35 protein-coding genes, 3 tRNA genes and 4 pseudogenes are annotated in these 48,503 nt (G+C 73.7%); 17 read left to right on the forward strand and 25 right to left on the reverse strand.

Going from position 1 to position 48,503, the window contains the following annotated elements:
- Nucleotides 1-219, reverse strand: a pseudogene (locus MTQ10_RS02050) (DUF2201 family putative metallopeptidase); the annotation flags it as partial.
- 250 nt (nucleotides 220-469) lie between these two features.
- Here MTQ10_RS02050 and MTQ10_RS02055 point away from each other — a divergent pair.
- A complete protein-coding gene (locus MTQ10_RS02055; RefSeq protein WP_247461553.1) occupies nucleotides 470-1,900 on the forward strand; it encodes an alpha-lytic protease prodomain-containing protein in 1,431 nt (476 codons plus the stop codon).
- Nucleotides 1,901-1,965: 65 nt separating this feature from the next.
- Here the strand turns inward: MTQ10_RS02055 and MTQ10_RS02060 are convergent, their stop codons facing one another.
- The 3 genes from MTQ10_RS02060 to MTQ10_RS02070 all read right to left on the reverse strand — a co-directional run bounded on the left by MTQ10_RS02060 (nucleotide 1,966) and on the right by MTQ10_RS02070 (nucleotide 6,756).
- Nucleotides 1,966-3,102, reverse strand: coding sequence for a M23 family metallopeptidase (locus tag MTQ10_RS02060; protein WP_247461555.1), 1,137 nt, complete (start codon nucleotides 3,100-3,102; stop codon nucleotides 1,966-1,968).
- 417 nt (nucleotides 3,103-3,519) lie between these two features.
- Entirely contained in the window at nucleotides 3,520-5,865 is a 2,346-nt protein-coding gene (locus MTQ10_RS02065) for a LuxR C-terminal-related transcriptional regulator (RefSeq protein WP_247461557.1), read from the reverse strand.
- A 207-nt stretch (nucleotides 5,866-6,072) separates the two neighbouring features.
- A complete protein-coding gene (locus MTQ10_RS02070) occupies nucleotides 6,073-6,756 on the reverse strand; it encodes a carboxypeptidase regulatory-like domain-containing protein (RefSeq protein WP_247461559.1) in 684 nt (227 codons plus the stop codon).
- A gap of 588 nt (nucleotides 6,757-7,344) precedes the next feature.
- Here MTQ10_RS02070 and MTQ10_RS02075 point away from each other — a divergent pair.
- Entirely contained in the window at nucleotides 7,345-8,067 is a 723-nt protein-coding gene (locus MTQ10_RS02075) for a DUF4142 domain-containing protein (protein ID WP_247461613.1), read from the forward strand.
- 7 nt (nucleotides 8,068-8,074) lie between these two features.
- On the opposite strand, the gene MTQ10_RS02080 is transcribed toward MTQ10_RS02075, so the two are convergent.
- Complete coding sequence (locus MTQ10_RS02080; protein WP_247461561.1) at nucleotides 8,075-9,046, reverse strand: nucleoside hydrolase; 972 nt, start codon at nucleotides 9,044-9,046, stop codon at nucleotides 8,075-8,077.
- A gap of 230 nt (nucleotides 9,047-9,276) precedes the next feature.
- Here MTQ10_RS02080 and MTQ10_RS02085 point away from each other — a divergent pair, with 230 nt between their 5' ends.
- Entirely contained in the window at nucleotides 9,277-10,065 is a 789-nt protein-coding gene (locus MTQ10_RS02085) for a hypothetical protein (RefSeq protein WP_247461563.1), read from the forward strand.
- Nucleotides 10,066-10,095: 30 nt separating this feature from the next.
- Here the strand turns inward: MTQ10_RS02085 and MTQ10_RS02090 are convergent, their stop codons facing one another.
- On the reverse strand, nucleotides 10,096-11,439 hold the full coding sequence (locus MTQ10_RS02090) for a helix-turn-helix domain-containing protein (protein WP_247461565.1): 1,344 nt from the start codon (nucleotides 11,437-11,439) through the stop codon (nucleotides 10,096-10,098).
- Between the two features lie 185 nt (nucleotides 11,440-11,624).
- Here MTQ10_RS02090 and MTQ10_RS02095 point away from each other — a divergent pair, with 185 nt between their 5' ends.
- Nucleotides 11,625-11,825 carry a hypothetical protein gene (locus MTQ10_RS02095; protein ID WP_247461567.1) on the forward strand — a complete coding sequence of 67 codons (201 nt, stop codon included), beginning with the start codon at nucleotides 11,625-11,627 and terminating at the stop codon, nucleotides 11,823-11,825.
- Nucleotides 11,826-11,845: 20 nt separating this feature from the next.
- Here MTQ10_RS02095 and MTQ10_RS02100 read toward each other — a convergent pair whose 3' ends face one another.
- The 4 genes from MTQ10_RS02100 to MTQ10_RS02120 all read right to left on the reverse strand — a co-directional run bounded on the left by MTQ10_RS02100 (nucleotide 11,846) and on the right by MTQ10_RS02120 (nucleotide 18,169).
- Nucleotides 11,846-13,261, reverse strand: coding sequence for an extracellular solute-binding protein (locus MTQ10_RS02100; RefSeq protein ID WP_247461569.1), 1,416 nt, complete (start codon nucleotides 13,259-13,261; stop codon nucleotides 11,846-11,848).
- A 300-nt stretch (nucleotides 13,262-13,561) separates the two neighbouring features.
- Nucleotides 13,562-16,573, reverse strand: coding sequence for a VWA domain-containing protein (locus MTQ10_RS31220; RefSeq protein ID WP_308404532.1), 3,012 nt, complete (start codon nucleotides 16,571-16,573; stop codon nucleotides 13,562-13,564).
- A gap of 3 nt (nucleotides 16,574-16,576) precedes the next feature.
- The gene (locus MTQ10_RS02115; protein WP_247461570.1) at nucleotides 16,577-16,939 is read right to left on the reverse strand and encodes an effector-associated constant component EACC1; all 363 of its coding nucleotides are present in this window, start codon (nucleotides 16,937-16,939) and stop codon (nucleotides 16,577-16,579) included.
- A 90-nt stretch (nucleotides 16,940-17,029) separates the two neighbouring features.
- Complete coding sequence (locus MTQ10_RS02120) at nucleotides 17,030-18,169, reverse strand: PP2C family protein-serine/threonine phosphatase (protein WP_247461618.1); 1,140 nt, start codon at nucleotides 18,167-18,169, stop codon at nucleotides 17,030-17,032.
- A 164-nt stretch (nucleotides 18,170-18,333) separates the two neighbouring features.
- Here MTQ10_RS02120 and MTQ10_RS02125 point away from each other — a divergent pair, with 164 nt between their 5' ends.
- Entirely contained in the window at nucleotides 18,334-20,712 is a 2,379-nt protein-coding gene (locus tag MTQ10_RS02125) for a Tex family protein (RefSeq protein ID WP_247461572.1), read from the forward strand.
- Nucleotides 20,713-20,784: 72 nt separating this feature from the next.
- Here the strand turns inward: MTQ10_RS02125 and MTQ10_RS02130 are convergent, their stop codons facing one another.
- On the reverse strand, nucleotides 20,785-22,422 hold the full coding sequence (locus MTQ10_RS02130) for an ABC-F family ATP-binding cassette domain-containing protein (RefSeq protein WP_247461574.1): 1,638 nt from the start codon (nucleotides 22,420-22,422) through the stop codon (nucleotides 20,785-20,787).
- A gap of 189 nt (nucleotides 22,423-22,611) precedes the next feature.
- Between MTQ10_RS02130 and MTQ10_RS02140 the strand changes: the two are divergent.
- Nucleotides 22,612-23,331, forward strand: a pseudogene (locus MTQ10_RS02140) (M1 family aminopeptidase); the annotation flags it as partial.
- Between the two features lie 139 nt (nucleotides 23,332-23,470).
- Here MTQ10_RS02140 and MTQ10_RS02145 read toward each other — a convergent pair.
- Nucleotides 23,471-24,541 (reverse strand): PfkB family carbohydrate kinase, encoded by a 1,071-nt coding sequence (locus MTQ10_RS02145; RefSeq protein WP_247461576.1) that lies wholly within the window; start codon nucleotides 24,539-24,541, stop codon nucleotides 23,471-23,473.
- A 60-nt stretch (nucleotides 24,542-24,601) separates the two neighbouring features.
- Nucleotides 24,602-26,068, reverse strand: coding sequence for an amino acid permease (locus tag MTQ10_RS02150; protein ID WP_247461578.1), 1,467 nt, complete (start codon nucleotides 26,066-26,068; stop codon nucleotides 24,602-24,604).
- 285 nt (nucleotides 26,069-26,353) lie between these two features.
- Between MTQ10_RS02150 and MTQ10_RS02155 the strand changes: the two genes are divergently transcribed.
- Nucleotides 26,354-27,058, forward strand: a complete 705-nt coding sequence (locus MTQ10_RS02155) for a MerR family transcriptional regulator (RefSeq protein WP_247461580.1) — start codon at nucleotides 26,354-26,356, stop codon at nucleotides 27,056-27,058.
- Nucleotides 27,059-27,191: 133 nt separating this feature from the next.
- On the opposite strand, the gene MTQ10_RS02160 is transcribed toward MTQ10_RS02155, so the two are convergent.
- From MTQ10_RS02160 to MTQ10_RS02170, 3 genes and pseudogenes are all read right to left on the reverse strand, one after another.
- Entirely contained in the window at nucleotides 27,192-29,372 is a 2,181-nt protein-coding gene (locus MTQ10_RS02160; RefSeq protein WP_282611677.1) for a 3-hydroxyacyl-CoA dehydrogenase NAD-binding domain-containing protein, read from the reverse strand.
- A 43-nt stretch (nucleotides 29,373-29,415) separates the two neighbouring features.
- On the reverse strand, nucleotides 29,416-30,630 hold the full coding sequence (locus tag MTQ10_RS02165; protein ID WP_247461582.1) for an acetyl-CoA C-acetyltransferase: 1,215 nt from the start codon (nucleotides 30,628-30,630) through the stop codon (nucleotides 29,416-29,418).
- A pseudogene (locus MTQ10_RS02170) lies at nucleotides 30,627-31,810 on the reverse strand (CaiB/BaiF CoA transferase family protein). Before MTQ10_RS02170 ends, MTQ10_RS02165 begins: the two are co-directional and overlap by 4 nt.
- Nucleotides 31,811-32,108: 298 nt before the next feature.
- Here MTQ10_RS02170 and MTQ10_RS02175 point away from each other — a divergent pair.
- The gene (locus MTQ10_RS02175; RefSeq protein ID WP_247461583.1) at nucleotides 32,109-33,287 is read left to right on the forward strand and encodes a saccharopine dehydrogenase family protein; all 1,179 of its coding nucleotides are present in this window, start codon (nucleotides 32,109-32,111) and stop codon (nucleotides 33,285-33,287) included.
- A gap of 144 nt (nucleotides 33,288-33,431) precedes the next feature.
- Nucleotides 33,432-33,620 (forward strand): hypothetical protein, encoded by a 189-nt coding sequence (locus MTQ10_RS02180; protein ID WP_247461585.1) that lies wholly within the window; start codon nucleotides 33,432-33,434, stop codon nucleotides 33,618-33,620.
- On the opposite strand, the gene MTQ10_RS02185 is transcribed toward MTQ10_RS02180, so the two are convergent.
- Nucleotides 33,581-34,306: an endonuclease V gene (locus tag MTQ10_RS02185; protein ID WP_247461587.1), complete on the reverse strand. Its 726-nt coding sequence runs from the start codon at nucleotides 34,304-34,306 to the stop codon at nucleotides 33,581-33,583. The genes MTQ10_RS02180 and MTQ10_RS02185 overlap by 40 nt on opposite strands.
- 75 nt (nucleotides 34,307-34,381) lie before the next feature.
- Between MTQ10_RS02185 and MTQ10_RS02190 the strand changes: the two genes are divergently transcribed.
- Nucleotides 34,382-34,678: a YciI family protein gene (locus MTQ10_RS02190; protein WP_247461589.1), complete on the forward strand. Its 297-nt coding sequence runs from the start codon at nucleotides 34,382-34,384 to the stop codon at nucleotides 34,676-34,678.
- Between the two features lie 249 nt (nucleotides 34,679-34,927).
- Here MTQ10_RS02190 and MTQ10_RS02195 read toward each other — a convergent pair whose 3' ends face one another.
- Both MTQ10_RS02195 and MTQ10_RS02200 read right to left on the reverse strand, forming a co-directional pair.
- The gene (locus MTQ10_RS02195; RefSeq protein WP_247461590.1) at nucleotides 34,928-35,251 is read right to left on the reverse strand and encodes a plasmid stabilization protein; all 324 of its coding nucleotides are present in this window, start codon (nucleotides 35,249-35,251) and stop codon (nucleotides 34,928-34,930) included.
- A 109-nt stretch (nucleotides 35,252-35,360) separates the two neighbouring features.
- Nucleotides 35,361-35,589 (reverse strand): annotated as a pseudogene (locus MTQ10_RS02200) (oxidoreductase); the annotation flags it as partial.
- Nucleotides 35,590-35,942: 353 nt separating this feature from the next.
- Here MTQ10_RS02200 and MTQ10_RS02205 point away from each other — a divergent pair.
- The 5 genes from MTQ10_RS02205 (at nucleotide 35,943) to MTQ10_RS02225 (ending at nucleotide 41,481) form a co-directional block, all read left to right on the forward strand.
- The gene (locus MTQ10_RS02205) at nucleotides 35,943-36,359 is read left to right on the forward strand and encodes an SsgA family sporulation/cell division regulator (RefSeq protein ID WP_247461592.1); all 417 of its coding nucleotides are present in this window, start codon (nucleotides 35,943-35,945) and stop codon (nucleotides 36,357-36,359) included.
- 455 nt (nucleotides 36,360-36,814) lie between these two features.
- Nucleotides 36,815-38,452 carry an ABC-F family ATP-binding cassette domain-containing protein gene (locus tag MTQ10_RS02210; RefSeq protein WP_247461593.1) on the forward strand — a complete coding sequence of 546 codons (1,638 nt, stop codon included), beginning with the start codon at nucleotides 36,815-36,817 and terminating at the stop codon, nucleotides 38,450-38,452.
- Between the two features lie 96 nt (nucleotides 38,453-38,548).
- Entirely contained in the window at nucleotides 38,549-39,325 is a 777-nt protein-coding gene (gene ddaH / locus MTQ10_RS02215; RefSeq protein WP_247461596.1) for a dimethylargininase, read from the forward strand.
- Between the two features lie 219 nt (nucleotides 39,326-39,544).
- Complete coding sequence (locus MTQ10_RS02220) at nucleotides 39,545-40,519, forward strand: acyl-ACP desaturase (protein ID WP_247461598.1); 975 nt, start codon at nucleotides 39,545-39,547, stop codon at nucleotides 40,517-40,519.
- A 113-nt stretch (nucleotides 40,520-40,632) separates the two neighbouring features.
- Complete coding sequence (locus MTQ10_RS02225) at nucleotides 40,633-41,481, forward strand: hypothetical protein (protein ID WP_247461600.1); 849 nt, start codon at nucleotides 40,633-40,635, stop codon at nucleotides 41,479-41,481.
- A gap of 76 nt (nucleotides 41,482-41,557) precedes the next feature.
- Here MTQ10_RS02225 and MTQ10_RS02230 read toward each other — a convergent pair.
- Nucleotides 41,558-41,633, reverse strand: a tRNA-Trp gene (locus tag MTQ10_RS02230).
- Nucleotides 41,634-41,779: 146 nt separating this feature from the next.
- Here MTQ10_RS02230 and MTQ10_RS02235 point away from each other — a divergent pair.
- Together MTQ10_RS02235 and MTQ10_RS02240 are read left to right on the forward strand one after the other, a co-directional pair.
- The gene (locus tag MTQ10_RS02235; RefSeq protein ID WP_247461602.1) at nucleotides 41,780-43,186 is read left to right on the forward strand and encodes a vWA domain-containing protein; all 1,407 of its coding nucleotides are present in this window, start codon (nucleotides 41,780-41,782) and stop codon (nucleotides 43,184-43,186) included.
- Nucleotides 43,187-45,016, forward strand: coding sequence for an AAA family ATPase (locus MTQ10_RS02240; RefSeq protein ID WP_247461604.1), 1,830 nt, complete (start codon nucleotides 43,187-43,189; stop codon nucleotides 45,014-45,016).
- A 91-nt stretch (nucleotides 45,017-45,107) separates the two neighbouring features.
- On the opposite strand, the gene MTQ10_RS02245 is transcribed toward MTQ10_RS02240, so the two are convergent.
- The 5 genes from MTQ10_RS02245 to MTQ10_RS02265 form a co-directional block, all read right to left on the reverse strand.
- On the reverse strand, nucleotides 45,108-46,430 hold the full coding sequence (locus tag MTQ10_RS02245) for a ribonuclease inhibitor (RefSeq protein ID WP_247461606.1): 1,323 nt from the start codon (nucleotides 46,428-46,430) through the stop codon (nucleotides 45,108-45,110).
- Nucleotides 46,427-47,767, reverse strand: a complete 1,341-nt coding sequence (locus MTQ10_RS02250; protein WP_247461608.1) for an SDR family NAD(P)-dependent oxidoreductase — start codon at nucleotides 47,765-47,767, stop codon at nucleotides 46,427-46,429. Before MTQ10_RS02250 ends, MTQ10_RS02245 begins: the two co-directional genes overlap by 4 nt.
- Nucleotides 47,768-47,796: 29 nt before the next feature.
- Nucleotides 47,797-47,868 (reverse strand) — tRNA-Asp (locus MTQ10_RS02255).
- 8 nt (nucleotides 47,869-47,876) lie between these two features.
- Nucleotides 47,877-47,948: transfer RNA gene (locus MTQ10_RS02260), tRNA-Gly, on the reverse strand.
- 127 nt (nucleotides 47,949-48,075) lie between these two features.
- Nucleotides 48,076-48,321 carry a WhiB family transcriptional regulator gene (locus MTQ10_RS02265; protein ID WP_247461610.1) on the reverse strand — a complete coding sequence of 82 codons (246 nt, stop codon included), beginning with the start codon at nucleotides 48,319-48,321 and terminating at the stop codon, nucleotides 48,076-48,078.
- Nucleotides 48,322-48,503 lie beyond the last annotated feature (182 nt).

The following is a 48,503-nucleotide window of genomic DNA, read 5'->3' on the forward strand; positions in this document are numbered from 1 at the left end:
GACCCCCTCCGCCCGGCACAACGGCAGCGCGAGCCCCGTCGCCGCATCGCACGAGATCCCACTGACCTGATCACGCCTCCCTCCCACGGCCCGCCCGATCGCCGTGACCTCCAGCAGGGCCGTGCCCAGCTCCGCGTCACTGACCGGACCCGACGTGTCGATCACCACGCACACCCGAGGCGGCCTGCGCCGCAGACTCGGCAGTACGCCGTCCCCACCCCGAGGCCGGGCGCTTGCGCGCCCGGCCTCACGCATGTCCCGCGGCGGCCCGGGTGACCTGGCGGGCCGTCCGCCTACTGCACATGCCGTGCCCGGCGTCCCCCGTCGCGGCGAACCCCTCCGCGCAGTGAGTCCGCGGCCCCTCGCGCGGCTAGGTCTTGGCTTCGCGAAGGCAGCACCCGGCGCGACCGGGCGGCGGCCCCGCACCCGACCTCACACGTTCCCGTGTCCCGCCCGAGGGGGCCCCCGCATGACCTTCCCCCGCCCCGCCGGCACCGCACCGGCCCGCAGACGCCGCACCGCACCGCCCCGTGCCGTCCTGGTCACCGGTGCCGCCCTGCTGCTCACCGCGCTGCCGTCGGCCGTCGCCGCCGCGTCGGGCGCCGACCCGCGTCCCGCGGCCGGGTCCGCCCCGACGGCGGCTCAGACGCTCGGCGCGGACCGGCCGGCGGCGGGGCTGCTGCGCGCCATGCAGCGCGACCTGGGCCTGACCGCCGAGGAGGCGTCGCAGCGGCTGGTGAACGAGGCCGAGGCCGGAACCCGCGCGGGCCTGCTGCGCACCGCCCTCGGTGACCGGTTCGCGGGCGCCTGGCTGAACGGCGGGACGGCCTCCGGCCTCACCGTGGCCACGACGTCCTCGGACGACACCGCCGCGATCCGCGCGCAGGGCGCCGAACCGGCGGTCGTCGACTCGTCGCTGGACGAGCTGAAGGCCGTGAAGGAGAAGCTGGACTCCGCGACCGTCCGCAACCGTGCCGGGTCGGTCGCCCTGGACGCCCCCGTCTGGTACGTCGACGTCCGCACGAACCGTGTCGTGCTGCAAGGCACGAGCCGCGCCGCCGCCGAACGCGTCCTGCGGGCCGCCGGTCTCCAGCGGGACCGCCGGGTCGCCGTCCGTGTCTCCGACGAGCAGCCGCGCGCCCTCGCCGACATCGTCGGCGGCGACGCCTACTACATCGACGACACGTTCCGCTGCTCCGTCGGCTTCTCCGTCACCAAGGACACCCAGCAGGGCTTCGTCTCCGCGGGGCACTGCGGGCAGCCCGGTTCGACGACGGCCGGCGCGAACACGGCCCCCCAGGGCGTCTTCCAGCAGTCCGTGTTCCCCGGCAAGGACATGTCGTGGATCGCCGTCAACAGCGACTGGACGGCCACCCCGCAGGTCAGGGGCGCAGGCGGCAGCCTCGTGCAGGTCAGCGGCGCGGTACGGGCGCTGGTCGGGGCGTCGGTGTGCCGGTCGGGCTCCACCACCGGCTGGCACTGCGGCACGATCCAGCAGGAGAACGTCAGCGTCCGCTACGCCGAGGGCCGCGTCGACGGGCTGACCCGGACCGACGTGTGCGCCGAACCGGGTGACTCGGGCGGCCCGTACATCTCCGGCGCCCAGGGCCAGGGCACGCTGTCCGGCGGCTCCGGCGACTGCACGCGCGGCGGCACGACGTACTACCAGCCGCTGACCGCGACCCTCGCCGACTTCGGCCTCACCCTCACGACGGCCACCCCCGAGTCCACCGTCCCCGCGCCGGAGACCCACGCGGCCGACGCCTGGGTGAAGGGCCGGGTGTACGCGGCCGGTACGACCGTCACCTACGGCGAGGTCCGGTACGTGTGTCTCCAGGATCACCAGGCGCAGAGCGCGTGGTCCCCGGAGCTGGCGCCCGCCCTGTGGAAGCGGCTCTGACGGTACGGCACCCCGCCGGGCGGTGACACGTCCGGCGGGGTGGGCGGTCGCGGGCGCGGGCAGGGTCACCTCTTGGCCGGCTGGGCCCGCAGTTCGACGCCGTGCCGCCCGAGCCAGGGCAGCGGCGGTACGGCGGAACCCAGGTACGGGGTGACGCGGACCTCGAAGTGCAGGTGGGGTCCTGTGGCGTTGCCGGTGGCGCCCGCCGTGCCGAGGCGCTGCCCGGCGACGACACGCTGACCGGGCCGGACGTCGACGCGGGACAGGTGCGCGTACTGGGTGAAGTAGCCGTCGGCGTGGCGGACGACGACCTGGTTGCCGTAGGCGTCGCCGCAGGAGACGACACGGACGGTGCCGGGGCCGACCGCGCGTACGGGTGTGCCTTTGGGCACGGCGAAGTCCTGGCCGGTGTGGCGGGAGCGCCAGTGTGCGCCGCGCGCGTCCCAGCCGGCGGTCAGCCGGTGCCGTGCGGTGGGCGGCACCCAGTGGTCCGGGCGGGGGTGCGGGGGGCCGCTGCGGCGGCCGAGGGAGCAGCCGTTGGGGGCGGCGGTGGTGAAGCCCGGCTGGACCTTCCGCAGTTGCCGCCACAGCTGGTCCCTGATCCGGGCGCGCTGCCGCTCGGCGGCGCGCAGTTCGGTGACGGCCCGGTCGACGTCGGCCCGGGTGACGCGGCGAGTGCCGGTGCGTGACCGGGGCTCGGCGGCCTTCCCACCACCTGCGGCCTTCCCACCGGCGGCGGCCTTCCCACCACCTGCGGCCTTCCCGCCGGCGGCGGCCTTCCCACCACCTGCGGCCTTCCCGCCGGCGGCGGACGTTTCTCCCTTCGCGTCGGCCCTGTCCCCGGGCCCGGCCGCTTCCGGCCCCTCGGCGGCCTTTCCGGCGGCCCCCTCAACGGTCTCGGCGGTCTCGGCGGTCTCGGCTGCTTCCTCGGCCTCCGCCGCCTGTGCCGCGGCCCGCAGCCGGGCCACTTCGCGGCGCAGCCGGTCGGCGCGGGCGCGGGCCTTCTCGTGTTCGGCGGTGCGCCGGGCGGCGTCCGCGAGGACCCGGTCGAAGAGGTCGCCGCCCGGGGCGGGCGGCCGGCTGTCGTCGGGCGCGGCGGGCGGGGCGGTCGCGGGAGCGTGGAGCGGGGGCGGCAGCATGACGACCGCGAAGGCGGTCGCCGTCACCAAGGCGGCCCGCAGGACGGCTCGAACTCGTCGCATTGCCCGATCCTCGGCCGATCGGACCGCCGACGCGCGGCGAACGGGCCCGATGCGTCGGCGCGTTCCTCCGTTCAGCGCAGTACGGGCGCCGCTCGCGCCGGACTTGAGTGGGGCTGCCCCGCCGACCAGGGGCAGCCCCGCTGTGCGCCGCCAGGGGGAGGCTCGGTGCCGAGTGCCTGCCACGACAGCCGTGGGGGATTCCGTGCACGGTGTCGACACCCGGAACTGCTCGTCCCCCGGGCGGCATCACCAGGCTGCCGCGCCGGGCCCCTGCCGCGCATCACGATCGACCGAAGATCCGTACACCTACTCCCCGCCCGGCCCGGCGGCCCGGCTACCTACGTACGGCGCCTCGGACGGCCGTACGGGCACCCGGCCCCGGCCGCGGGACCTCGTCCCGGCCGCAGCCGCGAGCCGTCAGCCAGGGCCCGCGGGCGCCGGGATGTCCGTGCGGGACGTGATGCCCAGTTTGGCGAGGATGTGCTCGACGTGGGCGTCCACGGTGCGTTTGGAGATGACGAGCCGTTCGGCGATCTCCCGGTTGGACAGGCCCTGCGCGACGAGCGCGGCGACCTCCCGTTCCCGCCGGGTGAGGACGTCCACGGAACGCATGCCGCCGGCCGCCTGCCGGGGCACGGCCGCCCGCACCCGCTCCGGCCGCCCGCCGGGCACCCCGGAGCGGCCGGGACCGTCCGGTCGTACGTCCGGCTCGTCACGGCCGGACTCGACGGCCTCGAGGATCTGACGCCCCGACATGCGCGCGCCCGTGTCCCGCCACCGCTCGAACTCCGTGTCGCCGAGCGCGGCCCGCACGGCACGCTGCACCGCCTCGTGCTCCTCCAGCAGCCGCGGCAGCATCGCCACCGGGTCACCGCCCAGGTGGCGGGCGTGTTCGGCGTACCCGAGGAGCCAGCAGGCGCGCACCCAGCGCCGGCGGCGCGCCTCGTACCAGGCGAGGCCCAGGCAGGCCAGCGCCGCCACCAGCACCTCGCCGATCTCCCCGGCGGCCCGCAGGGCGCGCCCGAACAGTCCGGCGCTCTCCTCGTGCTTGCCGGTCAGCGCGAGGATCATCCCCTGCACGGCCAGCGTGGACGCGTACAGCTGCCGTTCCCCCGTGCCCTCCAGGTGCGCGAGACCGGTGGCGCACAGGTCCAGCGCGCCGGCCGGGTCGCCGAGCACGGCCCGCAGCAGCGCGGCCTCGTAGTGGACGACGCCGATGCCGAGGCGGTCGCGGGAGTCGACGATGCGGCGGCGGGCGTCCTCCAGGGCGGCGAGCCCTTCCTCGACGGCGCCGCCCAGCGCGGTCAGCGCGCCCAGATAGGCCTCGGTGAACAGCTGGACGCGCCGCTCACCGGCCCGTCTCGCCACGGCGTGGGCCTGCGGGAACCGTTCGGCGGCGGTGGCGAGGTCGCCGGACCAGATCCCGAACACGCCGGTCATGAACAGACCCCAGGCCCGCTGCGGGCAGTCCTCGGGGGTGCGTTCCAAACCCTTGTCGATCCAGTACCGGCCCTCGGACAGCGTGCCGGCCGCCCGCCAGTACGGGCCGAGCCGCGCCGCCAGCCACAGCGCGTCCACGGCCCGCCCCTCGGTCGCGCACGCGTACTCCAGCGCGGCCCGCACATCGGCCGCGTCCCGCCGGACCGCGCGGTGCAGCGCCACCTGGGAGGGGCCGGTGAACTCGTCCCAGAAGCGGGCGACGAGTTCCTCGTAGTGGGCGAAGTGCCGGGCGCGTACGTCGGCCCGGTCGTCGGCGGAGGCGAGCCGGCAGGCGCCGTACTCGCGGATGGTGTCCAGCAGCCGGTAGCGGTCCCCGTGTTCGCCGACGCGCTGCACGACCGACTTGTCGACGAGCCCGATCAGCGCCTCCACGACACGCTCGGCGGGCAGGTCGCCGCCCGCGCAGACGCTCTCGGCGGCCCGCAGGTCGAAGGTGCCCGCGAACACGCTGAGCCGCGCCCACAGCAGCCGCTCGCGCGCGGTGCACAGGTCGTACGACCAGTCGATGGCGGTACGCAGGGTCTGATGCCGGGCGAGCGCGGTGCGCCGGCCGCCGGTCAGCACCTCGAAGCGGCGGTCGAGCCGGGCGACCAGTTCCGCGAGCGGCACCGCCCGCAGCCGTACCGCGGCCAGCTCCAGCGCGAGGGGGATGCCGTCGAGCCGGTCGACGAGGGCGAGGGTGCGTTCCCGGTCGGTGTCGCTCACCCCGCGTCCGCCGGTGACGGCGGCGGCCCGCTGCACGAACAGCTCGACGGCGTCGGCGGGCGGCAGCGGGGCGATCGGCACGCAGTGCTCGCCGGGCACGTCCAGCGGCTGTCTGCTGGTGGCGAGGACGCTGAGGCCGGGCGCCTCGCGCAGCAGGATGTCGCAGAGCATCGCGCAGGCGTCGACGAGATGTTCGCAGGTGTCGAGGACGATCAGCAGGCGCCGCCTGCGCAGATGCTCCACCACCGCGTCCAGCGGGCTCATGCCGGACTGCTCGGGCAGTTCCAGCGCCCCGGCGAGCACGGCGGGCACCAGTTCGGCGTCGTGCAGCCCGGACAGCTCCACCAGCCGCACCCCGTCGGGGAAGCGGCCCTGCGCCTCGCGGGCGGCCCGCAGCGCGGTGCGGCTCTTGCCGACGCCGCCGGGGCCGACCAGGGTGACCAGCCGTGCGGACGCCAGTGTGACGCGGATCAGGGCGAGTTCGTCCGCCCGTCCGACGAACCCGGTCAGTTCCGTGGGGAGTTGGCCTCCCCGCCGCTGCCCGAAGCCGAATCCCACGTTCCGCCGCCCCCGTACGCTCTACGCACCTGTCGATCACAGCGTAGGGACATGACTCCCCCGCGTGAGCGCGTACCTAGGTGGGATACACATCTATCACCCGCACGAGGGGGACGCCTCGAACGTCCGCCCGAGGGGTGAGGCGGGGGCGCGGGCTGACGACGCGGGCGGCGGGCTGCCGTGAGCGGGACCACGGCGACGGCGGTCTCAGACCACGGTGATGTCGATCTGCTCGCTCGTCGCCGACACCCCGTTGAACGTGGCGGTGGCCTGGAGCCGCACCGGGCCCGCGGGGAGGTCCACTCCGGGCAGGCAGGACCAGCTGCCGTCGGTGCGCGCGGTGGTGGAGCACACCTCGTTCTCGTCCTGGTCGCGGACGCTGACCTGGGCGCCGGGGTAGGCGGTGCCGGCCGTCGGCGGGCGGCTGCCGCCGGCCACTCCGGACAGCGGCGCGGTCAGCTCCGGCTCGGGCAGGCCGACGGTGACCGTGCAGGTGCCGTCGTCGAGGGCGGTGCCGTGCGCGTCGGTGAGGCTCAGCGCGCAGCCGGGCAGGCGGGTGCCGGGGACGGCGTTCGCGGGCACGGCCAGAACGAAGGGGAACGAACGGTCCTGCCAGGGGTGGGTCTCCTGCGGCGTGCCCGCGTAGGTGTACGTGGCGCTGGCGCGGTCGGCGGAGACGGCACCCCGGTAGCCGACGGCGTCGAGGGGCAGGTCGGTGACACGGGCGGCACCGGGCGCGGTCAGGGTCAGCCGGGAGCCGGCGCCGGGCGCGGGCCCCTCGTATCCGGCGACCTCCAGGACGCCCTCCCGGCCGGGCACGATCGTCACGGCGCCCCACAGGTCACGGCCGTGGCCGGCGGAGGGCGCGACGGCCGGGGCGGCGGCGCGCACCGGGACCGGGGCGGCCGTGCCGGCGGCGACGGCCGTGGCGGGGAAGAAGGCGGGCAGAGCCGCGGCGGCGCACAGGGCGAGGGCGCCCGCGCGGCCGGGGCGTGCCCAGGGGCGCCAAAGCCGCCCTCCAGGCTGCGGTCTCAGGTCCGATCTCAGGTCCGATCTCAGGTCCGATCTCAGGTCCGATCTCAGGTCTGATCTGAGGTCCGATCTCGGTTCTGGTCTCAGATCTGGTCTCAGGTCTGGTCCCAGGTGCGGTCTCGGGTTCGTCATCGGGGCGACTCCCTTGGCAACGAGCGGTTCGGTCCTGCACCCCCGTTCGATTCTCATGACCGGGGCCCGGTGTGCCGCACGCCGTTCGACCACATGGGCGAAGGTGCCGGGGCGGGGCCACTCGTCCGGGCGGTGCGGACGGAGCGCACCCGGCGCCGGTTCACGAACTGCCGCGACTTTTTACCAAACCAAAAGGTTTCCGGGCGTCCCGCGTCCGTATTCCCCTGTGTCCGATCCGCCCCCTGCCGGGGGTGGTAACCGACCGGGCAGGAGGCATTGGTGCGGCTTTCGCGGAACGCGACGGGAACCCTCTTTGTGGGCGGGGCGTTGAGTCTGACGCTGGTCGCGCTCGCCTATCCCACGATGCTCGGCCTGAAGACGGTGTCGACGGACTCCCAGCGCATCATCGCCCAGACCCAGTGGGGTCCGCTCACCGAAGGCGACCGGGACTTCGTGGTGAAGGTGCGGGCGGCGGGCCTGTGGGAGTACCCGGTCGGGCAGATGGCGGTCAAGAAGGGCACCACGAAGGAGGTCGTGACCGCCGGTGAGCATCTGATCGACGGGCATGCGGCGCTGGACACCACGTGCCGCAGGATCGCCCCGATGCTGAACATCCAGCTGCCGAACGTGGCCAGCCCCCAGCAGCAGCAGTTCGTGGCCCAGTTGAACTCCGACAGCGGCAAGCAGTTCGACTCGGACTTCGCCAACATCCTGCGGACCACGCACGGTTCGATCTTCACCACGATCGCGAAGATCCGGTCCACGACCAAGAACAGCCTGGTCCGGGCGCTCGCCGACCAGGCGAACGACACCGTCCTGGACCACATCACGGTCATGGAGAAGACCGGCCTGGTCGACTTCGACCAGGCGCTGTTCCAGCAGACGTTCCCGCCGAAGCTGCCGGATTCCGAGGTCACCCCGCCGCCGCCGGCGGCCGGGCAGCCCCAGGTGGTGCTCACGCCGCCCCCGAACGCCACCTCCACACCGGTCGCCCTGCCCGGCGACCCGGCGCCCGCCCCGTCGTCAACGGTGCGCTGACGGCCCGTCAGCGCTCCACCGTCTCCAGGTACAGCTTCACGAAGCGGTCCACGTCGACGTCCACCGCCACGTCCACCAGGGGCGTGGTGCGCCCCTCGCCGTGGTGCTCCGCCTCGCCCGGCCGGACCCGGCGGTCGACGATCGTCTGACCGCGCGTCGGGCCGGGCGCCAGGGACACCTCGACGGGCAGCGCACGCGTGGTGACGCCGCCCGGGTCGGCCACCGTGCACACCGCGCCCGCGTCGCCGAGCCCGCCCGCCTCCGAGTCGTCGGGGGAACCGCCCGGCGTGGCGGGGCGGTGGGCGAGGAGATCACCGGCGAGCCGGGTGCCGGGGTCACGGCTCGCGCGCAGCCGGTGCACGGTCGGTGCGGGCACCACGACCCGCGTGAACACGTCCAGCCCGTACATGGTGATCGGCACGCCCGCCGTGAGGAGAATCGCGGCGGCCTCCGGGTCGTGCCACACGTTGAACTCGGCGACCGGGGTGGCGTTCCCCACCTCCACCGCGCCGCCCATGAACACGATCCGCGCGATGTTGCGGGTGACCTCCGGGTGGGTGCGCAGCAGCAGCGCGATGTTGGTGAGCGGGGCCGTGGGGATCAGCGTCACCGGCGTCGGCGAGGCGAGGATCTCACGGCGCAGCAGCGTCACCGCGTCCACGTCGACGGGGCGGCGCGAGGGCGCGGGAAGGCCGAGGTCGCCCATGCCGTCGCTGCCGTGCACGGGGGCGTGCCGGGCCGGCTCGATCAGCGGGCGTTCGGCGCCCCGCGCGACGGGGATGTCGGGGGCGCCCGCCTGCTCCAGCACGGTGAGTGTGTTGCGGACGACACCGTCGACGTCCGTGTTGCCGGCGACGCAGGTGATCGCCCGGACGTCGAGCCCCGGGTGCCGGACGGCGAGGAGCAGGGCGAGGGCGTCGTCCACCCCGGTGTCACAGTCGATGATCACGGGGATGGGGGACTGCTGCGGCTGGCTCACGGGCGGCGCTCCTTCCGTCGTACCGACGATATGCGGCGGACGACGCGCGCGCCGATACGACACCGCCCCCGCCGGCCCGCCGCACACGGCACGGCCCCCTGCCGCGCCCTCCCGTCCGGCATCGCCCCGCTCCGTCACCCGTCACCCGTCGGGACCTCCCCGCTGGCAGCCCCGCACCGTCGCTGCTGACCTGGAGAAACACAACTCCGCGATCTTGACTGGGAGCCCCGATGGCCCGCACCCGTGTCCTGTTCGTCTCGGCCGCGCTGTGCGCCGGCGCCCTGCTGGGCGCCGCCGGGTGTTCCGGTACGTACCTGGAGATGGGGCAGGGCCGCACCACCCCGCCCGTCACCCCGAAGCCGGCCCGCAGCGGCGCCGCGCCCGCCCCGTCCCCGGCGGCCGTGCCCGCGCTCACCCCCGCGCAGGCGCAGGCCGCGCTGGTCACCGCCGCCGACCTGGGCGGCGCCTGGGGGCCGAGCCGGGGCACCGCGCTGTGGCGGGACGGGCTGCTGAAGGCCGGCACCACGGCACCGGACTGCCAGCGGCTGCTGGACCTGGTGTACGCCGACGAGATGCTCGGCGCGGACCCGCGGGCGCTGGTCGGGCTGGACGAGTTCGACACCGAGGCGCAGCTGCGCTACCAGGTGTCCGCCGCGCCCCGCGCCGACGTCGACCGCGTCCTGGCGTGGATGCGCACCCTGCCGCAGAAGTGCGCCCGCTTCGACGCGACGACGCTCCGCTCCGGAGTGCAGAGCGTGCAGGTCCTCGACTACGCGCTCCCGGCGGTCGGCGACGACCGGCAGGGGCTGCGGCTCACCCTGTCGGGGCCCGTGTCGGAGGAGACCGGCGAGGGGACCGTGCTCACCATGGACGTCGTGGTGGTGCGGGTCGGCGACGACGCGTTCGCCGTCACCAACGGCAGCCTCGGCGACCTTCCCACCGACGCCACCCAGACCGCCGTGCAGATCGGCGCGCAGCGGCTGGCCGACGTACGCCGGCAGGGGCGGGTCCTCGTCTGAGGCAGCGGCGGCGCGGGCCGCCCGGCGCGTTCACAGCGGCGGCTGCGCCGGCGCCGGGCCGAGCGTGGTCGTGCCGGGGGCGGTGCGGTGGCCGAGGCCGGTGCGGTACGCGTCCAGGGCGGCCTCCACCCGGCCGGTACGGCGCAGCAGGTCGCCGAGGAGCCGGCACAGGTCGGCGAGGTCGCCGGCGGCACCGGCCCGTTCCAGCAGGCTCAGCGCGCGGACGTAGTGCTCCTCGGCGGTCTCCGTCTCACGGGCGTCCTCGGCGATGATGCCGAGGAGCCGGTGCGCGGCGGCGGCGTGCACGGCGCCGCGCTCCGAGGTCAGGTCGTCGAGGACGCCGTGCAGCAGCTCCGCCGCCTCCGCCGAGCGGCCCCGCCGGTGCAGCACGTCCGCCAGCTCGACGGTGACCTGGCTGGTGTACAGCGATGCCCGCTTGGCGGTGAGCATGGCCAGCGCCTCGCGCAGCTCCCGCTCGGCCTCCTCCAGCCGGCCGCCCTGCGCGTACACATAGCCGCGCATCCAGTGGCAGTTGGCCAGCTCGGTGCGGATCTGCTGCTGCCGGTACAGTTCGGCGGCCTTGGCGAGGGACGTGTCGGCCTCGGCCAGCCTGCCCTCGGCGAGCAGCGTGCGGGCGACGGATCGGTGCATGCGCGCGACGAGCGCCGGGTCGGCGACGCTGGGCGCGAGGGCCAGCGCGAACTCGGCGGCCTGCGCGGCGCGCGCGTGCGCGCCGAGGTCCATGTACGGGCCGATGATCGCCGTGTACAGCAGCAGCAGCGCCTCCGGGTCGTGCAGGCCTCCCCGGTTCAGCTCGTCGAGCGTGGACTCCAGCAGATAGACGGCGTACCGGAGTTCACCGGCGAGATAGTGGGAGACGGCCCGGCCGCGCAGTGCCGGCGCGCGCGCCGGCAGCGGCTCCCCGGCGAGGATCTGCTCCGCCTGCTCGAAGTGGCGGCGGGCGTCGATGAGATCGCCGGTCTCCAGGGCGCAGTCGCCGAGCCCCAGCAGGGCGGTCGCGCGCACCTCGTCCAGGTCGTGCGCCTCGGCCTCGGCGAGCAGCGCCGCGTACTGCTCGCGGGCGTCGTCGGCCTCGCCGGTGGCGAGGGTGCGCTGCGCCTCGGTGAGCCTCAGCCGCAGGTCGGTGACGAGACGGGCGGGGCGGCCGGTGGCGAGTTCCTCGACGGCGACGCCGAGCCGGTCGGCGATGTGCCGCAGCGCCGCGTCGGAGGGCCGCACGCGGCCGGCCTCCAGGGTGGAGATGTAGGCGGGTGTGTACGTCGGCTCCGCCAACTGCCGCTGGGTCAGGCCGCGCTGTCCGCGCAGCCGCTGCACCCGACGTCCGATGACCTCGGGTTCGTCCCGTTCGCCCACCGCACCGCACCCCTCAACTCCCCAGGGCCCTCTTGCCGTTGCCCATGGCCGACCCCTAGGTTAAACGGCGGATTAACTGCGCTTAACCGTCGTTGCCGAAAGTTGTTGTTGCCCGTTCTCGCCCGCCCTGCGAGGTTGCCGTGTCCGGACGCCGCTCCATACCCCACGGACGCCCCTCCTCCCCCGTGGCCCGTGCCTGCGCCGCAGCCGTCGTCGCCGTCGCCGCGCTGGTCACCGCCGCCAGCGTGGGCCCCGCGAGAGCCGCCGACCGTCCCGTCCCGGCGGCGGGCCCGGTGAGCACGACCGGCGCGCCTGCCTCGGCGGACACGGCGGGCTCACTGGACACGGCCGGCTCGGTGAACGCGGCGGTGGTGCGGCAGCGTTGAGGCCCGCCGGGCGGCCGGCCTCAGTCCGGCAGTGCCCGCCGCAGCGCCTCGTCCACGTGGCGCACCAGTTTCTCGTCCGGCGCGGTGTGCCGGGTGAACACCGCGTCCAGCTCGGCGATGAACGTCTGCGTGAACGCCCCGTACAGCGGGGTACGCGGTCGCTGCACCGCGTGCTGCAACGCCGGCAGCAGGATGTCCACGGCGTAGGCGGGGCGCCCCGCCTTGTCGCGCGGCATGCGGTCGGTGGCCTCACCGGTCGCCGAGGGCGAGGCGGACGGCGCGGACGGCTCGGCGACATGGGTGCACCGGCGCCGGTCGTCGCGGTAGGCGGAGAGGCGGGTCGCCGCGAACCCGGCGTCCAGCAGGCAGCGTTCGCTGTCGGCGTCGGTGAGGAAACGGATCAGCTCGGCCGCCTTGCGGGCCCGGGGCGACGACGACGTCACGGCCAGGTTCTGCCCGCCGAGCACGGCGGCGCCGGGCAGTGTGGTGACACCGAGCTGGGCCTCGGAGAACGTCTGGTGCAGGGTGCGGTAGGCGTACGGCCAGTGCCGCAGGAACGCGGTGCGGCCGTCCGCGAAGTCGCTGAGCGTCGCCGCCTCGTCGGAGGTGAACGCGTGGTCCAGGATGTCGTCGGAGACGGTACGGCCCCACAGTTCGGTCAGCCCGGCCCACAGGTCGTCCTGGCCGGCCCGGTAGTGGCCGTCCTCGTCGGTGAGCGGTGAGGCGGGCCGCGCCGACGCGAACGCCTCGACCGCGTTGACGGTACGGCCCTCGTAACCGGCGAGCTGGGTGGTCCAGCCGGCCTCGTAACCGGGCGGCGGGTCGGCGTCGACCTGGTCGATCAGCTCGTGCAGCTCGTCCCAGCCGACGCCCCGGCTCAGGTCGGTCTGCCGTACCCCGGCCCGCGCCAGGTAGTCACGCCGGTAGTACAGCAGGCCGACATCGCTGTTGAACGGCACCGAGTAGCGCTCCCCGCGCCAGTCGGCCGTCGCCGCGACGGCCGGGATCACATCCCCCGGGTCGGCGACCGCCTCCGGCCCCAGCGGGCGGATCAGACCGGCCTCGGCGAACTCCGGCACCCAGGTCACGTCCAGGTTCACCACGTCGTAGCGGGCACTGCCCGACTGCAGGGCGCCGAGGAGCTGGCTGCGCTGCTCGTCGGCCGAGCCGGGCAGCTCCACCAGGCGGGCGCTCCAGCCGGAGGAACCCTGCCGGGCGTTCCAGGCGTCGATGAGCTGCTGCCGGATGCCGTTCTTGCCGGTGACGTCCCGGCCGCTGGCCACGACGATCTCCCCCGACGCCTCCGCCCGCGACGGCACCCCGCCGGAAGGCCCACCGCCGCCGGGACCGCCGGTGCAGGAGGCGAGCGTCAGCAGCAGGGGCAGGAGCAGGAACAGGAACAGGACGGTCTGCGGCCGACGCCTCCGAGCGGCCACCCGACTCGGCAGCAATCCCGGGTACGCCGGGGTCCTGCCGTGCGCGGCGGTTCTGCCGTACACCGGGGTCCTGCCGTACACCGGGGTCCTGCCGTACACCGGGGTCCTGCCGTACACCGACGTCGTGTCGTACGCCGATGGCCTGCCGTTCGTCGAGGGCCTGCCGTTCGTCCCGCTCCGGCCGTACCCCCAGGTCCGGCCAAGCGCTCCGATCCGGTCGTGCCGTCGCGGCCCTGTCGATGCCCCGCTCCCCCGTGTGCCCGTCCGGTGTTTCACCGCTCCTCCCCGTGCCCCGTCACGTCACTCGTCCCCCGTCCCGGTGCGGGCCACCTCGTCGTGGAGGCCGGCGCCCAGGTCGTCGCCGGCGTCGAGGCAGCGTCCGCCGGCGGCCTCCGCGATCCGCGCGTCGGGCCGGCCCGCGTCGCAGGCGCCGTTCTCCAGCGACACGATCGCCACCGGCACGCCCGCCGACCGGGCCCGCTCCAGTACGGCGGTGAGGTTGTCGCCGGTCAGGCGGGTGTTGTCCTCGTCGTCGGTGAGCAGGACGATCAGCTGAGGCCGGTCGTCGTCGGTGCCCCGGCCCGCCATGTCGTCCAGTGCCGCCAGCAGCGCCCGGTGCGGGTCGGCCTCCGCGTCGTACACGTGCGTGCGGCCTGCGTCGCTCAGCACCCGCTCGGCGTCGGCCCGCTCGTGGTGGCCGAACGGCAGCAGTGGTGCCCAGCCCCGTCCTGAGGTGCCGTACACCGCCCACACCCCGTACTCGTCCTGCGGGCCGAGCCCGGTCAGGGACTGCTTGAGCAGGCTGGGGCCGCCGCTCGCGCCCTGCCAGCGGTTGCCGCCCATCGAGCCGGAGCTGTCCAGCAGGAACAACACGCGGCCGGGACCGTTCGCGCCGCGGTAGGCGCGCATCGTCGCGTTGAGCTCGCCCGGCTCCGCCGTGTCCCGCAGCGCGGAGCCGGGCAGCGCGGCGAGGACGCCCCCGCCGGGCTTGCCGTCGTCGAGGAGGGTGTGCCGGTCCCCTGCCGAGCGGAAACCGTCCCGGCCGAACACCTCACGGCCTCCGTCCGCGTCGTACAGCCAGTCGCGGAAGGACGCCACGGCCTCGTCCCGCGCGGCGGCGTCCCGGTCGCCGTCCCGCCAGCGCACCCGCACGAAGGCGGGCGCCAGGGCGGGCACATCGCCGGGGTAGTACGCCACACGCGGCACCCGTGCCGTGCGGGCACAGCCGACACCGCTCTTCAGCAGGAACTCCGGCACCAGCGCCGCCGTGCGTTCGTCCGCGGCCCGGTCCTCGGGCAGGGCGCACAACAGTTCGGCGGCCGTCTGCGCAGGCCTGCCCGGCTGGGCGAGGGTCTGTTCGGCGGCCCGTGCCTTCTCCGGCTCGGTGTACAGGCCGGTCGTGGCGAGGAGCGCGCTGTCGGTGTACTCCGGGTCGGGGCGGCGTACCTCCGCCTGCGGGTGCCGCTGCCGCAGCTCGCTCACCATGGCGGCCAGCGCGCGGCCGGTCCGCACCCCGGAGCCGTCCCCGGCGGCGCGGGCGCCGTCGGTGAGGCCCTGGGGCACGGCCAGCACCAGCGGTGAGTACGCCAGCGGCTCCTGCTCCGCCTCCAGGTCGGCGTACGCCCGTACGTCCCGGTCCAGGGTCACCCTCGGCACGTCGGCGCCCGTGGCGGGAATCCACACGTCCGGCTGCGGGCCGATGTCCCGCTGCGGATCGTCGTCCTCGTCGCGCGGCTCCTGCCAGGCGTCGGTCCGCTCCCGCAGCGCGGTCAGTGCGTCGGCGGCGCCCGCGCTGTACACGGTGATGCCGGTACGGCGGCAGCCGTGCACGGTGTTCGCGTCCGACGTGAGGAAGGCGGTCGCCGCCGCCCTGACCGTCGGCTCCAGCTCCGGGTCGGTGAGGACCCGCAGCTCCAGCGGCGGCACGCAGGCCGCGTCCCCACCGGCCGGCCCGCCGACGATGCGGGTGACGCCGTAGCCGCCGGTCGTGGCGGCGAGCAGGACCAGCGCCAGCAGCAACAGGCGGGTACGGGGGCGCAGCCCGCGCAGCCACCGGACGAGCCGTACGACGAGGGCGGCGGCGCGGCGCGGGAAGGCGAACCGTGACGAGTCCCCGGCCGGTTCGCTCCCCGGCCCGGGTGACGACGACGGGTCGGGGGACGGGTGCGGGTGCGGCGGGAGGTCCGGGGTGGCGGTTCCCCCGCCCTGAACGGTGGTGGCGGCAGCGGCGGCGGTTCCGGCCGGTTCCGGGGCGGTGACACGAGTCGGTACGGCCGCCGGGTCGGCGGGCGGGCCTGCCTCGGCCCGTCTCCCGGCCGAGGCGGCCGAGGTGGACGTGTCGGCCGAGGTGGTTGATGCGGCCGTGGTCGTGGCGGAGGCGGCCGTGGTCGTGGCCGAGGTTGTGCCCGGGGCCGTCTCAGGAGTCGTGGCCGGGGTCGTCTCCAGAGGAGTGGCCGGGGTCGCGGTCGACGCCCCGCCGGGGCTCTCGGCGGATCCGGCGGCGGGTCTGTCGGCCCGTCTCCCGCCGAGGGCCACCGCACGTGTCTCGCCCGGCCGCAGCAGCACGTCCTCGCCCGGCTCCCACACGCCCTGCGGGTCCTGCGGATCGTCGAACGCGGTGCGGTGCCCGGCTGCGGTCATCCGCTCCTTCAGCAGCTCGTACAGCCCGGAGAGCCACAACTCCTCGCCCCCGGCACCCCCGTCGACGTCGTCGAGGAGCCGTACGAGTTCCCGCGTGAACGGCGTCGGCAGGCCGCTGTCGCCGGCGGGGATGAGACGGTTCGCCTGCACGCTCATCAGCAGCAGCGTCTTGCGCCGCTTGACGTGGTCGAACCGGTGCCAGATCGCGGCGGCGTTGCCCGCGTAGCAGCAGTCCAGGACGACCACGACCCGCTCCGCGCGGCTGCCGACGAGCTGTGCCAGCACCTCCGTGAACGGCACCGCGTTGGGGAAGGCGTCCTGCTCGCCCGCGACCACCCGCGCATTGCTCATCTGCAAGAACAGCTCGTCGCCCGCCTTCGGCACGATGCCGTGCCCGGCGAAGTAGAACAGCAGCAGCCCGCAGGGCTCGCGTGCGGCCTGCCGCAGCGCCTCGTTGAACACGTCGTGCGGCGGCGACGGGCACACCACGATCCGGCCCCTGTCGAACAGCCCCGTCCGCCGCAGCGCCTCCCGCAGCCGGACGCGGTTGTGGCGGACGGCCGGTAACGGGCCCGGCACGCCCTCCCGGTCGGACGGCCGGACATGGTCGTACTCGGACACGCCGACCAGCAGCGCCCGGTTCGTCCTGCCGCTCGGGTCGTAACCGCTCACCGGTCAGCTCTCGTCGGAGTCCAGTTCCCTGATGTCCGGGCGGGGCTGCTCCCCGCTCTCCACACGGCGGCGGTTGGCCAGCCAGGCCCGCACCGCCCGTTCGACGTGCTGGGTCAGCGAGGCCACGGTGACCGTGGTCCCCGTCTCGACGATCACCAGCAGGATCTCCGTGCCGAGCCCCATGTGCCCGGCGGGCGCGTCGGTGCGGTGGCGTTCCTCCACCCGCACCTTGCGGTCACGCAGCAGTTCGGCGAGCGCCTGTTCCTGTTCCAGCCACTTGCGCAGGGCGCCGACGTCGCTGCCGCTGACGTTTCCCTCCAGCCGGACCCGGATGCCGGGACCGGCCACTGCATCCCCCTCCGTCATGGTCCACATCATGACACCGCTCCCGGCACTGAGGGAGACCCCGTGCACACTCGATGTGATCGACACCCCCACCTCGGCACCGGGCCCGGGTCAGCTCCGGGCGCCGTCCGGGCGGCGCACCGCGAACACCGTGGTGTCGTCGGCGAGCCGGCCCCCGCAGTGGCGGAGGGTGCCGTCCCTGACCAGGGCGACCAGGCGGCGCGGGTCGGCGGCGCGGGGGTCGGCGGCGACGGCGCGCCGTACTTCCTCGACGAGGGGATAGAAGACGTGCTCCCCGTTGCGGGCCTCGGTGACGCCGTCGGTGACCAGCAGCAGTGTCTCGCCGGGCGCGAGCGGCACCCGGCGCACGGCGGGCGGGCCGCCGTCGGCCAGGTCGCCGAGGCCCAGCGGCAGTCCGTCGCCGGGCGGCAGCATCCGTACCGTGCGCGGGCCGACCACCAGGGGCGGTTCGTGCCCGAAGTCGGCGATCTCGACGATGCCGGGGTCGCCGGCGGGGAAGCCGAGCAGGAGGGCGGTGGCGAAACGTTCGCTGTCGTCGTCCCGGCCGAGCGCGACGAGATGGCCGCGGTGGCGGACCATACGGGTCTCCAGGCGTGCGGCGACCGTCTCCAGGCGCGGCTCGTGGTAGCCGGCCTCGCGGAACGTGCCGAGGAGCGCGGCGGCGGCCTCCACCGCGCCGAGCCCCTTGCCTTGGACGTCGCCGAGGAGGACGCGGGTGCCGTACGGGCAGGGCTGGATGTCGTAGAAGTCGCCGCCGACGCGTGCCGCGCTGTCCGCTGCGAGGTACACGGCGGCGTGCTCAAGGCCGCCCCAGCCGGGCGGCAGCGGGCGCAGCACGGTACGGCGGGTGGTCTCCGCGATCCGTGTCATGTGCAGCATGCGCACCTCGCCGCGGATACGGACCGCGCAGGTCAGCGTGGCGAGGATGCCGCCGAGAGCGACGAGGACGAAGTCGCTGAGGCTCGCGTGCGCGCCCTCGCCCCAGCCGCTGTCGACGACGGCGTACGTGCACAGGGCGAGCACCGCGAACACGGCGGTGCCGGTCACCCCGCACAGCGCGGCGGCGATACCGGGCACGAGGACGATCCAGGAGACGATGCGGAACGTGGGCGGGGTGTTGACGTCGACGACCGCGATCGAGACGAGCAGCAGCAGCGGTGGTGTCCAGGCCACGCTGCGGCCCCGCAGCCGCAGCAGTTCATGGCGGCGTACGGCGTTGCGCCGCGCGATCGGGAAGTGCCGGTCGGGCCGCTCCCGGGCGGGGGCGGGAGGCCGCGCGTGCTGCCCGGTGGTGGCCGTCGGCGCGCCCGCCGGGGCCGCCCTGATCCCCGGTTGTCGGTGCCACCTGCCACAATTGCCGCGCACCCCGAAGTGGAGAAGGCGGTACGGCAATCGTGACGACACCCGGGTCCCTGGCAGCAGGGTCCATCGAAGGCAGGATCGCCGAGGAGCTCGGCGTACGGGAGCGGCAGGTCAAGGCCGCCGTGGAACTGCTGGACGGCGGTTCGACGGTGCCCTTCATCGCCCGCTACCGCAAGGAAGCGACCGAGATGCTCGACGACGCGCAGCTGCGCACGATCGAGGAACGGCTGCGCTATCTGCGGGAGCTGGAGGAGCGGCGCACGGCGATCCTGGAGTCGGTGCGCGAGCAGGGCAAGCTCACCGACGAGCTGGAGGCGCGGATCCGCGGCGCCGAGACGAAGGCGCGGCTGGAGGACATCTACCTGCCGTACAAGCCGAAGCGGCGCACCAAGGCGCAGATCGCCCGTGAGGCCGGTCTCGAGCCGCTGGCGGAGGGGCTGCTGAACGACCCGGGCGTGGAGCCGCTCGCCGCCGCGGCGGCCTTCGTCGACGCGGACAAGGGGGTCGCCGATCCGCAGGCCGCGCTCGACGGGGCCCGCGCGATCCTCACCGAGCGGTTCTCCGAGGACGCCGACCTCATCGGTGAGCTGCGGGAGCGCATGTGGGTGCGGGGCCGGCTGGCCGCGAAGGTCCGCGAGGGCAAGGAGGAGGCGGGCGCCAAGTTCGCCGACTACTTCGACTTCGCCGAGCCGTTCACCGAGCTGCCCTCGCACCGGATCCTCGCGATGCTGCGCGGCGAGAAGGAGGAGGTCCTCGATCTCGAACTGGTGCCGGAGGAGCCGACGGACGGCCCGTCGTCGTTCGAGTCCGTCATCGCCTCCCGGTTCGGGATCGCCGACCGGGGCCGTCCCGCCGACAAGTGGCTTGCGGACACGGTCCGCTGGGCGTGGCGCACCCGCATCCTGGTGCATCTCGGCATCGACATCCGCACGCGGCTGCGCACGGCCGCGGAGGACGAGGCCGTACGGGTCTTCGCGGCCAACCTGCGGGACCTGCTGCTCGCCGCCCCGGCGGGCACGCGCGCGACGCTCGGCCTCGACCCCGGGTACCGCACGGGCGTGAAGGTCGCCGTCGTGGACGCCACGGGCAAGGTCGTCGCCACCGACGTCATCCACCCGCACGTCCCGGCCAACCGGTGGGACGAGGCCGTCGCGAAGCTGGCGCGGCTGGCGAAGGAGCACGCGGTCGAGCTGATCGCCATCGGCAACGGCACCGCCTCCCGTGAGACGGACAAGCTCGCCGGTGAGCTGATCGCGAAGCATCCCGAGCTGAAGCTGACCAAGGTGATGGTGTCGGAGGCGGGCGCCTCCGTGTACTCGGCGTCGGCGTTCGCCTCGCAGGAGCTGCCCGACCTGGACGTGTCGCTGCGCGGCGCGGTCTCCATCGCGCGCCGGCTCCAGGACCCGCTGGCGGAGCTGGTGAAGATCGACCCCAAGTCGATCGGTGTCGGCCAGTACCAGCACGACCTGTCCGAGGTGAAGCTGTCCCGCTCGCTGGACGCGGTGGTGGAGGACTGTGTGAACGGCGTCGGAGTCGACGTGAACACCGCGTCCGCGCCGCTGCTCGCCCGCGTCTCCGGCATCACCTCGTCGCTCGCGGAGAACATCGTGGCGCACCGCGACGCGAACGGCCCGTTCACCTCCCGCGCCCAGCTGAAGAAGGTGCCGCGGCTCGGCCCGAAGGCGTACGAGCAGTGCGCGGGCTTCCTGCGCATCCGTGGCGGCGACGACCCGCTGGACGCGTCCAGCGTGCACCCGGAGGCGTACCCGGTGGTGCGCCGCATGGTGAAGCGCACCGGCCAGGAGGTCGCCGCGCTGATCGGCAACACAGCGGTGCTGCGGTCGCTGAGGCCGCAGGACTTCGTGGACGACACGTTCGGTCTGCCGACCGTCACGGACATCCTGAAGGAGCTGGAGAAGCCCGGCCGCGACCCGCGGCCCGCGTTCCGCACCGCCGCGTTCAAGGAGGGCGTGGAGAAGATCTCCGACCTGTCCTCCGGGATGATCCTCGAGGGCGTGGTGACGAACGTGGCCGCGTTCGGCGCGTTCGTCGACGTCGGTGTCCACCAGGACGGTCTGGTCCATGTGTCGGCGATGTCGAAGAGCTTCGTGAAGGACCCCCGCGAGGTCGTCAAGCCGGGCGACATCGTGAAGGTGAAGGTCCTGGACGTGGACATCCCGCGCAAGCGGATCTCGCTGACGCTGCGCCTGGACGACGAGGCCGCCCCGGCCGAGCGCACCGGGCAGGGCGGCGGCCGGCCGCGCGGCGGGCGTCCGCCGCAGCAGCGTCAGGGCCGCGGCGGCAACCGGGCGGGCGGCGGCCGGCAGGCGCCGCCCCCGGCGAACAGCGCCATGGCCGACGCGCTGCGCCGCGCGGGCCTGCTCGACCCGAAGAAGGGCGGCCGGAGCTGACCCGGCCGGGGTCCGGCCGTCGCACGTGCGACGGCCGGGCCCCTGGCTCGGGCCCGTGCCGGCCCGCCCCGTTCAGCGTTCCGTCACCTTCCCGTCGGCGACCTCCAGGCGGCGGGTGACACGCACCGCGTCGAGCATGCGGCGGTCGTGGGTGACCAGCAACAGCGTGCCCTCGTAGGCGTCGAGCGCGGACTCCAGCTGCTCGATCGCCGGCAGGTCCAGATGGTTGGTCGGCTCGTCCAGCACCAGCAGATTGACGCCCCGGCCCTGGAGCAGCGCGAGCGCGGCCCGGGTCCGCTCCCCCGGTGACAGGCTCGCCGCCGGGCGCAGCACATGAGCGGCCTTCAGCCCGAACTTGGCGAGCAGGGTGCGCACTTCGACGGGCTCGGTGTCGGGTACGGCCGCGCGGAACGCGTCGAGCAGGGTCTGCGGGCCGTGGAACAGGCCGCGCGCCTGGTCGACCTCGCCGACGAGGACACCGGAGCCGAGCGCGGCGTGCCCGGCGTCCAGGGGGACGCGGCCGAGCAGCGCGCCGAGCAGGGTGGATTTTCCGGCGCCGTTCGCGCCGGTCACGGCGACCCGGTCGGCCCAGTCGATCTGCAGGCTGACGGGGCCGAAGGTGAAGTCGCCGCGGTGGATCTCCGCGTCCCGCAGGGTGGCGACGACCGCGCCGGAGCGCGGGGCCGCCGCGATCTCCATGCGCAGCTCCCACTCCTTGCGGGGTTCCTCGACGACGTCGAGCCGCTCGATCAGACGCTGCGTCTGGCGGGCCTTCGCGGCCTGTTTCTCACTGGCGTCGCTGCGGAACTTCCGGCCGATCTTGTCGTTGTCGCCGGCCTTGCGGCGGGCGTTCTTGACGCCTTTGTCCATCCAGGCACGCTGCATGCGCGCCCTCTCCTCCAGGGCGGAACGCTTGTCGGCGTACTCCTCGTACTCCTCGCGGGCGTGCCGGCGGGCGACCTCCCGCTCCTCCAGGTAGGCCGCGTAGCCGCCGCCGTACAGGGTGATCCGCTGCTGGGCGAGGTCGAGTTCGAGGACCTTGGTGACGGTGCGGGTGAGGAACTCGCGGTCGTGGCTGACGACGACCGTGCCGGCGCGCAGCCCGGTCACGAAGCGTTCCAGCCGTTCCAGCCCGTCCAGGTCGAGGTCGTTGGTGGGCTCGTCGAGGAGGAACACGTCGTAGCGGGACAGCAGCAGGGAGGCGAGCTGGGCGCGGGCGGCCTGACCGCCGGACAGGGCGGTCATCGGCCGGTCCAGGCCGACGGCGAGTCCGAGCGCGTCGGCGGTCTCCTCCGCGCGTTCGTCGAGGTCTGCGCCGCCGAGGCCGAGCCAGCGCTCCAGGGCGGTGGCGTAGGCGTCGTCGGCGCCGGGCGCGCCGTCGACGAGGGCCTGCGTGGCGGCGTCCATCGCGCGCTGTGCCTCGGCGACGCCGGTGCGGCGGGCGAGGAACTCGCGGACGGTCTCCCCCGGTCTGCGGTCCGGTTCCTGCGGGAGGTGGCCGACGGTCGCGGTCGGCGGGGAGAGCCGCACCTCGCCGTGTCCGGGCGCGGTCAGTCCGGCGAGCAGTCCGAGCAGGGTGGACTTTCCGGCGCCGTTGGCCCCGACGAGGCCGATCACGTCGCCGGGGGCGACGACGAGGTCGAGCCCGCTGAACAGGGTGCGGTCGCCGTGTCCGGCGGCAAGGTTCTTGGCGACGAGGGTGGCAGTCATCAGGGCGCCGATTCTATGGGGGCGGCGCGGTGGTGCTCCCTGCGGTTCAGTGCGGCAGCGCCTGTACGAGGACGTCCGACGAGGTCCGTGCCTCGACGAAGGCTCGGCCCCGTACCGCCTTGGGGTCCAGGGGGATGCGGTGGGTGCCCGCGCCGAGGACACCGTCGAAGATCTCCTGGGTGCGGGTGCGGGAAGATCGCCGACTGGCTGGCCGGCTGGTTCGGTCCGTACCCGTTCGAGGCGCTCGGCGGGTATGTGCCGAACACGAACACCGGGTACGCGCTGGAGACGCAGACCCGGCCGTTCTACAGCCCGCGGCAGTTCGCGAACGGCTCCAACACCTCGGTCGTCGTGCACGAGCTGGCCCATCAGTGGTACGGCGACCTGGTGTCCGTCCGGGGCTGGAAGGACATCTGGGTCAACGAGGGCTTCGCCCGGTACGCGCAGTGGCTGTGGTCCGAGCACGAGGGCGAGGGCACCACGCGGGAACTCGCGGACCACGTGTACGCCTCGCACCCGGCGGACGATCCGTTCTGGACGGTGAGGCCGGGCGACCCCGGCCCGGAGAACCAGTTCGACATCGCCGTCTACGACCGGGGCGCGCTGGCGCTTCAGGCGCTGCGGGACGAGATCGGCGACGACGCGTTCTTCGCGATCCTCAAGGGCTGGCCGAAGCGGTACGCGTACGGCAACGCCTCCGTCGCCGACTTCCAGCGGTACGCCGAGCGGGTGTCGGGCAAGCCGCTGGCAACGCTGTTCGACACCTGGTTGTTCCAGCCGGTGAAGCCCGACGTGTTCACCGGGGGGAAGGTGTCGTCGGCGGCGCGGACGTCGGGCGCCGGGGGTACGCCGGTGGAGCCGAGGTCCTGGAAGAAGATCGCGGCGACGAACGGGGTGCACGCGCACTGAGCCGCACGGCACCGTCCGGGGTGCGGCCGGTCCCGGTGGCCGCTCGGGTCGGCCCCTGACGTGCGCCCTGACCGCCCGGAGCGGCGCCGCAGGCACCGCCCGCCGCGGGCGCTCGCCCGGACCGGCAGCCGGCGCCCGTTCAGGGTATGGAGGGCGCGGGGCCGGCAGCGGTCTCGCGGGCCAGCAGTTCCTCGCGGGTGAGGGCCGCGGCCTCGGTGGCGGGCACCGTGCAGGCGTGGGCGCCGGCGACGGTACCCCGGCGGGCGCACCGCTCGGGCGGCTCACCGTCCAGCAGGCCGTGCAGGAAGGCCGCCGCGAAGGCGTCGCCCGCCCCGTTGGAGTCCACCACCGGGGCGGGCGGGGCCAGCGCCGGTACGCGGGTCAGCTCGCCGTCGGCGAGCAGCAGCGCGCCCTCCGCCCCGGCGGTGGCGACGACCAGCCGGGCACGACCGCGGCCGGCGATGTCGCGCATGACAGTCTCGGGGTCGTCGAGGGCGGCGGCGGAGAGGAACACGATGTCCGCGCCGAACGCGAACGGCTCGTGGTAGGGATTGACGCCGTCCCAGTCGTGCAGGTCGGTGGAGACGGTGACGCCCGTCTCCCGCAGCAGCGGCAGCAGATCGGCGCAGGGCGGGGTGATGCAGACGTGCGCGTGCCGGGCGCGGGCGGCGAGCGCGCGGACGGTGTTCTCGGGCAGCCGGTCGCCGGGGCGGGAGCGGCTGGTGTCGTACAGGGACAGCCGGCGGCCGTCGGGCCCGACGAGGTTGACGGCGCGTTTGGTGCCGGCGGGCTGCGGCACGGCGGTCAGGGCGATGCCGTGGTCGCGGTGGAAAGCACGCACGAGGTCGCCCTCGGGGTCGTCGCCGAGCAGGTCGAGATGGTGGACGGTCAGCCCGAGCGCGGCCAGCCCCAGCGCCGTGAAGTCCCCGGTCTGTCCGGCGCGGGTGCGGATGCCGGAGTCGATGGGGTAGCTGTCCCGGTAGGGCAGCGGCAGCTCGGGCACGTACACGATCGTGTCCACGCCCGCGCCGCCCAGCACGAGCACATCGATGTCCTGCTCCGTCACATGCCCTCCCCCGTGGTCGTGCACCGTCACCGCGTTGCGCCCTTCGCCCGTCCCCCCGATGTCGTCGGGGACACGGGCGATCGCTTCGGCGCCTCTGCCGAGGGGTGTGGTGGCGTCACCCCGGACGTGTTCGATCTCCGACATGACGCCACCGTAGGCGACGGCACTGACATCCGCCGGTGCCTGTGGAAAACCCTCTGCGGGCTACCGGGTGATGTCCCTCAGTTCCTGCTCCGCCTCGCGGGAGACGCGGCGGCGCACACCGAACCAGCCGGCGACCAGCAGAAGGCCGATGACGGGGATCAGCAGCAGGGTCTTGCGGCCGACGTCGGGGTCGTTGGCCATCATGCCGAGGCAGGCCAGCAGGAACACGACGGTCGCGATCTCGGTGACCGGGCTGCCGGGCAGCCGGAACGAGGGGCGGGTGACCAGCCCGGCCTTGGCGCGGCGCACGAAGACCAGGTGGCAGATCATGATGATCACCCAGGTGCTGACGATGCCGAGGGAGGCCACGTTCAGCACGATCTCGAAGGCCTGGCTGGGCACCAGGTAGTTCAGCACGACGCCCAGCACGCAGACGCAGCAGGTCAGCAGGATGCCGCCGTACGGCACCTGGCTGCGGCTCATCACGCGGGTGAACCTGGGCGCGGAGCCCGCCATCGCCATGGAGCGCAGGATGCGTCCGGTGGAGTACAGGCCGGAGTTGAGCGAGGACATCGCGGCGGTGAGGACGACGAGGTTCATCACATCGCCGGCGCCGCTGACGCCGATCCTCGACAGCACGGTGACGAAGGGGCTCTCGTCGACGGAGTACACCGAGCCGGGCAGCAGCAGCGCGAGCAGGACGACGGAGCCGCAGTAGAACAGGCCGACCCGCCACATGATCGAGTTCACGGCGCGGGGGACGACCTTCTCCGGTTCGGCGGTCTCGCCCGCGGCGACACCCACCAGCTCCAGAGCGGCGTACGCGAAGATCACGCCCTGCATGACGAGGACGACCGGCATGAGACCGTGCGGGAAGACACCGCCGTGGTCGGTGACGACGCTCAGGCCGGGGGTCTGGCCGCCGACGTCGTGCTGCGTGGCCAGCAGGAAGATGCCGACGCACATGAACGCGACGAGAGTGGCCACCTTGACGATCGCGAACCAGAACTCCATCTCGCCGAAGATCTTCACGGAGATGAGGTTCACGGCCAGCACCACGGCGAGCGCGATCAGCGCGAGCACCCACTGCGGGACGGGCGTGAACAGGCTCCAGTAGTGCGTGTAGAGGGCGATCGCGGTGATGTCGGCGATGCCGGTGGTCGACCAGTTCAGGAAGTACATCCAGCCGGCGACGTAGGCGCCCTTCTCGCCGAGGAACTCGCGCGCGTACGACACGAAGGACCCGGACGACGGGCGGTAGAGGACGAGTTCGCCCAGGGCACGCACCACGAAGAAGGCGAAGACGCCGCAGACGAGGTAGGCGAGGGCGAGCGCGGGGCCCGCGTCGTGGAGACGACCGCCCGCGCCGAGGAACAGGCCGGTGCCGATGGCGCCGCCGATCGCGATCATGTTGACGTGGCGGTGCTTGAGGTCCTTGCTGTACCCGGCGTCGCCCGCGTCCGCGGGCGTCCCGGTCGCCTCGGGGGTGGCGGCGACCTGTGCCGTGTGCACGGCGTCCTTGCTCACGGGGTGGATCCGTTCTGTGGTGCGCCCGAGCGGGTTCTCCGCCGGATCTGCTGACGTGCCTCGGTCGTGCCGCTGTGTCGCGGCACAGACCACCACAGCAGCCTCCCCGATCACTCGAACCCCATGCGATGGCACATGTCACACAGAAATCTTTCTCACACGGCTGTCACCTGCGGTTTCCGGGCGGTGCGGGGCCCGGTCACCGGCGCGGGGAGCGGGCCGCACGTGTCGTACCCGTACCGCACCGGGTGTCACAGCAGTGGTGAGACAGCGATACTGCTGCACATGACGACCACCGACGCACCGACCCTCACGATCGACGAGCTGGCCGCGCGGGCGGGCGTCACCGTCCGCACCGTCCGCTTCTACAGCACGCGGGGTCTGCTGCCGCCGCCGGTGCTGGGGCCGCGCCGGGTGGGGTGGTACGGGGCGGGGCATCTGGCGCGGCTGGCGTTGATCGAGGAGCTGCGGCGGCAGGGCATGACGCTCGCGGCGATCGAGCGGTATCTGCGGCAGTTGCCGGCGGATCTGTCGGCGCGGGATCTGGCGCTGCACCGGGCGGTGGTCGCGTCGTGGGCGCCGGACGCGGTGGTGTCGGTGAGCCGGGAGGAGCTGGACCGGCGGGCGGGGCGGCCGTTGTCGGAGGCGGAGGTGGAGCGGCTGGCCGCGATGGATGTCGTGGTGCCCGACGGTGACGGTTTCCGGATCGACGTGGGGTTGCTGCGGCTGGGTGTGGAGCTGCTGGACGTGCCGTTGTCGCAGGAGACGGTGCTGGCGGCGCGCGAGGTGCTGGTGCAGCACTCGCGGGCGGCGGCGCGGGAGCTGTCGGGGCTGCTGCGGGCCGCGGTGGCCGACCGCGGCCCGCAGGACGTGAAGTCGCTGTCCGCCCATATGCGTCCGTTGGTGGTGCAGGCCCTGCTCACGACCTTCCAGCGGTCGCTGAAGGAGGAGCTGCGGGTGTGGCTGGACGGCGGCGACGAGGAGGGGTGAGGCCGCCGCGGGCGCCGGGCGGGCCGTTGGGCGCCCGCGCCCGGTGCGCCCGGTGGCTCCCGGCACGCGGAGGGGGCGCCCGACACGCCGGGCGCCTCCCGTACGGCCCGTGCCCTCCCGTGCGGCCCGTGGCTCAGCGGGCGTCGGTGAAGGTCTCCCCCTTCTCGGCCTTCTCCACCAGCAGCGCGGGCGGGGTGAAACGGTCGCCGTACTTCTCCGCCAGTTCACGCGCGCGTGCGACGAAGCCGGGCAGGCCGCCCTCGTAGCCGTTGATGTACTGGAGCACGCCGCCGGTCCAGCCGGGGAAGCCGATGCCGAGGAGGGAGCCGATGTTGGCGTCGGCGACGGAGGTGAGGACGCCCTCCTCCAGCAGCCGGACGGTGTCCAGGGCCTCGGAGAACAGCATCCGCTCCTGCATGTCCCGGAACGGGATCTCGTACCCGGGCCTGGTGAAGTGCTCGCGCAGGCCCGGCCACAGGCGCATTCGCTTGCCGTTCTCGTCGTACTCGTAGAAGCCGGCGCCGCCGCTGCGGCCGGGCCGGCCGAACTCGTCGACCATGCGGTCGATGAGGGCCTCGGCGGGGTGCGGGGTCCAGGTGCCGCCCGCTTCCTCCACGGCACGGCGGGACTCGTTGCGGATCTTGCGGGGCAGGGTGAGCGTCAGATCGTCCATCAGGGACAGCACCTTGGCCGGGTAGCCGGCCTGGGCGGCGGCCTGCTCGACGGAGGCGGGCTCGATGCCCTCGGCGACCATGGCGACGCCCTCGTCGATGAAGTGGCCGATCACCCGTGAGGTGAAGAAGCCGCGCGAGTCGTTGACGACGATCGGTGTCTTGTCGATCTGCCGGACCAGGTCGAAGGCGCGGGCGAGGGCCTCGTCGCCGGTGCGCTCACCCTTGATGATCTCGACGAGGGGCATCTTGTCGACGGGTGAGAAGAAGTGCAGTCCGATGAAGTCGGCCTGCCGCTGCACGCCCTCGGCGAGGGTGGTGATGGGCAGCGTGGAGGTGTTGGAGCACAGCAGCGCGTCGGGCGCGACGACGGACTCGGTCTCCTGGAACACCTTGTGCTTGAGCGCGGTGTCCTCGAACACGGCCTCGATGACCGCGTCGCAGCCGGCCAGGTCGGCGACATCGGCCGTGGGTGTGATGCGGGCGAGCAGCGCGTCGGCCTTCTCCTGCGTCGTACGGCCCCTGCCGACGGCCTTGGCGCACAGCTTCTCGGAGTAGCCCTTGCCCTTGACGGCGGCCTCCAGGGTGACGTCCTTCAGCACGACGTCGATACCGGCGCGGGCGCAGGAGTAGGCGATGCCGGCGCCCATCATGCCGGCGCCGAGCACGGCGACCTTGCGGACCTGGCGGGGCTCGATGCCCTGGGGGCGGCTGGCGCCCGAGTTGACGGCCTGGAGGTCGAAGAAGAACGCCTGGATCATGTTCTTCGCGGTCTGGCCGGTGACCAGCTCGGTGAAGTAGCGGGTCTCGATGGTCAGGGCCGTCTCGAAGTCGACCTGGGCGCCCTCGACGGCGGCGGCGAGGATGTTGCGCGGGGCCGGGTAGGGGGCGCCGCCGAGCTGCTTGCGCAGGTTGGCGGGGAAGGCGGGCAGGTTGGCCGCGAACTTCGGGTTCGCGGGCGTGCCGCCGGGGATCCTGTGGCCGGGGACGTCCCACGGCTGGTGCGACTCGGGGTGGGCGTCGATGAAGGCGCGGGCCTTGGCGAGCATCTCCTCGGGGGTGTGGGCCAGGTCGTGGACGAGGCCGTTCTCCAGGGCGCGCTTGGGCGTGTACTGGGTGCCCTGAAGCAGAACCTTGAGGAGGGCGTCGGTGATGCCCATGAGACGGACGGTGCGGGTGACGCCGCCGCCCGCGGGCAGCAGACCGAGGGTCACCTCGGGCAGGCCGATCCTGGAGCCGGGGGCGTCCAGGGCGATGCGGTGGTGGGAGGCGAGGGCGATCTCGTAGCCGCCGCCGAGGGCGGCGCCGTTGATCGCGGCGACGACGGGCTTGCCGAGGGTCTCGATGCGGCGCAGCGCGTTCTTGATCTCGGTGGCGGTGTCGAAGACGCGCTGGGCGTCCTCGGGGCCGGCCTGGATCATGTCCTTGAGGTCGCCGCCCGCGAAGAAGGTCTTCTTCGCGGAGGTGTAGATGATGCCGCGGATGGAGTCCTTCTCGGCCTCCGCGCGCGCGGCGACGGCGGCGATGGAGGCGCGGAAGGCCTGGTTCATGGTGTTGGCCGACTGGTTCGGGTCGTCGAGGACGAGGGTGACGACACCGCTGTCGTCCTGCTCCCAGCGGATGGTGGTGGGCTCGATGCTCATGGAAGCTGCTCCGTGATGGTCCGTGGTGATCCGTGGGAGGGGGTCAGACGCGTTCGACGACGGTGGCGATGCCCATGCCGCCGCCCACGCAGAGGGTGGCGAGGCCGTACCGCTTGTCCTGGCGTTCCAGTTCGTCGACGAGGGTGCCGAGGATCATCGCGCCGGTCGCGCCGAGCGGGTGGCCGAGGGCGATGGCGCCGCCGTTCACATTGACCTTGTCCAGGGACAGGCCCATGTCCTTCACGAAGCGCAGCACGACCGCGGCGAACGCCTCGTTGATCTCGACGAGGTCGATGTCGTCGATGGTCAGGCCGGCCTTGGCGAGTGCCTTGCGGCTGGCGGGGGCGGGCCCGGTGAGCATGATGGTCGGCTCGGAGCCGGAGACGGCGGCGGAGACGATCCGGGCGCGGGGGGTGAGGCCGTGGCGTTCGCCGGCCTCCTTGGAACCGATGGCGACGAGGGAGGCGCCGTCGACGATGCCGGAGGAGTTGCCGGCGTGGTGGACGTGGTCGATCTTCTCCACCCAGTGGTACTTCTGCAGCGCGACCGCGTCGAAGCCGCCGAGTTCGCCGATGTCGGCGAAGGACGGCTTGAGCCGGGCGAGGGAGTCGGCGGTGGTGCCGGGCCGCATGTGCTCGTCGCGGTCGAGGACGGTGAGGCCGCTGCGGTCCTTGACGGGGACGACGGAGCGGTCGAAGCGGCCTTCCTTCCAGGCGGTGGCGGCCCGCTCCTGGGAGAGCGCGGCGTATTCGTCGACGTCGCGGCGGGTGAAGCCCTCGATGGTGGCGATGAGGTCGGCGCCGATGCCCTGCGGCACGAAGTTCACGGCGAAGTTGGTCATCGGGTCGTTGAACCAGGCGCCGCCGTCGGAGGCCATCGGCACGCGGGACATCGACTCCACGCCGCCCGCGAGGACCAGGTCCTCCCAGCCGGAGCGGACCTTGGCGGCGGCCAGGTTGACGGCTTCCAGACCGGAGGCGCAGAAGCGGTTCTCCTGGACGCCTGCGACGGTGTCGGGCAGCCCGGCGGCGATCGCGGCGATACGGGCGATGTCGGAGCCCTGGTCGCCGACGGGGCCGACGACGCCGAGGACGATGTCGTCGATCGCCGCCGGGTCGAGGCCGGGGAAGCGGGCGCGGATCTCGTGGATGAGGCCGACGACGAGGTCGATGGGCTTGGTGCCGTGGAGGGCTCCGTCGGCCTTGCCGCGCCCGCGCGGGGTGCGGATCGCGTCGTACACGTACGCTTCGGTGCTCACGAGGAGGCCTTTCGCTCAGGGGTTCGGGGCGTGGGCCGCGGCTGCGGGTCGTCCGCCGCGGTCAGGAGTCGGGGTACGTCCCAGTCGCGGGCGACGGCCGCGGTGTGGGCGCCGGGCAGCGCGGGCCCGCCGCGGACGGCGGTCGGGGTCGCGGAGAAGCGGGGCGCGGGGGCCGGCTGGGTGATGCCGCCGTGCTCGGTGAAGGTGGAGCGGGCGGCGAGGTGCGGGTGGTGCGGGGCCTCGCGCAGGGACAGCACGGGCGCCACGCAGGCGTCGGTGCCGTCGAAGACGGTGGTCCATTCGTCCAGTGTGCGGGTGCGGAAGCGTGCGGCGACGTCTTCGCGCAGCCGGGGCCAGCGGGTGATGTCGGCGTGGTCGGCGCTGCGGTCGCCGAGGCCGAGGAGGCGGGTGAACTCGGCGTAGAACTGCGGTTCGAGGGCGCCGACGGCCATGTGGCGGCCGTCTGCGGTCTCGTACGTGCCGTAGTAGGGGCAGCCGCCGTCGAGGAGGTTGGCGCCGCGCCGGTCCTGCCAGGCGCCGGCGGCGAGCATGCCGTGGATCATGGCGCTGAGGTGGGCCGCTCCGTCGACGATGGCGGCGTCGACGACCTGCCCGGCGCCGGTCGTGCGCGCGTGGTGCAGCGCGGCGAGGACGCCGACGACGAGGTAGAGGGAGCCGCCCCCGCCAACCTCCTCGGCGACTACGCGGGCGGGGGCCGGTCGGGGTCGCCGATCATGCCGAGGGTGCCGTTGAGGGCGAGGTAGGCGATGTCGTGCCCGGCGGTCCCGGCGAGGGGGCCCTGCTGGCCCCAGCCGGTCATACGGCCGTACACGAGGCGGGGGTTGCGGGCGTGGCAGTCGGCGGGGCCGACGCCGAGGCGTTCGGCGACGCCGGGGCGGTAGCCCTCGATGAGGACGTCGGCCCTCGCGGCGAGGTCGAGGACGCGGGCGGGGCCGTCGGGCGCCTTGAGGTCGACGACGACGGAGCGCTTGTTGCGGTTGGTGACGTCGCGGGCGGGGTCGATGCCGAGGACGGGGCCGCCCGGGCGGTCGACGCGGACGACGTCGGCGCCGAGGTCGGCCAGCAGCATGGCGGCGAAGGGGCCCGGGCCGATACCGGCCAGCTCCACCACGCGTACGCCGGTCAGCGGGCCGTGGCCCGCTGTGGGTGCTGCCGCCATCCGGCCCCCTCGCCGTGGACGTCGATGTGACACCGATGATGTAACACCAGTGATGCTAAGAACGTGTTCCACCGGGCACAAGCCCTGACGAGCAAGCGCTTGGTCCATCCGGGGACCGTACGCCGGACAGACCGGCGCGACGGCGGGCCGGATCGGCGCCGCACCCGGGAAGGCGGCACGACGGAGGGAGCGGCCGGACACGTACGGCACCGGCATCCCGCCCGCGTCCGGGACGCCGTACTCCTCACGCTAGCCTCAGCCACCGACAGCGGCCCGGCCGCACGACGCCAGGAGTGTCATGAACAGGCTGAACAGCACGGATCGCCCGTACGACATCGTGCTCTTCGGGGCCACCGGCTTCGTCGGCGCGCTCACCGCGGAGTATCTCGCCGCGCACGCACCCGACGAGGTGCGCTGGGCGATCGCCGGCCGCGGCGAGCGGAAGCTGGAGGAGCTGCGCGAGCGACTGCCCGGCGGCGAGCGCGTGGGCGTCCTGCGCGCGGACGTCGCCGACCCCGCGTCGCTGCGCTCTCTCGCCGAGCACGCGCGCGTGGTCGCGACGACCGTCGGCCCGTACAACCGCTACGGCGAGCCTCTCGTCGCGGCCTGCGCGGACACCGGCACCGACTATGTGGACCTGACCGGCGAGCCGGAGTTCGTCGACCTGATGTACGTCCGTCACGACGCACGCGCGCGTGAGACGGGCGCGCGCCTGGTGCACGCCTGCGGCTTCGACTCCGTGCCGCACGATCTGGGGGCGCTGTTCACCGTCCGGCAACTGCCCGAGGGCGTGCCGCTGCGGGTGGACGGTTTCGTGACCGCCGACGCCGCCTTCTCCGGCGGGACCTTCGCGTCGGCGCTGGACCAGTTCGCCCGCGGCCGGCAGATGCTCGCCGCCGCCCGTGAACGGCACCGGCACGAGCCGCGGCTGCTGGGCCGCCGGGCGCTCGCCCCGTCCGGTGCGCCGCGCTTCGCGCGGGAGATCGGCGCCTGGGCGCTGCCCCTGCCGACGATCGACCCGCAGATCGTGCGCCGCTCGGCGAAGGCGCTGGAGGTGTACGGCCCCGACTTCCGCTACCGCCACTACGCCGCCGTACGGCATCTGCCCGTGGCGGTGGGCGGGGTCGCCGCCGTCGGCGCGCTGTTCGCCGCCGCGCAGGTGCCGCCCGCCCGGCGCTGGCTGCGGAACCGGCTGAAGCCGGGCGAGGGGCCGGACGCCGAGAAGCGGGCGCGCAGCTGGTTCACGGTGCGTTTCGTCGGCGAGGGCGGCGGCCGGCGCGTGTTCACCGAGGTGTCGGGCGGCGACCCCGGCTACGGGGAGACGGCGAAGATGTTCGCCGAGTCGGCGCTCTGCCTGGCCCTCGACGACCTGCCGGAGACCGCCGGGCAGGTCACCACGGCGGTGGCGATGGGCGACGCCCTGACGCGGCGGCTGCGAGCGGCGGGCATCCGCTTCCGGGTCGCTGCGCGCACCTGAGACGCCGGGCGGCGGACCGGGCGGGGCGGCGCTCGGTCCGCCCCTTCCCCGCCCTGCCGCAACCGCAGTCGAGACTTCCGGCTCCCTCTCCGGCCGTCTGCCTGGAAAAGTCTCAAAGGGCGGTTCGACGAAACAATCGAAGGCATGAAGTCCGTACTCGAAGTCACCCTGGACGCGGGCGCGTTGAAGGACGACCCCGCCGGGGAACCGGGCCGCATCCTCCGGTACTGGGCGGGCCATGTCCGTCACTGCCCGCTGCGGCCGGGCGACCGGTCGGACGTGTACGAATCGGGCTACCGGGACGTCGGGGAACGGCGGGTGGTGGACTCCTGAACCGTGGCCTCCCGCAGGGCCCGGCGGCACAGCGAGTCCGCCCGCCGGGTCGTCTCCGGGAGGCGGTAGCGCGGGGTGAGCGCCAGGACGTGGGCGCAGGCGTTGCCGAGGGAGACCCGGTGGCCCACCGACACGAAGACCGGCTTGACCCCGTCGCGGGTGCGCACCGCCCGGCCGACCTCCTCCTCGCCCGCGAGCAGGGGCGAGGAGGAGCCGCGCCGGGCACCGGGCTCGTCGTAGGTGAAGGCGAACGGGTTCTTGGCGACACCGATCACCGGCAGGCCGGTGAGCACGCCGAGGTGGCTCGCCAGGCCGAAGCGGCGCGGATGGGCGAGGCCGTATCCGTCGCACACGACGAGCCCCGGCGGGCAGGGCAGCGCGCCGAGCGCGGCCAGCACCGTGGGGATCTCGCGGAACGCCAGCAGTCCCGGCACGTACGGGAAGGAGACGCGGCCCACCGCCGTGGCCTCGGCGACGACGTCGAGGCTCGCCGCGTCCAGGACGACGGCCGCCGCCGCGACGATGTCGCGCTCGTCGTCGTAGGCGACGTCGACGCCGGTGACGTGCCCGGTGCCGGGGGGCGGTCCCGGCTCGTCGAGCACCACGCGGGTCCGCAGTTCGTCCTGGACGGCGCGGGCCTCCTCCTCGGTCGCGGGCCAGTCCGCCGGTGTGCGTACGGTCGTCATGATGTCCGTGAGACTACGCCGCCGGGGGCGGCCTCCCGGTCCGGGGGCGGCACGGGTGGGCGTAGTCTCGCGATCATGTTCGTACTGGAGTTGACCTACACCGCCCCGCTGGACGCCGTCGACGCGGTGCTGGACGCCCATGTGGCGTGGCTCGACGACCTCTACGCGCGGGGCGTCTTCCTCGCGTCCGGCCGCAAGAACCCCCGTGACGGCGGGGTGATCATCGCCGTGGCCGAGAGCCGGGCACGGATCGAGGAGATCGCGGCGGGCGACCCGTTCGTGACCGCCGGGGTGTGCGAGTACCGGATCACGGAGTTCAGGGCGACCAGGACGGCTCCGGAACTGGAACGTTTCCGCGAGCCGGCCGGCTGAGGTCCCGGGAGGGTTCGAGGCCGCCCGGATCCGCGTCGGGGGCCGGTTCCGCGTCGGGGGCCGGTTCCGCGCCGGGGTCCGGTTCCGCGCCGGGGTCCGCGGCGCCCCTGTCGGCCGCCCGTGGTGTCCCAGGCGGAGCGGAGGGGCCGGCCCAAAAGGCCGACGGGGCGGTACCGAGGGTCCGCCCCGGGGCGCCGGACGCGGGGACCGGAGGGGCCGGCCGGAGCGTCCGGCGCCGGGCGGCTCGCCTCACTTCCCCAAGGCGTGCCGCAGCTGGCTCTTGTTCATGTCGGACCGGCCCTTGATGCCGCGCTGCCGGGCCTCGTTGTACAGCTGGTCGTAGGTGGGCCCCTGGGAGCCCTTGCCGGACCTCTGCCCGCCGCGCTTGCCGGACGACATGTCCTTCACCGAGCTGCGACTCGCGGTCCTGGACTCGCCGGAGCGTGCCCGTTCCTTGTTCACCGTCCGGGCGGCGATCTCCTTGGCCCGGCCGGTGCTCTCGCCCCGCTCCTCCGCGCTCTCCTTGATGTGTTCGTACTGGCGTTCACGCTTGGGGCTCGAACCGCGTGGCACGGCCACTCACTTCCTCTCACATCGCGTGGAGCGGCCGGGTACCCGCACGGGACACGGCCACTCCGTTCGCGCCGCGTCCCCTACGGCCCTCCCGACGGGGCCCGCCGTGGAGGCGGGCGACGCGGCCCTGTTCGCCGGCCGCCCAGCAGCCGTGGCCGGGGGCGCGGTCCACCGGTGTCGTACGACCCCGTGCCGACGGTCCGCCCGGTCCGCCCGCCGTGGGTCGTGAGGTCGGTGCCGGTGGGCCCGACGGCGAGCGCGGCGCCCCGCCCGTACGGGAGCCGGGCGCCCCCGGACCGGCAGGCGGGCGGTGCTTCGGCCGCGGGCCGCCAGGTCCGCTCCGCACAGCGCCGCGGCCGTCCGCCGCAACACCCGGCTCCGCCGCCCCGGCCGTCCTGACCGTGCCGTTCGCCCTGGCCGAACGGCCCGTCCCGTACGCACCGTCGTCGTCAGGGCGGGCGAAGCCGGCCCGCTCCCCCGGCCCCGTCCGGACCGCCTCGCACCCCAAGTGCCGTGCGCGTCGCGGGGGAAGCCGCCGGTGACATCCGTGGTGACAGGTGTGCATGGATGCGGTGACAGAGGTCACTCGGTTCGGGGATGCACGGGCGGGCCGGTTCCGGCGTCTCCAGTAGTGCCGGCGCGTCCGCCCGTCATCGTCGAGCAGCCAGAGCCGTCACAAGGGAGCAAGGCGTTGTCCACCGTCATCGCGCAGCCCGTAGAGGCGCGGCTCGTCGCCGCCGCGCCACGTATGCCGACCATTCCCGCGATGCTGCACTACGACCGGCGCGACCCGTTCGCCGTACGCATGACCTTCCCCGCTCCGGCCACGCTGGAGGGCGTGGAGGTCTGCTGGACGTTCGCCCGCGATCTGCTCGCGGCCGGTCTGGAGGGGCCCGACGGGCAGGGTGACGTGCGGGTGCGGCCGTACGGCTTCGACCGTACCGTCCTGGAGTTCCATGCCCCGGAGGGCACCGCGATCGTGCACGTCCACTCGGCCGACCTCCGCCGCTTCCTGGACGCCACCGAGGTGCTGGTCCCGGCCGGCCTCGAACATCTGCAACTCGACCTCGACGACGGCCTCGCGGAGCTGATGCGGGACGCCGGATAGGAGCCGGTACGGGCCACCGGGCCGGACGGGAAGCCGACCGGGCCGACCGAGGCCGTCCGGTGGGCCGGACACACCCGAAGGGGTGAGCCAGGGCGGACACCAGGGCCGTAGAACCCCCGCCCCGCCCAATTCCGTTGACGCCCTTGGGACACGCCCCCTACGGTGTACGAGGTTCTGTTGCCGTCGATCGGAGAAGGACGTTGCTCCTCTGAGGTCATGAGACACCGCGTCGCACACCGGTGAGGTGTGTGCGCAGCGTGCGACCTCGGCGTCGAGCCGTCTCCGGCACAGGGCTGCTCTCTTTTCCCACTGTCACTCGACAGGTCCCCGCCCTTTCCCGGCAGATCCCCGCCTTCCCCGGCGGGCGCCCTCCCTCGCCCCCGCCTCCCGGTCGCCTCGCGGTGTCTCTTCACGCGTTTGCCCCTTTCCGCACCTGACGCAACCGTGAGGCCCGTATGTCTGCATCCGCTGTTTCCGTCACCCTGTCCTCCCTGTCGTTCGCCTGGCCCGACGGCACCCCCGTCCTCGACGGCCTCGACGCGGCGTTCGGCCCCGGCCGGACCGGGCTCGTCGGCGTCAACGGCTCCGGCAAGTCCACCCTGCTCAAGCTGATCGCCGGGGAACTCACCCCCACCCACGGCACCGTGCGCGTCACCGGCGAGGTGGGACGGCTGCCGCAGAACGTCACGCTCGACACCGCCCTGCGGGTCGACGAGGCGCTCGGCATCGCCGCGCGACGCGCCGCGCTGCACGCCATCGAGGCCGGCGACGTCGCCGAGGAGCACTTCGAGACCGTCGGCGACGACTGGGACGTCGAGGAACGCGCCCTCTCCCAGCTCGGCGAACTCGGCCTCGGCCACATCGGCCTGGACCGCACCATCGGTGAGCTGTCGGGCGGCGAGTCCGTGCTGCTGCGGCTGGCCGCGCTGCTGCTGCGCCGCCCGGACGTCCTGCTGCTCGACGAGCCCACCAACAACCTCGACCTGTACGCGCGGCGACGGCTGTACGCGGCCGTGGAGGCCTTCCCCGGCGTGCTGATCGTGGTCAGCCACGACCGGGGTCTGCTCGACCTCGTCGACCGGATCGCCGACCTGCGCGGCGGGGAGATCGTCCAGTACGGCGGGAACTTCTCCGACTACGAGGAGGCGCTCGCCGTCGAGCAGGAGGCGGCCGAGCGGATGGTCCGGGTCGCCGAGGCCGACCTGAGGCGGCAGAAGCGCGAACTGGTCGAGGCGCGCACGAAACTCGCGGCACGCACGCGCTACGCCAACAAGATGTACGAGAACAAGCGGGAGCCCAGGGCGGTGATGAAGCTGAGGAAACGCGCCGCGCAGGTGTCGGCGGGCAAGCACCGCATCCTGCACGAGGAGCGTCTCGCCGAGGCGAAGGAACGGCTCGACGAGGCGGTGGAGGCCGTACGGGACGACGACGAGATCCGCGTCGACCTGCCGTACACGGCGGTGCCGCCGGGCCGTGAGGTGCTGACGCTGCTGGATCTGCGGCCGGTGCACGCGGAGCACGCCGTGGGCAGTCTCGACCTGCGCGGCCCGGAACGCGTCGCGCTGATCGGCCGCAACGGCGCCGGCAAGACGACGCTGCTGCGTACCGTCGCCGGAGAGCTGCCCCCGGTGTCGGGTGAAGTGAGGGCGCATGTGCCGCTGCGTTTCCTGCCGCAGCGGCTGGACGTCCTCGACGACGACCTGAGCGTCGCCGAGAACGTGGCCCGGTTCGCGCCGGGCGCCACCGACAACCGGGTGCGGGCACGGCTGGCCCGCTTCCTGTTCCGCGGGGCGCGCGCCGACCGGCCGGCGGGAACCCTGTCGGGCGGGGAGCGGTTCCGGGCGGCGCTGGCCGCGCTGCTGCTGGCCGAGCCGGCGCCGCAGCTGCTGATGCTGGACGAGCCGACGAACAACCTGGACATGGCGAGCGTGCGGCAGCTCACCACCGCGCTGGAGTCGTACCAGGGGGCGCTGGTCGTGGCCGGTCACGACCTGCCGTTCCTGGAGTCGATCGGCATCACACGGTGGCTGGTGCTGGAGGAGGGCATCCTGAAGGAGGCCACGGGGGAACATCTCGGGAGGGCCACCGCCTGAGGCGCCGGTTTTGCCCGCGGGGGTCCGGACTGCATGATGGCGGACCGGGCCCCGTGACGGCCCCGAGAACCACCCCGTCGATACGGAGACCAGCTCGTGCCCAGCAAGAAGGCCCTCGTCCGCCGCCCCGGCCCCCTGCTCGCCGAAGGTCTGGTGACGCACATCGAGCGGGAGAAGGTCGACGTCGAGCTGGCCGTGGAGCAGTGGGAGGCGTACGTCGCCGCCCTCGGCGCCCACGGCTGGGAGACGATCGAGGTGGAGCCCGCCGACGACTGCCCCGACGCGGTGTTCGTCGAGGACACCGTGGTCATGTACAAGAACGTCGCGCTGATCACGCGTCCCGGCGCCGAGTCCCGCCGCGCGGAGACCGCCGGAGTGGAGGAGGCCGTGGCGGCGCTGGGCTGCTCGGTCAACTGGATCTGGGAGCCGGGCACGCTCGACGGCGGCGACGTGCTGAAGATCGACGACACGGTGTACGTCGGCCGGGGCGGGCGGACCGACGCGGCCGGTGTGCAGCAGCTGCGGGCCGCGTTCGAGCCGCTGGGGGCGCGGGTCGTCGCCGTACCGGTGAGCAAGGTGCTGCATCTGAAGTCGGCGGTGACCGCGCTGCCCGACGGGACGGTCATCGGGCACATCCCGAAGGTGGACCGGCCGGCGCTGTTCCCGCGGTTCCTGTCCGTGCCGGAGGAGTCCGGGGCGCATGTGGTGCTGCTCGGCGGCAACACACTGCTGATGGCGGCGAGCGCGCCGCGGACCGCCGAGCTGCTGACCGACCTCGGCTACGAGATCGTCACGGTCGACATCAGCGAGTTCGAGAAGCTGGAGGGCTGTGTGACATGTCTCTCCGTGCGGATGCGGGAGCTGTACGCCTGACCGGGTGATCCGCTCCCCCGTCCGGCCCCGGGACCTGCGCGTCCTGGGGCTTTCCCGTACCCGCCCGCAGCCCTGCGGGGACACCGCTGATCAGCGCTCTTTACGCCGATCTTAACCTACGGAGGCGTAACCTACGGATTCGTAGCCTACGATCCCGTAAGTTCACCGGCACCGCTCGCCGGAAGCTCTTGCTCAGCATCACGTCCCCCTGGAGTACCCGTGACGATCACTTCCCCTCAGCTCGGCAGCCCCGCCGTGTGGACCGACGCCCGGCTGCTGTACGCCCTGGAGGAAGTGGTCGAGCGGGAACTGAACCGGCATCTGAAGGTCGCCAAGGACTGGATGCCGCACGAGTACGTGCCGTGGAGCGACGGACGCAACTTCCCCGGTTTCTTCGAGGACGGCGAGGCCTGGGACAAGGAGCAGTCGAAGGTCACCGAGGTCGGCCGGATCGCCCTCGTGGTGAACCTGCTCACCGAGGACAACCTGCCCAGCTACCACCACGAGATCGCCACCCTGTTCGGCCGCGACGGCGCCTGGGGCACCTGGGTGCACCGCTGGACCGCCGAGGAGGGCCGGCACGGCATCGTCATGCGGGACTACCTGCTGGCCTCCCGTGCCGTCGACCCGGACAAGCTCGAAGAGTTCCGCATGGCCCACATGAGTGAGGGCTTCGAGTCGGACAACCGGCACTCGATGCTGCACTCCGTCGCGTACGTCGCCTTCCAGGAGCTGGCCACCCGGATCTCGCACCGCAACACCGGCCACCAGTCGGGCGACCCGGTCTGCGACCGCATGCTGGCGCGCATCGCGACCGACGAGAACCTGCACATGGTCTTCTACCGGAACCTGCTGAAGGCCGCCTTCGAACTCGCCCCCGACCTGACGATGCAGGCGGTGCGCGACGTCGTCGTGAACTTCCGTATGCCCGGCCACGGCATCCCCGGCTTCGAGCGGGCGGCGGCGCAGATGGCCATCGGCGAGGTGTACAACCTGCGGATCCACCACGACGACGTGCTCCAGCCGGTGCTGCGGTTCCTGAAGGTGATGGAGATCGACGGCCTGGGCCCCGAGGGTGTGCGGGCGCAGGAGGAACTCGGCCTGTTCCTGGGCGGACTGGACGCGGAGGCCGCCAGATTCGACGAGCGTCTCGCTGCCCGCAAGGCGCGGATGGCGGCCCGCGGCAAGCTCTGACAGCCGCTGCGACGGCCCGGGACCTGCCCTTCGGCGCGGTCCCGGGCCGTCGCGCTCCCTCCGCCTCGATATGACGGTGCGTCACGGCCTTGGCCTGCGGCATCATGCCGTCCATGCCCGAGATCAGCACCGCGGAACGGGCGGCCGGGTTCCTCCTCGGCCTCACCGACGACGACACCGCAGCCCGGGTCCGGGAGCGCACCCGCCTGCCCGGCCCCGAGGGCGCGGCCGAGGCCCGGAAGCGTCTGCGCAGCTCCCTGGGCTGGGGAGGCCACCGCCGGCTGCCGGTCTCCGTGACGCTGTGGGCCCTGGAGCAGGACGATCCCCAGCTCAACGCCCTCCTCCGGGAACACGGCGCGATCACCGACCTGGGCCTGCGCCGGGCCCTCGCACGTGGCATCCCGTTCGGGCCCGGCCGGACCCAACCCCTGCCCGTGAGCCGGGCGACGGCGGAGAACGAGCCCGAGGTCCCCGAGGCCTACGAGCGCCTCGGCCTCGTCGGGGCGCTGCGCGCCGCCGGCTCGTGGGGCCGGGCGCGCGGCGCCGCGTCCATGGTGCTGACCGCGGAGGACTGGCGGACGGTCACCGACGCCGACGCCGAGCAGCCGCTTCCCGGATACTCCCGGTGGGCGCTGTCGATACGCCCGGACTGCCCGCCCGGTCTGCGCAAACAGTTCGGCTCGCACCCGAAGTTCACCCACCGGCTGCGCGAGGCGGGAGTGCTCGACGGGCCCGCCGAGTACGCCCTCACGCACCGGCCCGCCGTCGAGGTGCTGACACTGCTGTCCCTGGGCACCGTGATGTTCCCGTCGCGGCTGCCCGCCGCCGAGGACGCCCTGCGCCCGCTGGTCCGGCGGCACCTGGGCGACCGGGAGGAGGCGTGGGCGGTCCTGGCCCAGCTGATCGGCACCTTCCACGGCACCGCCCCGGAGCTGATCGTGACGGCGGGAGCCATCGCCTGACGACACGTCGGCACACACACGACGACAGCGGAGGCACGCGGGCGGCGGGTGGGGGCCTGCCCGGGCAAGCGGAGGGGGCGGAGCGGCTGGATGCGAACCAGCGTGTTCCGGCTGTGGGGACCGGTGCGACTGCCTCTGCGCTACGGCCCCGCCTTGCCCGCAGCGTAATGCCTTGACCCGTTGTCGGTGGCGGCTGGTACCAATGAGTGCACGGGGGTCATGGCCGTCCCGGCGGTCCCGCGCACGGTCGCGGGCCGCCCCGGGGCGTCGGGGGGAATCGCACGACGGGGGAGCACGGATGACGTACGGGGACGGGGCGCGAAGGCGTGCCCCGGTGGTCGAACTGACCGACATCAGGGCGCTGGAGCGGTACCGCCCGGCCGACGCCGAGGTCGTGGCCGAGGCACGGCGGCTGAAGGAGGCCGCGCTGCTCGACTTCGGGCTGACGGAGTCGGCCGTCGCGTCATGGCTGTACGCGAAGTGCCGGCACCAGATCCCGACGACCGCGGTGGACACGGCCGCCGTGGTGGCCTCCGGCGACGGCACGTGCCTGCTGCTGTACAACCCGGGCTTCTTCGTCGGGCTCGGCCTGGACGGCGTGAAGTTCGTGCTGTTCCACGAGGCGCGGCATCTGGTGCACCGGCATCTGCTGGCCGAGCCGGAACTGCGGGACGACCCGGTGTTCGACCTGGCCTGCGAGGTGTCCATCAACCATGTGGCGCTGGTCCGCCTCGGCCGGACCGAACTGCCGCTGCTGGACGGCAGACCGACGGGTGTGGACCCCCGCCGCGTGTACGACGCGTACATCGCCGATCTGACGGCGCACGGCCTGGAGCCGGTGCCGTACGAGACGTTCACCGAGACGGACATGCGGGTGTACGGCGAGCTGAAGCGGATGCACCACCCGCCGGTCCCGGACCGCGCCCTGTGCGTGCACACCGGCGACGGCAGCGCCCTGCTGGACCAGGCGACCGTCGACGAGATCACATCGTCGGCGCTGCTCAACACCCTGCTGGCGGCCCGGCGCGGGCACGCGCACGCGGAGCGGGAGCTGCTGGACCTGATGGGCCGTACGGAGGAAGGCTCGGCGCGGGCGGCCCGGCTGTGGGGGAACCTCGGCGCGGGCGTGCTGCGCGGGGAGACCTCCCGCACCCGCACCGTCGACTGGTGGCAGCGGTGGCTGGTCGACGTCCTCGGCTCGAAGCTGCGGGACGGGGAGCGGCTGGTGTACCCGAAGAAGCGAGGCGCCCTGCTCGCGGCGCTCGGCCAGGACCCGATGCTCGCGCGCCGCGGCCCCGTCCGGGAGAAAGTCCTCGTCATCGCGTACGACACCTCGGGTTCGATGCCCGACCATGTCGTGCACTGGCTGACCGGACTGGTCGGCCGGATCGACGGCGTCGAGGCGCACTGGCTGTCCTTCGACGGGGTGGTGATGCCGTTCCGGCCGGGCGAGCGGGTCTACGGCGGGGGCGGCACCAGCTTCCAGGCGGTCGCCGACTATGTGGAGGGCCGTACGGAGGTCGCCGGCAAGCGGCTGGAGGCCGTCCCGGACGCGGTCGTCGTCCTCACCGACGGGTGGGCGCCGCCGATCACCCCTGAGGAGCCGGACAAATGGATCTGGCTGATCACCGAGGGCGGCAACGAGTGGCCCGAGACGCACAACCCTGCGATGGCCTGCCATCGCGTCACGACAGGATCGCGGTAGATGAGCACGCGGACGGAGCATTCGACGGTACGACGCACCGGCACGCGCCGCCCCGAAGGGCCGTCGCGCCTGGAGGAGTTCATCGACGCGATGATCGACCTCGGGCAGACGGGGCAGATCTTCGGAGAGCACGGCATCGGCAAGACGGCGACGTTCTTCTCGCACATCGCCGACGCCCACCCCGGCACCGCGCTCGTGTACGTCCCGGCGGCCAATCTCACCCCGGACGACCTGCTCGTCAACGCGCCCGTACGGGACCCCGCCACCGGTGAACTCGTGCTGCGGCAGCTGGTGATGAGCCAGCTGAAGCCTGGCCGGCCGTTCGTGCTGCTCATCGACGACTCGCTGCAAGCCGGCGACACGATCCAGTCGCAGCTGATGCAGGTCGCCTGCAACTGGACGCTCGGCGAGCACGATCTGCGGGAACTGGGTTGCGTCGGCGTGTTCCTCACGGACAACGAGTCGCAGGCGGAGACCTCCGCGCGGCGCGGCGACCTGGCGCTGCTCGACCGCATGGTGACGATGCGGATCACCGCGAACGACACGTCCTGGCGGCGGCATCTCGCCGCCGAGTACCGTCCGTGGGACCTGACCGAGGTGTTCGCGCTGTGGGCGTCGCTGCCGGCGACACTGCGACAGCTGCTGTCGCCGCGCACCCTGGACCACGTCCTGGCCAACGCCCGGGAGGGGTTCCCGCTGCGCTGGGGGCTGCCGATCGTGGACGGTGAGCGGCTGCGGCTGGCCGAGCCCGGCCCGGACGGCCGGCCCGGCACGAACCGTACGACGGAGATCCTCGACCGGATCGCCCGCGCCGTCGGCGCACCGAACCCGCCGCGGATCGCCGACCCGGTACGGCAGGTGGTGCGGGCGGCGCTGCGCAACCGCTGGACGGTGCTGTTGCAGGGCCCGCCCGGCTGCGGCAAGACGGAGCTGGTGCGGGAGACGCTACGGCAGGGGTTGGGCCGGGAGCCGCTGTACTTCTCGCTGCCGGTGACGAACGTGGAGGACCTGTGCGCCCCGGTGCCGTCACCGGACGGCACCCTGGACAACCTGCTCGCCGCGAAGTTCACCGGGCCGGAGCCGAAGGCGATCGTGTGGGACGAGTACAACCGGCCCAAGGACAAGGCGGCGTTCGCCAAGCTGATGGAGATCACCCAGGAGTGGTCGCTGGCGGGCCGGCGCATCGAGAACCTGCGCGCGCAGATAGCCGTGCAGAACCCGCCGTACCATCTGGGCCGCAAGCTGCTGGTGTCGCGGAACAACATCGCGCAGGCCTCGCGGTTCACCGCGTCGCTGGAGGTGGAGCCGGAGGACATCCCGGCCAACGAGTGGCTGATCGACCGGTACGGCGCCGACGCCGAGACGGTGCTGGAGTGGTGGAAGCACGACATCGACGAGGAGGGCCGCGCCTGGATCACCAAGCGCACCCTGGAGCGGATGATCAAGCTGCACCGGCGGGGCCTGCCGCTGGAGATGGCGACGGTCTACCTGGGCGACGGCGAGTACGCGCCCGTACCGCTGACCGCGCTCGTCGACCGGCTGCGGGGCAGACCGGTGACCGGGCTGCGGGAACTGGCGCGTGACGTGGACGCGTGGGAGGCCAGGCTGCGGCGCGCGGCGGAACAGTTTTCGGAGGGCGGTGCGGACAGCGACGTCGTCCATCAGATCCTCGCCAACGCGGAGCTGTCCCAGCTGAGGAAGCACCGCGCCGTCGTGACCCGGCTGGTGGCGCTGCTGCCGCCGAAACTGCGCGCGACCTATCTGGTGGGGGCGTCGGAGAAGCAGCAGCGGTTCTGGACGGAGGTGTTCATGGCGATGCGGAAGCGGTGACGGCGACCGGCGGGGCGGGCCGTGGGGTGTCGGACCGCGGCCGACCGGTGCTTGGCACGGTCATACGTCGCCGGCCAGCGCCGCGCACCGGTCACGCCTTCCCCGCCGGCGGCGCGGTGCGGTGGACGCTGCGGACCGCTGCCACGTCGGCCGGGACCGCCGGCTCCGGGATGTGGGCGCTGAGCGCGTTCAGACGGCGCTTGATGCTGGAGGCGACACCGGGGCCGAGGACGAAACGAGTGGCGGTGGCCGCGCGGGGCGCGGTGTCCAGCAGCCGGTGGGCTTCCCTGCTGCGCATTCCGGTGTGGCTGAGCACCAGATGGGCGAGACGGTGCTCGCCGGCCGCCAGCGCGTCGGCGATCCGCTCGGCCGCCGTCAGGTCGATGTGGTTGTCCGCCGCGCCCAACACCGCGGCGGCACGGACCCGGCCGAGGTCGAGGAGGCCGACGCCGGCCGCGGTGGCCGCCGTGACCAGGCGGGCCGCGGCGGCGGGACCGATGCCGTTGCTGGCGGCCGACAGCCGGCTCAGCCGCCCGTACGGGGCGCGCTCCAGGGCTTCGGCCAGCCGGAGCGCGCCCGCGTCACCCAACGAGGCGGCGGACACGTACAGTTCGTCGAGTGCCCCGGCGGCGATCACCGCGCCGAGGGCGTGCGCGCCGGGCCCGCCGAGCGGGTTGCCGCCGACGAAGAGCCGTGCGACACGGCGCCCGTTGTCCGCGGCGGCGAGCAGCGCGTCGGCGAGAACGGCGGCGCCGGCCGCGTCCAGACCGGTCTGCACGAGGTCGAGGGTGCGCAACGTCCGCGCGGATTCGATGAGTTCGGCGGCTGCCCGGCCGCCGGCGCTGCCCAGCGGGTTGCGTTTCAGCCACACGCCGGTCACGACCTGCGGTGAGGCGCGCAGCTGGTCGGCGATCCGGCAGGCGCCGCCCGCGGTGATGCCGTTGCAGCCGAGGTACAGCGTCTCGACGGCGCTGCCCGCCACGGCTTCGGCGCCCTCGTCGCCGAGCGCGTCCGTGCCGAGCAGCAGATGCCGCACCGGGGAGGGGCCCTGGCCGAGGGCCTCCGCGACGAGGGCGGCGCCGCGCGCGCCCAGCGCCTGCTTGCACAGGTCGAGCCGGCCGTCGGGCAGTACGGTGCCCGCGGTGAAGTCCAGCCGCTCCCCCGCCGGCCGCCCGGCCCGCAGCCAGTCCAGCAGCGGTTCCAGCTCGGCCGTCGGCCGCGGCACCACGACCGGCACGCCCGCGAACCCCGTCGCGGCCTCGCCGGGGCGCACCCCGCCGGGCGCTTCCGGCCCGACGCCGTCCTGGGTGGTCGCGTCGCCCGCGCGGGGCTGCGCGCCCGACGTCGCCGGTTCGGGCGTGACCGGTTCGGACGGGCTCGGTTCGGACGGGCTCGGTTCGGACGGGCCGGTCACCACTCCGCCTCCTTGTAGTCCTTGAGGAACACGCCGGACAGGGGGGCGCCGGACTCACCGCGGACTATCGGGTCGTAGACGCGGGCGGCGCCGTCCACGACGTCGAGCGGTGTCCGGAAACCGGCGCCCGCCATGCGGGCCTTCTTCGGGGCCGGGTTCTCGTCGGTGATCCAGCCTGTGTCGACGGCGCACATGTGGACGCCCTGCTCGGCGAGTTCGGCGGCGGAGGTGCGGGTGAGCATGTTCAGGGCAGCCTTCGCCATGTTGGTGTGCGGATGCCCCGCGGTCTTGTTCCGTACGGCGAACCGGCCCTCGACGGCGGTGACGTTGACGATGTAGCGGCGCGGATGCGGGGAGGCGAGCAGCAGCGGCAGCAGCCGGTCGCACAGCAGTGCCGGGGCGAGGGCGTTGACGAGCTGCGTCTCCAGCACCTCGGCCGGGTCGAGCGCGCCGAGCCGGGCGGACCAGGAGTTCTCCGGGGACGGGTCGGGCAGCAGCCCGGCCTCGTCCGCCTCGCGCAGCGCCGCCGGCAGGGCCGACGCCGTGCCGGGCAGCATCCGCATCGGGGTGAAGCCGGGTGCCCGGCGCGCGCCGTCGGGCAGGGCGTCGTACTCGCCGGAGGCGAGCAGGGCGTACGACTCGGGCGGGCGGCGCACGGTCTGCGCCGCGTTGTTGACGAGGATGTCCAACGGCCGGCCCTCTGCGCGCAGTTCCTCGCACAGGCCGAGCACCTGTCGCGGGTCGCGCAGGTCGACGGCGACGACGGTGAGCCGGTCCCGCCAGGCGTCGCTGCCGGGGACGGCATGGAAGCGGCGGACGGTGTCGTGCGGGAAACGGGAGGTGACCAGCAGTTCGGCGCCGTCCCGCAGCATCATCAGCGCGAGCTGGAAGCCGATCTTCACTCGGCCGCCGGTGAGCAGGGCGCGACGGCCCGTCAGATCGGTGCTGATCTGCCGGCGGCGCCGGTTGTCCGCGGCGCACTCGGGGCACAGCCGGTGGTAGAAGGTGTCGACCTGACGGTAGGGCGACTTGCAGACATAGCAGTGGCGTGGCTTGCGGAACACGCCCCCGCTGCCGGCCGTGTCGAGCGGGGCGTCCTCGCGGCGGTCGAGAGCGCCGGTGGCGGTCGCTGCCATGGTGGCGGCGTCGGCCGCGGACAGTTCGGCGCCGCGCGCCTTGCGCCGCTTGAGCCGTCCGTCACGGGCGAAGGAGGCGGCGACCTGCTCGGCCCGCAGCCGCACGGGATCGTCGACGGGCAGCGCCCGCAGTTTGCCGACCACCGTGTGGAACGCGGCCAGCTCCTCCTCGCTGACCGTGCCGCCGGTCCCCTCGCCCATCCGTCGCCGCCCGTGTCCGTGCCGTGTCGTGGTCCCGACCGGATTCGAACCGGCGTGACCGCCCTGACAAGGCGGCGAGTCTGCCTCTGCTCTACGGGACCCGGGTGCGTCCGGACGACCGGGTTCGAACCGGCGTACTTCGCCTGGGCAAGGCGGGCGCCTGCCTCTGCGCTACGTCCGGACGCGTGCGGTGATCCTATCGGCCACGGCCCGGTGATCCGCACGCGTTTTCGCAACGGCGGGCGTCCGCGACCGGTGGCGCCGGGTGGCCCGGTGTGCTCACCGGCAGGTGGACCGGTCCGAACCGTTCAGCGGCAGGTGCGGCGCAGGGCGAGGCGTTCCTTCTCGGAGAGTCCGCCCCAGACGCCGAAGCGTTCGTCGTTCTCCAGGGCGTACTCCAGGCACGCAACGCGGATGGGGCACAGCCCGCAGATCCGCTTCGCCTCCCGTACGGAGCTGCCGGGCTCGGGGAAGAAGAAGTCGCCCCCGGTCTGCGCGCACAACGCCTCCTGCTGCCAGGCGAGGTCGGGCGCGGGGATCGTGTCGATGTGCATGGCGGAGAGCCTGCAACGCGGCGAAAAACGTTCGATCAACGCGCGATCAACACACGGAGCGGGGCCCTCGGCCGTCCGATGATGCCCTCGCCGCACGGCCGGATGCACGGCGGCGCGCCCGCACGGCGCGGCGGCGATCACCGGCGGGCGGTGCCAGACTCGGCAGAGGGGCGGGAAAAAGG

Source organism: Streptomyces sp. XM83C (assembly GCF_023072675.1).
Taxonomy (GTDB): domain Bacteria; phylum Actinomycetota; class Actinomycetes; order Streptomycetales; family Streptomycetaceae; genus Streptomyces; species Streptomyces thermocoprophilus.

Excerpts from the sequence above, each read along its gene's own strand:
- MTQ10_RS02055 (WP_247461553.1), top strand. The coding sequence starts at position 470 with ATGACCTTCCCCCGCCCCGCCGGCACCGCACCGGCCCGCAGACGCCGC.
- MTQ10_RS02060 (WP_247461555.1), bottom strand. The coding sequence starts at position 3,102 with ATGCGACGAGTTCGAGCCGTCCTGCGGGCCGCCTTGGTGACGGCGACC.
- MTQ10_RS02085 (WP_247461563.1), top strand. The coding sequence starts at position 9,277 with ATGGCCCGCACCCGTGTCCTGTTCGTCTCGGCCGCGCTGTGCGCCGGC.
- MTQ10_RS02115 (WP_247461570.1), bottom strand. The coding sequence starts at position 16,939 with ATGACGGAGGGGGATGCAGTGGCCGGTCCCGGCATCCGGGTCCGGCTG.
- MTQ10_RS02130 (WP_247461574.1), bottom strand. The coding sequence starts at position 22,422 with ATGACTGCCACCCTCGTCGCCAAGAACCTTGCCGCCGGACACGGCGAC.
- MTQ10_RS02145 (WP_247461576.1), bottom strand. The coding sequence starts at position 24,541 with ATGTCGGAGATCGAACACGTCCGGGGTGACGCCACCACACCCCTCGGC.
- MTQ10_RS02155 (WP_247461580.1), top strand. The coding sequence starts at position 26,354 with ATGACGACCACCGACGCACCGACCCTCACGATCGACGAGCTGGCCGCG.
- MTQ10_RS02160 (WP_282611677.1), bottom strand. The coding sequence starts at position 29,372 with ATGAGCATCGAGCCCACCACCATCCGCTGGGAGCAGGACGACAGCGGT.
- MTQ10_RS02175 (WP_247461583.1), top strand. The coding sequence starts at position 32,109 with ATGAACAGGCTGAACAGCACGGATCGCCCGTACGACATCGTGCTCTTC.
- MTQ10_RS02180 (WP_247461585.1), top strand. The coding sequence starts at position 33,432 with ATGAAGTCCGTACTCGAAGTCACCCTGGACGCGGGCGCGTTGAAGGAC.
- MTQ10_RS02185 (WP_247461587.1), bottom strand. The coding sequence starts at position 34,306 with ATGACGACCGTACGCACACCGGCGGACTGGCCCGCGACCGAGGAGGAG.
- MTQ10_RS02190 (WP_247461589.1), top strand. The coding sequence starts at position 34,382 with ATGTTCGTACTGGAGTTGACCTACACCGCCCCGCTGGACGCCGTCGAC.
- MTQ10_RS02210 (WP_247461593.1), top strand. The coding sequence starts at position 36,815 with ATGTCTGCATCCGCTGTTTCCGTCACCCTGTCCTCCCTGTCGTTCGCC.
- MTQ10_RS02225 (WP_247461600.1), top strand. The coding sequence starts at position 40,633 with ATGCCCGAGATCAGCACCGCGGAACGGGCGGCCGGGTTCCTCCTCGGC.
- MTQ10_RS02235 (WP_247461602.1), top strand. The coding sequence starts at position 41,780 with ATGACGTACGGGGACGGGGCGCGAAGGCGTGCCCCGGTGGTCGAACTG.
- MTQ10_RS02240 (WP_247461604.1), top strand. The coding sequence starts at position 43,187 with ATGAGCACGCGGACGGAGCATTCGACGGTACGACGCACCGGCACGCGC.
- MTQ10_RS02250 (WP_247461608.1), bottom strand. The coding sequence starts at position 47,767 with ATGGGCGAGGGGACCGGCGGCACGGTCAGCGAGGAGGAGCTGGCCGCG.
- MTQ10_RS02265 (WP_247461610.1), bottom strand. The coding sequence starts at position 48,321 with ATGCACATCGACACGATCCCCGCGCCCGACCTCGCCTGGCAGCAGGAG.